Annotated in this window: 40 protein-coding genes and 1 pseudogene (2 of these 41 cut by a window edge); 19 read left to right on the top strand and 22 right to left on the bottom strand. The window is 65.3% G+C overall.

Going from position 1 to position 57,671, the window contains the following annotated elements; translation table 11 throughout:
- The 3 genes from AC1DEK_RS03625 to AC1DEK_RS03615 all read left to right on the top strand — a co-directional run.
- A protein-coding gene (locus tag AC1DEK_RS03625) for a lytic transglycosylase domain-containing protein (protein WP_478123814.1) crosses the window boundary here: on the top strand, positions 1-652 show its 3' portion. It extends 203 nt beyond the left edge of the window; the window shows 652 of its 855 coding nt (coding positions 204-855); its start codon lies off the left edge, out of view; it ends in the stop codon at positions 650-652.
- Positions 653-744: 92 nt separating this feature from the next.
- Positions 745-3,129 (top strand): DNA topoisomerase IV subunit A, encoded by a 2,385-nt coding sequence (parC, locus tag AC1DEK_RS03620; protein WP_478123813.1) that lies wholly within the window; start codon positions 745-747, stop codon positions 3,127-3,129.
- A 21-nt stretch (positions 3,130-3,150) separates the two neighbouring features.
- Positions 3,151-3,327 (top strand): hypothetical protein, encoded by a 177-nt coding sequence (locus AC1DEK_RS03615; protein ID WP_478123812.1) that lies wholly within the window; start codon positions 3,151-3,153, stop codon positions 3,325-3,327.
- Positions 3,328-3,343: 16 nt separating this feature from the next.
- Here the strand turns inward: AC1DEK_RS03615 and AC1DEK_RS03610 are convergent, their stop codons facing one another.
- Entirely contained in the window at positions 3,344-4,453 is a 1,110-nt protein-coding gene (locus AC1DEK_RS03610) for an MBL fold metallo-hydrolase (RefSeq protein WP_478123811.1), read from the bottom strand.
- Positions 4,454-4,571: 118 nt separating this feature from the next.
- Between AC1DEK_RS03610 and AC1DEK_RS03605 the strand changes: the two genes are divergently transcribed.
- Positions 4,572-8,120: a patatin-like phospholipase family protein gene (locus AC1DEK_RS03605; protein ID WP_478123810.1), complete on the top strand. Its 3,549-nt coding sequence runs from the start codon at positions 4,572-4,574 to the stop codon at positions 8,118-8,120.
- A 9-nt stretch (positions 8,121-8,129) separates the two neighbouring features.
- On the opposite strand, the gene AC1DEK_RS03600 is transcribed toward AC1DEK_RS03605, so the two are convergent.
- Positions 8,130-9,836 carry a hypothetical protein gene (locus AC1DEK_RS03600; RefSeq protein WP_478123809.1) on the bottom strand — a complete coding sequence of 569 codons (1,707 nt, stop codon included), beginning with the start codon at positions 9,834-9,836 and terminating at the stop codon, positions 8,130-8,132.
- A 146-nt stretch (positions 9,837-9,982) separates the two neighbouring features.
- On the opposite strand from AC1DEK_RS03600, the gene AC1DEK_RS03595 reads away from it, so the two are divergent.
- The 8 genes and pseudogenes from AC1DEK_RS03595 (at position 9,983) to AC1DEK_RS03560 (ending at position 16,851) form a co-directional block, all read left to right on the top strand.
- Positions 9,983-10,654 carry an amino acid ABC transporter permease gene (locus AC1DEK_RS03595; protein ID WP_478123808.1) on the top strand — a complete coding sequence of 224 codons (672 nt, stop codon included), beginning with the start codon at positions 9,983-9,985 and terminating at the stop codon, positions 10,652-10,654.
- A gap of 5 nt (positions 10,655-10,659) precedes the next feature.
- A complete protein-coding gene (locus AC1DEK_RS03590; protein ID WP_478123807.1) occupies positions 10,660-11,313 on the top strand; it encodes an amino acid ABC transporter permease in 654 nt (217 codons plus the stop codon).
- Positions 11,314-11,454: 141 nt separating this feature from the next.
- Positions 11,455-12,252: a transporter substrate-binding domain-containing protein gene (locus AC1DEK_RS03585; RefSeq protein ID WP_478123806.1), complete on the top strand. Its 798-nt coding sequence runs from the start codon at positions 11,455-11,457 to the stop codon at positions 12,250-12,252.
- 26 nt (positions 12,253-12,278) lie between these two features.
- A complete protein-coding gene (locus tag AC1DEK_RS03580) occupies positions 12,279-13,058 on the top strand; it encodes an amino acid ABC transporter ATP-binding protein (RefSeq protein ID WP_478123805.1) in 780 nt (259 codons plus the stop codon).
- Positions 13,059-13,077: 19 nt separating this feature from the next.
- A complete protein-coding gene (locus AC1DEK_RS03575; RefSeq protein ID WP_478123804.1) occupies positions 13,078-13,824 on the top strand; it encodes a sugar phosphate isomerase/epimerase family protein in 747 nt (248 codons plus the stop codon).
- Between the two features lie 4 nt (positions 13,825-13,828).
- Positions 13,829-14,776 (top strand): annotated as a pseudogene (locus tag AC1DEK_RS03570) (sugar kinase); the annotation flags it as partial.
- A gap of 27 nt (positions 14,777-14,803) precedes the next feature.
- Positions 14,804-15,811 (top strand): 2-hydroxyacid dehydrogenase, encoded by a 1,008-nt coding sequence (locus AC1DEK_RS03565; RefSeq protein WP_478123993.1) that lies wholly within the window; start codon positions 14,804-14,806, stop codon positions 15,809-15,811.
- A 14-nt stretch (positions 15,812-15,825) separates the two neighbouring features.
- Positions 15,826-16,851, top strand: coding sequence for a LacI family DNA-binding transcriptional regulator (locus tag AC1DEK_RS03560; protein WP_478123992.1), 1,026 nt, complete (start codon positions 15,826-15,828; stop codon positions 16,849-16,851).
- Here the strand turns inward: AC1DEK_RS03560 and AC1DEK_RS03555 are convergent.
- From AC1DEK_RS03555 to AC1DEK_RS03535, 5 genes are all read right to left on the bottom strand, one after another.
- Entirely contained in the window at positions 16,848-17,627 is a 780-nt protein-coding gene (locus AC1DEK_RS03555) for a cyclase family protein (protein ID WP_478123803.1), read from the bottom strand. The two genes, AC1DEK_RS03560 and AC1DEK_RS03555, sit on opposite strands and share 4 nt — an antisense overlap.
- A 26-nt stretch (positions 17,628-17,653) precedes the next feature.
- The gene (locus tag AC1DEK_RS03550) at positions 17,654-18,037 is read right to left on the bottom strand and encodes a RidA family protein (protein WP_478123802.1); all 384 of its coding nucleotides are present in this window, start codon (positions 18,035-18,037) and stop codon (positions 17,654-17,656) included.
- Between the two features lie 14 nt (positions 18,038-18,051).
- Positions 18,052-19,035 carry a Bug family tripartite tricarboxylate transporter substrate binding protein gene (locus AC1DEK_RS03545; RefSeq protein WP_478123801.1) on the bottom strand — a complete coding sequence of 328 codons (984 nt, stop codon included), beginning with the start codon at positions 19,033-19,035 and terminating at the stop codon, positions 18,052-18,054.
- A 47-nt stretch (positions 19,036-19,082) separates the two neighbouring features.
- Positions 19,083-19,463 carry a hypothetical protein gene (locus AC1DEK_RS03540; RefSeq protein WP_478123800.1) on the bottom strand — a complete coding sequence of 127 codons (381 nt, stop codon included), beginning with the start codon at positions 19,461-19,463 and terminating at the stop codon, positions 19,083-19,085.
- A 65-nt stretch (positions 19,464-19,528) separates the two neighbouring features.
- Positions 19,529-20,665 carry an aminotransferase class V-fold PLP-dependent enzyme gene (locus tag AC1DEK_RS03535; RefSeq protein WP_478123799.1) on the bottom strand — a complete coding sequence of 379 codons (1,137 nt, stop codon included), beginning with the start codon at positions 20,663-20,665 and terminating at the stop codon, positions 19,529-19,531.
- Between the two features lie 35 nt (positions 20,666-20,700).
- On the opposite strand from AC1DEK_RS03535, the gene AC1DEK_RS03530 reads away from it, so the two are divergent.
- The 3 genes from AC1DEK_RS03530 to amaB all read left to right on the top strand — a co-directional run bounded on the left by AC1DEK_RS03530 (position 20,701) and on the right by amaB (position 24,325).
- Positions 20,701-21,393, top strand: coding sequence for a Crp/Fnr family transcriptional regulator (locus AC1DEK_RS03530; RefSeq protein ID WP_478123798.1), 693 nt, complete (start codon positions 20,701-20,703; stop codon positions 21,391-21,393).
- A 227-nt stretch (positions 21,394-21,620) separates the two neighbouring features.
- Complete coding sequence (locus AC1DEK_RS03525; RefSeq protein ID WP_478123797.1) at positions 21,621-22,823, top strand: saccharopine dehydrogenase family protein; 1,203 nt, start codon at positions 21,621-21,623, stop codon at positions 22,821-22,823.
- Positions 22,820-24,325: an L-piperidine-6-carboxylate dehydrogenase gene (gene amaB / locus AC1DEK_RS03520; protein WP_478123796.1), complete on the top strand. Its 1,506-nt coding sequence runs from the start codon at positions 22,820-22,822 to the stop codon at positions 24,323-24,325. Before AC1DEK_RS03525 ends, amaB begins: the two co-directional genes overlap by 4 nt.
- A gap of 9 nt (positions 24,326-24,334) precedes the next feature.
- Here amaB and AC1DEK_RS03515 read toward each other — a convergent pair whose 3' ends face one another.
- From AC1DEK_RS03515 to AC1DEK_RS03495, 5 genes are all read right to left on the bottom strand, one after another.
- The gene (locus AC1DEK_RS03515) at positions 24,335-24,784 is read right to left on the bottom strand and encodes an Lrp/AsnC family transcriptional regulator (RefSeq protein ID WP_478123795.1); all 450 of its coding nucleotides are present in this window, start codon (positions 24,782-24,784) and stop codon (positions 24,335-24,337) included.
- A 23-nt stretch (positions 24,785-24,807) separates the two neighbouring features.
- Positions 24,808-25,266: a RidA family protein gene (locus tag AC1DEK_RS03510; RefSeq protein WP_478123794.1), complete on the bottom strand. Its 459-nt coding sequence runs from the start codon at positions 25,264-25,266 to the stop codon at positions 24,808-24,810.
- Positions 25,266-26,261: a transglutaminase family protein gene (locus tag AC1DEK_RS03505; RefSeq protein ID WP_478123793.1), complete on the bottom strand. Its 996-nt coding sequence runs from the start codon at positions 26,259-26,261 to the stop codon at positions 25,266-25,268. The genes AC1DEK_RS03510 and AC1DEK_RS03505 overlap by 1 nt, the downstream gene beginning before the upstream one ends.
- Before the next feature lie 2 nt (positions 26,262-26,263).
- Positions 26,264-28,969: a circularly permuted type 2 ATP-grasp protein gene (locus AC1DEK_RS03500; protein WP_478123792.1), complete on the bottom strand. Its 2,706-nt coding sequence runs from the start codon at positions 28,967-28,969 to the stop codon at positions 26,264-26,266.
- A 111-nt stretch (positions 28,970-29,080) separates the two neighbouring features.
- Complete coding sequence (locus tag AC1DEK_RS03495) at positions 29,081-32,572, bottom strand: transglutaminase family protein (protein WP_478123791.1); 3,492 nt, start codon at positions 32,570-32,572, stop codon at positions 29,081-29,083.
- 163 nt (positions 32,573-32,735) lie between these two features.
- Here AC1DEK_RS03495 and AC1DEK_RS03490 point away from each other — a divergent pair, with 163 nt between their 5' ends.
- From AC1DEK_RS03490 to AC1DEK_RS03480, 3 genes are read left to right on the top strand one after another with little or no spacing between them, the layout of a single operon-like run.
- On the top strand, positions 32,736-35,123 hold the full coding sequence (locus AC1DEK_RS03490) for a DNA internalization-related competence protein ComEC/Rec2 (protein WP_478123991.1): 2,388 nt from the start codon (positions 32,736-32,738) through the stop codon (positions 35,121-35,123).
- A 35-nt stretch (positions 35,124-35,158) separates the two neighbouring features.
- Positions 35,159-36,676, top strand: a complete 1,518-nt coding sequence (locus tag AC1DEK_RS03485; protein ID WP_478123790.1) for a circularly permuted type 2 ATP-grasp protein — start codon at positions 35,159-35,161, stop codon at positions 36,674-36,676.
- Between the two features lie 20 nt (positions 36,677-36,696).
- A complete protein-coding gene (locus AC1DEK_RS03480) occupies positions 36,697-37,653 on the top strand; it encodes an alpha-E domain-containing protein (RefSeq protein ID WP_478123789.1) in 957 nt (318 codons plus the stop codon).
- A 3-nt stretch (positions 37,654-37,656) separates the two neighbouring features.
- Here AC1DEK_RS03480 and treY read toward each other — a convergent pair whose 3' ends face one another.
- Genes treY through glgB form a run of 7 tightly spaced genes read right to left on the bottom strand, consistent with a single transcriptional unit; the run spans position 37,657 to position 54,830 of the window.
- On the bottom strand, positions 37,657-42,756 hold the full coding sequence (gene treY, locus AC1DEK_RS03475) for a malto-oligosyltrehalose synthase (protein WP_478123788.1): 5,100 nt from the start codon (positions 42,754-42,756) through the stop codon (positions 37,657-37,659).
- Positions 42,749-44,608, bottom strand: a complete 1,860-nt coding sequence (gene treZ, locus AC1DEK_RS03470; protein WP_478123787.1) for a malto-oligosyltrehalose trehalohydrolase — start codon at positions 44,606-44,608, stop codon at positions 42,749-42,751. The genes treY and treZ overlap by 8 nt, the downstream gene beginning before the upstream one ends.
- Positions 44,605-46,737, bottom strand: a complete 2,133-nt coding sequence (gene glgX / locus AC1DEK_RS03465; protein WP_478123786.1) for a glycogen debranching protein GlgX — start codon at positions 46,735-46,737, stop codon at positions 44,605-44,607. The genes treZ and glgX overlap by 4 nt, the downstream gene beginning before the upstream one ends.
- A complete protein-coding gene (locus AC1DEK_RS03460) occupies positions 46,734-47,510 on the bottom strand; it encodes a mechanosensitive ion channel family protein (protein ID WP_478123785.1) in 777 nt (258 codons plus the stop codon). The genes glgX and AC1DEK_RS03460 overlap by 4 nt, the downstream gene beginning before the upstream one ends.
- Positions 47,511-47,542: 32 nt before the next feature.
- The gene (gene treS / locus AC1DEK_RS03455) at positions 47,543-50,869 is read right to left on the bottom strand and encodes a maltose alpha-D-glucosyltransferase (RefSeq protein WP_478123784.1); all 3,327 of its coding nucleotides are present in this window, start codon (positions 50,867-50,869) and stop codon (positions 47,543-47,545) included.
- Between the two features lie 6 nt (positions 50,870-50,875).
- Positions 50,876-52,921, bottom strand: a complete 2,046-nt coding sequence (locus AC1DEK_RS03450; RefSeq protein WP_478123783.1) for an alpha-1,4-glucan--maltose-1-phosphate maltosyltransferase — start codon at positions 52,919-52,921, stop codon at positions 50,876-50,878.
- Complete coding sequence (glgB, locus tag AC1DEK_RS03445; protein WP_478123782.1) at positions 52,914-54,830, bottom strand: 1,4-alpha-glucan branching protein GlgB; 1,917 nt, start codon at positions 54,828-54,830, stop codon at positions 52,914-52,916. The genes AC1DEK_RS03450 and glgB overlap by 8 nt, the downstream gene beginning before the upstream one ends.
- A gap of 219 nt (positions 54,831-55,049) precedes the next feature.
- Between glgB and AC1DEK_RS03440 the strand changes: the two genes are divergently transcribed.
- The gene (locus AC1DEK_RS03440; protein WP_478123781.1) at positions 55,050-55,400 is read left to right on the top strand and encodes a PRC-barrel domain-containing protein; all 351 of its coding nucleotides are present in this window, start codon (positions 55,050-55,052) and stop codon (positions 55,398-55,400) included.
- Between the two features lie 57 nt (positions 55,401-55,457).
- Here the strand turns inward: AC1DEK_RS03440 and dhaK are convergent, their stop codons facing one another.
- The 3 genes in view from dhaK to AC1DEK_RS03425 are tightly spaced (at most 27 nt apart) and all read right to left on the bottom strand, a layout consistent with a single transcriptional unit that may run on beyond the window.
- Positions 55,458-56,447, bottom strand: a complete 990-nt coding sequence (gene dhaK, locus AC1DEK_RS03435) for a dihydroxyacetone kinase subunit DhaK (RefSeq protein ID WP_478123780.1) — start codon at positions 56,445-56,447, stop codon at positions 55,458-55,460.
- Positions 56,444-57,088: a dihydroxyacetone kinase subunit DhaL gene (gene dhaL / locus AC1DEK_RS03430; protein ID WP_478123779.1), complete on the bottom strand. Its 645-nt coding sequence runs from the start codon at positions 57,086-57,088 to the stop codon at positions 56,444-56,446. The genes dhaK and dhaL overlap by 4 nt, the downstream gene beginning before the upstream one ends.
- Positions 57,089-57,115: 27 nt before the next feature.
- Positions 57,116-57,671: the 3' portion of an ABC transporter ATP-binding protein gene (locus AC1DEK_RS03425; protein ID WP_478123778.1), read on the bottom strand. Its footprint extends 482 nt past the window's final position; the window shows 556 of its 1,038 coding nt (coding positions 483-1,038); its start codon lies off the right edge, out of view; its stop codon occupies positions 57,116-57,118.

The following is a 57,671-nucleotide window of genomic DNA, read 5'->3' as shown; positions in this document are numbered from 1 at the left end:
CGCCGGCAAGCGCCCGATCGATGGCAAGGTCCCCCGCGCATCCCAGGCGTTGCTGGCGATGTTCGAATCGTCCCCCGGCTACAAGACGGCGCAGGGCGCGATGCGCGATGCGGCGCGCCAGCTTTCGATCGACTACGAACTGCTCCAGGCGCTCATTGCCACCGAGTCAGGCTTCGATGCGCAGGCCGTGTCGCCCAAGGGTGCGCTCGGTTTGATGCAAGTGATGCCGGCGACTGCCGAGCGCTACGGTGTCGCGGCCGACAAGCGATCGTCGATCGAGAAGAAGCTCTTCGATCCGCGCATCAATATCGCCACCGGCTCGCGCTACCTGCGCGACCTGCTCGGCATGTTCCCCGGACAGCTCGAGCTGGCGCTGGCCGCCTACAACGCGGGCGAGGGCGCCGTCCAGCGTGCGGGCAACAGGGTGCCCAACTATCCCGAGACGCAGAACTACGTGACCACCGTGTTGCAGCTTTACGCCTATCTCAAGCCATCGGCTGCCGTCGGCCGCGGCAAAGCGCCGTCGCGCATTCGCATGGAAATGGGTGTGCCGGCGGGTGGAGCGCTCGGCCGTGGCAATATGCCGCCCGACGCACGTGACAGGCCGGTGATGCCGGCCTTGCCCGAGCCGGCGGGTTCTCCGTTGCAATGAGTTCGCAAGTTTCGATATTGGGGTGAGCGCGCCGAGGCGGCCCACCCTGCAATCACTTTTTTCCTGTCTTTCCTGTTTTTCCTGATCTCTCCATGGACTCCCAACCGACGCTCGATTTTCAGAGCCCCGAAGACGACAGCGCGCTGACGCTGGCCGACTATGCGCAGACCGCGTACCTCGAATACGCGCTGAGCGTCGTCAAAGGCCGTGCATTGCCCGACGTCAGCGACGGACAGAAGCCCGTGCAGCGGCGCATTCTTTATTCGATGTCCCGCATGGGCCTGGGCTTCGGGGGCACCAACGGCACCGTGGGCGCCAAGCCCGTCAAGAGTGCGCGCGTGGTCGGTGACGTGCTCGGCCGCTTCCATCCGCACAGCGACCAGGCCGCCTACGACGCGCTGGTGCGCATGGCGCAGGATTTCTCGCAGCGCTATCCGCTGGTCGACGGGCAGGGCAATTTCGGCAGCCGCGACGGCGATGGCGCCGCGGCCATGCGCTACACGGAAGCCCGTCTTGCGCGCATCACCAGCCTGCTACTGGACGAGATCGATGAAGGCACCGTCGACTTCATCCCCAACTACGACGGCTCGACCGAAGAACCGCGCTTGCTGCCCGCACGGCTGCCCTTTGCGCTTCTGAATGGCGCGAGCGGCATCGCCGTCGGCCTGGCCACTGAAATCCCGAGCCATAACCTGCGCGAGATTGCCGACGCCTGCGTGGCGCTGATCAAGTCCAACGGCAAGCTCAGCGATGAAGAACTGCTGGGTTTCGTTCCGGGGCCCGACTATCCGGGCGGCGCGCAGATCATCAGCAGTGCGGCGGACATCGCCGAGGCCTATCGCACGGGCCGGGGCTCGCTCAAGGTGCGCGCGCGCTGGAAGATCGAAGACCTCGCGCGCGGCCAGTGGCAACTCGTGGTCAACGAACTCCCGCCCGGCGTCAGCACGCAGAAGGTACTCGAAGAGATCGAGGAAATCACCAATCCGAAGGTGCGTGCCGGCAAGAAGGCTTTGAGCGCCGAGCAGACGCAGTTGAAGGCTGCCGTGCTGGCCGTGCTCGATGTCGTGCGCGATGAGTCGAGCAAGGACGCGCCCGTCCGTCTGGTGTTCGAGCCCAAGACCTCGCGCATCAGCCAGGAGGAATTCATCGGCACGCTGCTGTCGCAGACTTCGCTGGAAAGCTCGTCGCCGATCAATCTCACGATGGTGGGCATCGACGGCAAGCCGACGCAGAAGTCGCTGCGCCAGATGCTCAACGAGTGGATCGCCTTCCGCGAAGTCACGGTCGAGAAGCGCTCGCGCCATCGGCTCAACAAGGTGCTGGACCGCATCCACATCCTCGAAGGGCGGCAGCTGGTGCTGCTCAACATCGACGAGGTGATCGCCATCATCCGCGCGGCCGAGGACCCCAAGGCTGCATTGATCGCGCGCTTCAACCTTAGCGACCGACAGGCCGAAGACATCCTTGAAATCCGTCTGCGCCAACTCGCGCGGCTCGAGGCCATCAAGATCGAGCAGGAGCTCAAAGGGCTGCGCGAAGATCAGAAGAAGCTCGAAGAAATCCTCGGGAGCCCGGCCGCGCTGCGCCGACTGCTGGTGAAGGAGATCGAAGCCGACGCAAAGAACTTCGAAGACCCACGGCGCACGCTGATCCAGGCAGAGAAGCGCGCAATCGCCGAGGTGCGCGTGATCGACGAGCCGGTCACCGTGATCGTCTCGCAGAAGGGCTGGGTCCGCACGCAGAAGGGCTGGGCGAGCGAACGTGCGGCCGGCGCCGCCGCGCCCGAATACAGCTTCAAGTCGGGTGACGCGCTGTATGGCGCCTTCGAGTGCCGCACGGTCGACACGCTGCTCGTCTTTGGAACGGCCAAGGACAAGAGCGTGCGCGTCTACAGCGTGCCGGTGGCCTCGCTGCCGGGCGGACGCGGCGACGGCCAACCGGTCACCACGCTGATCGATCTGGAAAGCGGCACGCACGTGGCGCATTACTTCGCGGGGCCGCTCGGCGCCAATCTGCTGCTGTCGAGCACGGGCGGCTTCGGCTTCATCGCGGCGGTGGAGAACATGATTTCGCGCCAGCGCGGCGGCAAGGCCTTCATCGACGTGGGCGAGGGCGAGCAGCTGTGCAGGCCTTCGCTGGTGGGTGGCGCGGGTGGCGCCGAGCCAATGCCTGCGGCGACGCACGTCGCTTGCGCGTCGACGGGCGGACGCATCCTCACCTTCGAAATCGCCGAACTCAAGGCACTGCCGAAGGGCGGCCGCGGTCTCACGCTGATCGACCTGGAAGCCAAGGACACGCTCGCGGGCGCGGCGGCCTACACGCGCAGCGTGAAGATCGAAGGCATCGGTCGCGGCGCGAAGGAACGTGAAGAGACGCTGGAGATCCGCACGCTGAACAACGCACGCGCCGCGCGTGCTCGCAAGGGCAAGGCAGCGGATCTGGGCTTCAAGCCCACGAGCATCGCGCGCGTGCTGTAACCCCAGTCACGAAAGAAAAAGATGGAAGCCGGCGTCATCGGACTTTTCATAGCGGTCGTGAGCGGCTTCGGGAGCTTCATGTTCGGCCGCTGGCTTTCGCGCAAGCGGCGCGAGAAAAAGGCGGCGCAGGCCCGTGCGGCTGAACACGCATCGCAAAGCCGGCAGGTGCGGCGCGCCCGCGAGCGCCAGCGCCGCTGAAGGAGACCAAGGGCCGCTAACGCAAGCCCTGCCACCAGCGGACGTTGGTCCGCGGCTGGCCGATCGTGAGCACTTCGCCGAGTGTCGGCGTCGCCAGGACGATGTGCTTGCCTTCTGCCGCGGCCGCGATGCGGTCGAGCGGGTCGTGCCAGGTGTGGAACGCGAGATCGAAGGTGCTGTTGTGCACCGGCAAGAGCACCTTGCCGTTCAGGTCTTCAAAAGCCTGCGCGCCCTGTTCGGGTGTCATGTGAATCGAGGGCCAGTAGGCATCGTAGGCACCGTTCTCGATCATCACCAGATCGAAGCCGCCAAAGCGCTCGCCAATCTGCGCGAAGTGCTTCGAGTAGCCGGAGTCGCCGCTGTAGTAAATGCGCTGATTGCCGCTCTGGACCACCCATGAAGCCCAGAGCGTCTTGTCGCGGTCATTGATGGTTCGCCCCGAGAAGTGCTGCGAGGGCGTGGCCGTCACTTGCACGCCGCCTTGGCTGCGGGTCTGCCACCAGTCCAGTTCGGTGATGCGATCCGGGGGGACACCGAATTCGACAAGGCGGGCCTTCACGCCAAGCGGAACGAAATAGCGCTGCACGCGCAGCGCGAGGTACTCGATGGTTCCGGCGTCGAGATGGTCATAGTGGTCGTGCGAGATGATCACCCCTTCGATGGGGGGAAGTTGCTCCAGTGTGATGGGCGGCTTCTCGAAACGGTGCGGCCCGATCCACTGGAAGGGCGAAGCGCGTTCGCTGAACATCGGATCCGTCAGCCAGTATTTGCCATGCAGCTTGAGAAGGTTCGACGAATGCCCGATGCGCATCACATGATTGGCTTTGGGGTCCAGTGCTTCGAGCTGTTCGATGGTGACGGGTCGAACCGGAATGGGATCGACCGGCACTGCACCAGTCTTGGTTTCGAAGAGAAAGCGCGACCAGATCTTCCATTGGCTTTGGGTAGGTAGCGCGTCCGGGTTGGGCGGATTTCGAAAGCCACAGCCGTCGAACTGCGGCGACGCTGCGTAAGGGCTTTCGCAGGCGCCGTGCGTTGCGCAACTGGCGAGCAGCCCGCAGAAGGCCATCAGCAGGCTCGCAAACGCGCGGCGAGGCCATTCTTGCGGCAAGAGGAGTGGTTGCATTGGGTGCGGAGCTTAACCAACCTGGCGAGCACCACCCTGCGCTCCGGCATAGGCCGTTAGAGCCATTGATGCACGGCGTCAACCATGAAATATTGCAATCCACACGACGAGGAGCGGCATGGACGAGACCATCCAGAAGCTGGTTGCCGAGCGTCGCCGCGCACTCTATGGCGACGATGACGGACGACGGCCCTGGGGTTTGGCGCTCTCCGGCGGAGGCATTCGCAGCGCCACTTTTTGCCTTGGGCTTCTCAAGGCGCTGGCCAGCCATCGGCAACTGCTGAAGTTCGACCTGATCTCGACGGTGTCGGGCGGGGGCTACATCGGCGGGACGCTGGGGCGCTTGTGTACCAATGCCAATAGTCCCGACGAAGTGCGCGAGATCGAGCGCGCGCTCGGCGATGTCGATCGCTCCAGATTCGGATGGTGGCTGCGCGCCAATGGCCGCTACCTGATCCCCGGCGGCCTGCGCGACTCGCTCTTTGCGGGCGCGCTCTATCTTCGCAATCTGCTGGGCACGCACATCGAACTCGCGATCGCGGCGAGCCTGATCGGCATGGTGCTGGCTGCGACCAACCTGCTGCTGTGGGACGCGGTGTTCCGCGCGGTCGATCTCAACAGCGTGCCGCCCGACGTGGTGAGCAGCGTGGCCCAACTCGATTCGTTCCAGTACCTGCGATTGCTGGTGGAGTGGGCCACGTTATGGCCGACGCTGTGGTTCACGCTCGTGGGGCCTTTCCTTGCGTCTGTCGTGCTGGCATGCGCGTATTGGTCGGTGCGCGACAAGCCGTCTGCTTCGTCGATGCTTCTTCAGATCGCGATGTGGCTCGCACTCGGCGCGGGCGCGTGCTGGATCGGCGGGCCGCTGGTGGAGCGCTTCAGCGGACCCTTGTGGATTGCGCCCGCTTTCGTGGGTTTTGCGCTGTGCTGGGTGATTGCACTGCTCTGGGTGCTGTACTACAGCCGAAAAAAGAACGCGGCGGCCTTGCGCAATGAACTCACGGACCGCTTGGCGTCGGTGATCAACACGGCATTGCTGATCGTGATGCTGGGCCTTCTCGACCGCACGGCCTGGTGGTTGGCCGCCGAAGACCAGCAGCAGCGCGTCTCATACGGTGCGGCGTTGTTCGTGGTTGCCGCGGCGCTGCGGGGGGTGCTGCCAATGCTGCTGTCGCACCGGCAGGAAATCCCCGGGGTCGGCAAGACGCTCGTGTTGACGCTGGCAAGCCTGCTGGGGCTTGTCCTGGCCTTCTGCCTTGCGGCTTGGTGGGTGTCGGTGGTTTACGTGGCGGTGCTGCTCCCCGTGTTTACGCCCGCGGGACTTCAGTTCACGCGAGGCTGGGCCTGGCTCGGAACAATCGCGGTGATCATCGGCAGCTACGCGCTCGTGACAGGGCGCAACTTTGCCTTTCTCAACGTGTCGTCGTTGCACATGTTCTACAAGGCACGCATCGTCCGGGGCTATCTGGGCGCCGCCAATGCGAAGCGTCTCGGCGCCAGTCCGACCGATCAGGTGTCGGGGCTGGAGCCACCGGAAGTGCCGGTGGGCGAGGTCGATCCGCATGACGATATCTCGCAGCACGCATATGCACCGCAGACCCACGGCGGGCCCGTGCATCTCGCGAACGTCTGCATCAACCAGACGCACGACACCAAGGACCGGCTCTTCAACCGCGACCGCAAGAGCCAGCCGCTGACCATCGGTCCGCAGGGTTGGATGCAGGCCGGTGGCGCGAAGTGGATGCAGGCGCATGGCGATGGCGCGCTCACGCTCGGCGCGTGGATGGCGATCTCAGGCGCGGCCTTTGCACCGGCGATGGGCCGCCTGACCAAGCGCGGGCTTGCCGCGTTGTCGGTGTTCGCGGGCCTCCGGCTCGGCTACTGGTGGAACAGCGCCGAAGCCGGCATCGCACAGCGTGGGGCGGTCGTGCATGCGAGTCCGCTGCTGATGAAGACGCGGTTCCTGCTCCTGGAGTGCTTTGGCGCATTTCCAGGCAGCAGTTCGACCAACTGGTACCTGAGCGACGGCGGCCACTTCGAGAACACCGGCGCCTATACGTTGCTACGCCAGGAAGCCGCGTTGATCGTGATCGCGGATTGCGGCGCCGATCCCGAATATCGCTTCTGCGACCTCGAGGTCCTCATCCGGCGTGCGCGCATCGACCTCAATGCAGACATCACTTTCATGAAGCCGCGTCCCGGCGCGGAATGGACGCACCTGGAAGCCTTTGGCTCGCTCAATGATCTGTCGTCGCCGAGCAGCCAGGCCTGCCTCGCATTGGCTCAAGTGCGCTATGCGAGCGGGGCGACGGGGCAGATCGTGCTGGTCAAGCCCAACGTGTCGGCTTCGCTGCCGGTGGATCTGGTGAACTTCAAGGCGGCCAATCCGCTGTTTCCTCAACAGCCGACGACGGACCAGTTCTTCGACGAGGCGCAATGGGAGAGCTACTTCCGCCTGGGCGCGGAGATCGGCTACAGGCTCGAAGACGAGATGCTTGCGCACGTGGCCATGGGCGCGCCTGGCTTGTTCGTGCCCGACGACGGTCAGCCGAACGCCGCGGCGCATCCGGCCAAGGGCGACGACAAGGACAGCACTGCGGCGGCCGCTGTCGGATCGATGAGCCGCCTGCAGGCGCGAGTGCTCAGGGCGGGCGCCGTGACCGCCTCGATCGGCATCGGCACGGCTGCAACCTTCGGCGTAGCGGCCTGGCAAGGGATCGACAGCTGGCGCGTACAGCGCGCGGACCAGGAGAAGGCCGAGAACGCAGCCTTCAAGGACCTCACCGAGCGTTGGGCGCATCTGCATTCGGGCAACGCCACGGGCGACGCGCCTGCGTTGCTGGCGGCCGAATTGCTTCGCACGGGCGATCTGCTGTGCAGGGAAGGCAGCGACAACTTCATGGCCAAGTTCCGGTTGTCCGTGCGGATGGTGGACGACGCGAAGCAAGCCTGCTTCAACGAGGCGTTGCCGCAGCGCTCGCCCGCATGCGCTCGATTGCTCGATCCGGGCAATGGCATCGACTGCCTCCAGCCGGCGCAAGCGCCTCCGTGCGCACCGCTGTACTGGGCACGCGACTACAGCGGCCAGACGGGTTCGAAGCAGAACTGCAGCGGAATCCTGCCCGAGCCGTGGCCGATCGCGGCATGGGTGCGCGATGTGGTGACGGAATTGCGCGACAAAGTACAGGTGGCCGCGGCCCCGCCATCCCCGCCACCCCCGCAGCCTGCGCCTTCGGCCACGCCGCCGCTGGATTCGGCGAACGGCGTCCCATCGTACGGCTCGTCGTCGCCCGCCACGCCTGAGCCAGCACCTCCGGACGTCTGTGCCGGCGCGGTGATCTACATCCAGACCTACGGCACTGCACTGCGTGACAAGGCGCGCACGTGGCGAGGTCCCTGGCGCGCGTTGGGCGCTTCTGTACCGCCGATCGAAGATGTGCTGAGCACTTCGCGGCGTGCGGGCCGCTCGCCGCCGGTGGGGCATCCCGACCCGACGGTGGTCATTCGCGAGGAGTCGTCACGGGCTTGTGCGCAGGCACTGATCCGGACCGCGGCGTCGCCCACGGGCCAACCCTGGGTCATCAAGCTGCTGCCGAGGGCGATCACGGCCGATCCCGGTTCGATCGAAGTGTGGCTGCCCCGGATCAAGGATCCGGCAGCGAGTTGAAGTCGAACATCAGTCGGAGCCTTGTCGCCAGACCTTCGCCAGCACGCCCAGCTTGCTGCGGAAGGTGTGGCGTTCGTCGGAAAGCACGTCGATGAAGTCGGACAGCCGCCGCGATTTCACCATCGTGTAGACCGTGAGCCAGGTCGTGAACGCGAAAGTCACGCCGAACCAAAGCAGCTTGCGCCACATCGGCGAATCCGCTTCGGCCAGGAGGTTCATGCCGAGGAACCCGGTCGTGATGGTGCCGATCAGACCGAACAAGGTCACCACCGTGAGCCGCACGACCGTGTTGGCCTGCCGGCGAAGGCTGTCGGCTTCGAGGTAGGTGTTCATGTCCGCGATGCGCTCTTTGAGCTCGTCATAGAGCGGATCGAGGCCGAGGTGCGTGGTGCACAAATGCGATAGCGCACGCACTTGTGCCTGCTCGGAGATTTCGTGGAACCAGTAGCGATGCGTGAAGCGCAGGAAGCCTTCGAAGCTCCCGCGGATCGCACGCTTGAATCGCTTGACGCTGGCAATGTCGTGGATGTCCAGGTTGCGCAATGCTTCGACGAGCTTGTCCGAATACATCAGCAGCGCCGCCTTCTGGAAATGCGCGATGAGGAACAGCAGGAAGTGCTGGTGACGAAACTGCGCCAGAACGCCTCGGTCGCGGCAGCAGAAAAACTCCGAATCGGCTTGGCCCACCACGATGAGCGCGCGGCCATTGCACAGGTAGCGCGTGTTCGGTGCCGCTCCGGCGTTGACCCAAAAGCGGTCGTAGCAATAGCGCTGCTCGAAATCCACCATGAGATCGTCCGGCAAGGGCAGGGGGCCTGTGCCCGACACCGCGGGCTCCGCCGCGCCCGAAACGAGGGCGAGCCGGATGAAATCGGAACGCGACAGCCGTCTCGGATCATCGAGCGCCAGATACGCCATCACGGGCATGCGGTAGTACTCGATCTGCCGATAGCGCAACTCGCCGTGCTCATCGGAATGATCGATCACCAGCGGCCGCATCAGCCACGCCCAATGCGCGGCAATGCGGGGCGCACGGTGCTCCGCGACGTGAGACAGGAAGGGCTCGCGCTGCTGCGCGTCGGAGGCTGACAACACCGTGCCATCCGCGGCCAGCCACTCGACGCTGTGCATGCAATGCAGCGCAGCGCCTTTCGCGTCCCACCCGCCGGGGTATGCGCGGCCAAAGCGATAGAGGATCTCCTGCGCTTGCGGCAGGCTGAGGTTGTCGGCCCCGACTTCCATGTTGAGGATCACCACGTCGACGTCGAAGAAGAAGTAGAGATCGACGTGCACCATCTTCAGTGTGATGGGCGCGTCGCCCGATCGCGCCACCACGCGCACGGCTGCCACATCGCTGCGGCGAAATACGCGCATCGGCGAATCGCTCCCGGAGCCTGTGCCGCCGCCCTGTTGCCCCTTGCGCCCGTCGCCGTAAAGAAAACGCTGCACGTAGGGCAGGAAGCTCACGAACTCGTTGTAGTGCCGCTCGTGAAAGCGATCGCTGCCGCCGGTGTATTCGTCGATCTCTTCGCGCCATGGCGATGCATCGCCGAGATCGCGCAAGACCTGCCACGGGCCGCGATGCGCGTGGCGCGGCTGTGCCGTCGGCATCAGGCGCAAAGGCCAGAGCAGCGTCTGGCGAAGGTGATGCACCGCGGGCGCGTTTTCGCCGGCGGCGTGCTGCGTTTGCGCTTCCGATGTTTCGGTGATCAGCATCGCGCCAGTGTAGGCACGCCGGGGTCTTAGGGGAATCCCTAGGATGGTGCTGAAACCGGTTTCACATATACTGACTCGCACCGCGGCGACGTTCGCTCGACGCGCCAACGCACCATTCCGAACCCGCATTCAGTCGCCGCTCTTCCGTGCACTATCAATTCCAGTTCGACGCTGTTTTTGCGGCATGGCCGCTGCTGCTGAAGGGCACGTGGATCACCATCCAGCTCTCGCTGGTCGCCACGTTGCTGGGCCTGGTGGTCGCCATCTTCTGCGCCTGGGGCAAGACTTCAGGCCCTGGCTGGCTGCGCTTCATCGTCAACGCCTATATCGAGATCATCCGCAACACGCCATTCCTGGTGCAGTTGTTCTTCTTTTTCTTTGCGCTGCCGGCGATCGGCTTGCGTTGGTCGCCGTACACGGCGGCGCTCACGGCCATGGTGGTGAACCTTGGCGCCTACGCCGCCGAGATCGTCCGCGCCGGCATCGAATCCATTCCCAAGGGCCAGATCGAAGCGGGCAGGGCGCTCAATCTCAAGCCTTGGGAGATCTTTCGCTTCGTGATCATCAAGCCGGCCCTCAAGGCGATCTACCCGGCGCTCACGAGCCAGTTCATTCTGCTGATGCTGAGTTCGGCGGTGGTGTCGGTGATTTCGGCTGATGACCTCACATCGGTCGCCGCCAACCTGCAATCGCAAACGTTCCGCAGCTTCGAGATCTACATCGTCGTGGCGTGTATCTACCTGGCGCTGGCGCTGTCGTTCTCGGCGCTTTTCAAGCTGATCTACAGGCGCACCCTCAACTATCCGGATCGGCGCTGAGCACCATGCGTACCTTCGGTTTTCCAGAATTCTTTTTCATCCTCCAGGCCGCTCAATGGACGCTGGCGCTGTCGCTGATCGCGTTCATCGGCGGTGCGATCCTGGGGCTTGTGATCGCGCTCGCGCGCACGTCCGAGAACAAGATCGCGCGTGTGCTCTCGACGGGCTTCATCCAGATTTTCCAGGGCACGCCGCTGCTGCTGCAACTGTTCCTGATCTTCTTCGGCGCGCCAGTGCTGGGCCTGGACATCAATCCATGGATCGCCGCGGGCGTGGCGCTCATCCTGAACAGCGCGGCCTTCCTCGGCGAAATCTGGCGCGGGTGCATCGAAGCGATTCCGCGCGGCCAGTGGGAAGCCGCGCAGGCGCTCAATCTCAACTACACGTCACGCATGCGCGACGTGGTGCTGCCGCAGGCTTTCAAGATCGCGCTGCCGCCGACGGTGGGCTATGTGGTGCAGATCATCAAGGGCACCTCGCTCGCGGCCATCATCGGGTTCACCGAAATCACGCGGGCCGGGCAGATCATCAATAACGCGACCTTCCAGCCGCTGCAGGTCTTCACGACAGTCGCCGCGATCTATTTCGTCATCTGTTGGCCGCTGTCCTTGGTCGCCGCGCGCATGGAGCGCAAGCGAGCGCGGACCCTCGGTAGATGAAGTACTCCCCCATGCTTCGCGCACTTCGTGTCTCTGCGCAAACCCCCTCGCCGGGGGCAACACCAGCGGCCCGGCAAAGCCGGTTCCGCGGTGTTTCGTGAATTCCATTCTTCTCGTCCGTTCAATGAAGGAGCTTTTGACATGATCCGTTCTACTACCCGCCGCGCTGCCATTGCAGCGTTGGGCCTGGGCGCCGCGCTGACCGTATTCGCGCCCCTCGCATCCGCGCAGTCCGTGGCCGACATCAAGAAGAAGGGCGAAATCACCATCGGGATGCTGGTCGACTTTCCGCCTTACGGCACGACCAACGCGCAGAACCAGCCCGACGGCTATGACGCCGACGTCGCCAAGCTGCTCGCGAAGGACTGGGGCGTGAAGGCCAACATCGTGCCGGTCACCGGCCCCAATCGCATTCCCTTCCTGCTGACCAACAAGGTCGACTTGCTGGTTGCTTCCCTGGCGATCACGCCCGAGCGCGCCAAGCAGGTCCAGTTCTCGCAGCCTTATGCGGCGGCGACCATCGTGCTCTACGGCAAGACCAGCGCGCCTATCAAGAGCGCCGCCGATTTGAAGGGCGTGCGCGTGGGTGTCGCTCGCGCCAGCACGCAAGACGTCGCTGTGACCAAGGCCGCGCCCGAAGGCACGGAGATCCGCCGCTTCGACGACGACGCGTCGGCCATGCAAGCGCTGATGTCGGGGCAGGTCGATGCGATCGGTGCGTCCACCACCGTTGCCGCGCAGATCGCCAAGCGCGTGCCCGCCAACACCTACGAAAACAAGTTCACGCTGGTGCAGCAGAACATGGGCATCGCGATGCGCCCGGGCCAGGAAGACCTGCTCAAGAACGTGAATGAGTTCGTGCAGAAGAACACCGCCAATGGCGAGCTGAACAAGCTCTACCAGAAGTGGTTGCAGACCGACCTGCCCAAGCTGCAGTAAGCGCCAGGCCTTTCCAGGGAACATCCATGACCGACGCAGTCACGACCGACGCCGGCACCGATCCGATCATTCGGATGGATGCGGTGAACAAGTGGTACGGTACTTTCCAGGTGCTGACCGGCATCGACCTTTCGGTGCGCACCGGCGAACGCATCGTGATCTGCGGGCCTTCGGGCTCGGGAAAGTCGACGCTGATCCGCTGCATCAACCGGCTTGAGACAGTGCAGCAGGGGCGCATCGTCGTCGACGGCATCGATCTCACCGCCGGCGGCAAGAACGTCGATGCGGTCCGGGCCGAGGTCGGCATGGTGTTCCAGCAGTTCAACCTGTTTCCGCACCTCACCATCCTGCAGAACTGCACGCTCGCGCCCATGCGTTCGCGCGGCATGTCGAAGGCGCAGGCTGAAGAGGTCGCGATGAAGTACCTCACGCGCGTGCGCATTCCCGAGCAGGCGAACAAGTACCCGAGCCAACTCTCAGGTGGCCAGCAGCAGCGTGTCGCGATTGCACGCGCGCTTTGCATGTCGCCCAAGATCATGCTGTTCGACGAGCCCACTTCGGCGCTCGACCCCGAGATGGTCAAGGAAGTGCTCGACACCATGATCGGCTTGGCCGAAGACGGCATGACCATGCTGTGCGTGACGCATGAGATGGGTTTTGCGCGCAGCGTGGCTGATCGCGTGATCTTCATGGCCGACGGCAAGATCATCGAGCAGGCGCCACCGGCCGAGTTCTTCGGCAACCCCCAGAACGAAAAAACGCGCCAGTTCCTCGGCCAGATCCTCAGCTCGCACCAGGCGCATTGATGCGTCGATCACCCACGGTATGACGCAGGTACTGATTTCTCTCTCATCATTCGGCGCTGCCGAAATCGGCCGCCATGGCCAGCTCTGGTGCGCGCAACTTGCCAAGGCGGCCGGCGCCGACAGTGTCGAAGTGCGCGGCGAGATGCTGCGCGACCCTGCGACCGAACTCCCTGCGCTGGCGGGTCTGGCGTCGGTGTATTCGAGCCCTGAGGGCCTCTGGGCAGAAGGCGGGTGGCTCGACAGCGCAGCGCTGGCGCGGGGCATTGCAGCCGCCACGAGCGTAGGTGCCAAGCGGCTGAAGATGTCGATCGGCGCTTTCGGCTCGTCGTCGCACGGCTCGCTGTGGGGCCTCAAGGTTCAATTGGCCGAGACGCGCATCGAACTCGTCATCGAGAACGATCAAACCGTTTCTGCCGGGACGCTGCCCGCATTGCAAGCGTTCTTCGATGCTGCCGATCATGCCGGGCTCGATCTGGGCATGACCTTCGACATGGGCAATTGGCACTGGGTCGGCGAATGCCCCCTGCAGGCAGCTCAGGCGTTGGGACGCCGGGTGCGCTACGTGCATTGCAAGGGTGCGCAGCGCCTTCCGGCCAAATGGGTCGCTGTCCCTCTGGCCGAATCCGCGGCGCCTTGGCGGGCCGTGCTGCGCGCGCTGCCTGCCGACGTTCCCCACGCCATCGAATATCCGCTGATCGGCGACGATCTCCTGGCCGTCACGCGCGACCAGATCGCGCAGATCCGCGCCGCACGCGCCACGCCGTGAAGTCATGACCAATACCGAGTTCGATGTTGCGCTGTTCGGCGAAGCCATGTTGCTGCTGGTGGCCGATCAGCCCGGCCCGATCGAGAACGCCACCGCGTTCCACAAACGCACGGCCGGTGCGGAAACCAACGTCGCCATCGGCTTGTCTCGCCTCGGGCTCAAGGTCGGCTGGGCCAGCCGACTCGGCACTGATTCGATGGGCCGCGCGCTGCTCGCCGCCATGAAGGGCGAAGGCATCGATTGCTCGCACGTCATCTCCGACGCGACGCAGCGCACGGGCTTCCAGTTCAAAGGGCGCGTGCTCGACGGCAGCGATCCGCCGGTCGAATACCACCGCAAGGGCTCCGCCGCGAGCCACATGGGTCCCGGCGATGTCGATGAGGACTGGCTACGCTCCGCGCGCCACCTGCACGCGACAGGCGTGTTCGCAGCGATCTCGGACACCAGCCTGCCGGCCGCGATCAAGTCGATGGACGTGATGCGCAGCGCCGGCCGCACCATTTCGTTCGACCCCAACCTGCGGCCGACGCTCTGGTCGTCGACGGAGACGATGCGGCACTGGATCAACGAGCTCGCTTCGCGCGCCGACTGGGTCCTGCCGGGCATCGAGGAGGGCCTGATCCTCACCGGCGAAACGACGCCCGAAGGCATCGCGAAGTTCTATCGAAGGCTGGGCGCGAAGCTGGTGGTGGTCAAGCTGGGTGCGGGGGGCGCCTACTACGACAGCGACGTCGCTGGCGTCGGGCTTGTCGAAGGTTTTCCGGTCGCGGAAGTGGTCGATACCGTCGGCGCCGGAGACGGCTTTGCTGCGGGTGTCATCAGCGCGCTGCTCGAAGGCAAGTCAGTGCCTGATGCGGTTCGGCGCGGCGCCTGGATCGGCGCACGTGCGGTGCAAGTGCTCGGCGACACCGAAGGATTGCCGACGCGCGCTCAACTCGAAGAGGCTGGCATCGAAGGCTCCCAGGGGGCGGCAGCCGCCTTGGGGCGGCCCGGCGGCGGTTGGACTCGCAAGAAGGTTCTCGTCTTTCGCGAAATCCCGGACGATCAACTGGCTCGCCTGCAAGCCAGGCACGACGTTACCGTTGCCAATCCGCGCGTGCCCGCGCAGCTTGGGGCCTTCGATGCTGCGCTTGCGGAAGCGCAGGGGTTGATCGGCTCCAGCTATCCGATCGACGATGCGCTGCTCGCGCGCGCACCCAAGCTCGAAGTCGTGTCCAGTGTGTCGGTCGGTGTCGACAACTACGCGCTGCGGTCGATGCACGCCCGCGGGATCATGCTGTGCCATACGCCCGGCGTGCTCGATCAGACGGTGGCTGATACGGTGTTTGCACTGCTCATGGCGACCAGCCGTCGCGTTGTGGAGCTTTCAAATCTTGTTCGCGAGGGCGCCTGGACCAAGAACATCGGCGAAGACCTGTTCGGCTTCGACGTGCATGGCAAGACTCTGGGGCTACTGGGCTTTGGCCGCATCGGCCAGGCGATCGCGTGGCGCGGGGCCTTGGGCTTTGGCATGCCGGTGCTCTATCACTCGCGCCGGCCGGTCGATCTTGCCGCGCACGCGCCCGAACTGCAGGGGCGGGCAACTCACACGCCGCTCGATGCACTGCTTGCCCAGTCCGATTTCGTGGTCGCCATGCTGCCGCTGTCGGACAGCACGCGCGACATGATCGATGCCAAGGTGTTCGGCGCGATGAAGCCGGGCGCCATCTTCATCAACGGCGGTCGCGGTGCGACGGTTCGCGAAGATGCGCTGCTCGCGGCACTCGACCAAGGCACGCTGCGCGCCGCGGGCCTCGACGTGTTCGCGGCGGAACCACTGCCCATGGGTTCGCCGCTGCGTACCCATCCGCGCGTGACGCCATTGCCGCACATCGGCTCGGCAACGCACGAGACGCGCCACGCCATGGCCGAACTTGCCACCACCAATCTGCTTCGCGCACTGGCGGGCGAACGGCCGCTTGCCGTCTACGACACGGCTTCGGCTTGACCGCGCCAATCCCGATGCAGCGAACGGGGCGCGCGACCATTGCCGACGTGGCCAAGGCGGCCGGCGTTTCGAAGGCCACGGTCTCGCGATTCCTGAACCATCGGGAGCGATTGCTGAGCCCCGACATCGCGGTGCGGGTCGAAGCCGCCGTTGCGCAACTCGACTACACGCCGAGTCCGATGGCGCAGGCGCTGAGCCGGGGCCGCTCGCGACTCATCGGGTTGATCGTCGCGGACATCACCAATCCTTATTCGGTGGCCGTGTTGCGCGGCGCCGAGAAGGCCTGCCAGGATGCCGGCTACCTCGTGATGCTGTTCAACCTCGGCAACGATGTCGATCGCGAGCGCGAGGCGATCGACGCGCTGACGGGCTATCAGGTCGATGGCTTCATCCTCAACACACTCGGCCGCGGTGCCGGCCTCGTCGACGCCGATGCGCTGCACGGAAAGCCGGCGGTGCTCGTGGACCGTCGTCATGCCGGCATGCACACCGATTTCGTCTCGCTGGACAACGTGGACGCGATGAAGTCCGCGTGCGGCCATCTCGTCGACGGCGGCTTCCGCGAATTGCTGTACATCACTGAGCCGTTGAAAGGCGTGAGTTCGCGGCGCGAGCGCTCTGCGGCCTTCGGCGCCTGCATGAAGGCGCATGAGCCGCGTGTCTCCGGCGAGGTTTTCGAATGTGCCGGGGAAGACAGCGAGGGTCTCGACGCCGCGTTGCGTGCGCTGCACAAACGCGCTCGCCGTGGCCGCCGCGCTGCCGTGCTGGCTGGCAACGCGGTCGTGACACTGCGCGTTGCCACGGCCATGGCGCGGCTCGGATTGCGCTTCGGTGCGGACGTGGGCTTCGTCGGTTTCGACGACCCGGAATGGGCTCCGCTCATCGGGCCTGGGCTCACTGCTGTCGCGCAGCCGACCGATGCGATCGGCCGCACCGCCGCTGCTTGCCTGATCGAACGGCTGCAAGGCTTGGAGGGTCCGCCGCGGCAGCTGTTGCTGCCTGGCGAACTGGTGATTCGAGGCTCGTCGAGCCCGGTTTAAGACTCCACCAGCGCAAGCACGCGCAGCGGACTCCCCGAGCCTTCCTGGATCTTCAGCGGCGCCGACACGATCAGCGCTCCGGTCGGAGGAAGCTGATCGAGGTTCTTCAGGCACTGCAGCCCATACCGGTTGGCCCCGTGCATCAGCGTGTGGCATGGGTAGGGCACCGGCCAGCCGTAAGACTGACCGGCGTCGGTGTTGATGGTCTCCACGCCGAAGCCGTGCACGTTCCGCTCGCGGATCAGCCATTCGACAGCCGCCTGGGTTGGCCCCGGCGTGTGGGCGCCGTCTTCGCGCATGTTGACGAACGAAGCGGGATCACTGAGCCTCTTGGACCAGTCGGTGCGAAAGAGCACCCAGGCGCCTTCCGGAATGCGACCGTGGGTGGCTTCCCAGGCCTGGAGGAATTCGACCGTGAGCAGCCAGTCGGGGTTGCCCGCTACTTCGGCGCTGGCGTCGACGACGACTGCGGGTGCGATGAAGTTGTCAGGCGCGATGGTGTCGACCGTGTTGCTCTCATGGTCCTTGCCCGTGACCCAGTGCGCGGGCGCATCGAAGTGCGTTCCGGTGTGCTCGCCGCAAGAGAAGTTGTTCCAGTACCAGCCGGGGCCGGCCTCGTCGTAGCGCGAGATGCGCTCCATCTTGAACGCTGCCACCTGGCCGAACTGCGGCGGCAGTTGCAGGGGAGGAAAGTCTTCGCTCAAGGTGTGCGTGAGGTCGATCGTGCGAATCGTCTGGTTGCGCATGGCCTGCGCGAGTTCAGTCAGGATGGTCATCGGGTCCTCTGAAGAAAAAAGAGAAATCAAACGCTGCGCCGCGCGGTCACTTCGAGTTCGACCTTGGCGCCTTCGACGGCCAGGGCGCTGCAGAGTGTGGTGTTGGCCGGACGGTTGCCGCCGAAGCGTCGCCGCAGCACGTGGCTGACTGCGATGACATCGCCTCGATCCGGAATATAGACGCGTACGCGGACCACGTCAGCAAGGCTGGATCGCGCCTGGGCGAGTGCGTTTTCGATGGTGTCGAGAGCGACCTCGCACTGTTGCTCTGCGGTGGCGGGAAACTCGCCGGTCGCGAAGTCCTGTCCCAGCGTGCCGGAGACGAAGACCCACTCGCCGTCGATCACCGCGCGCGAGTAGCCGGCCAGTTCTTCCCAGCGCGAGCCGCTCTGGATGAATTCGCGTGCCATGCCAGAGGCTTCGGTCATTGCGGCTTGAAGCCCGACTCGCGGATCACTTTGCTCCAGGTGCGGTTGGCGTCGATCACCCATTGCGCGACCTCGCGGCCCGGCGCCGGATCGACCTCATTGCCCATCTTGGCGAGCCGTTCCTGCAGTTCGGGCTCCGCGAGCACGGTCTTCACCGCCTTGTCGAAAGACTCGACGAATTCCGGCGACATGCCCTTGGGGCCGAAGAAGGCCAGCCATGGATTCTTGTCGATGCCGCTGAAGCCGAGTTCATGGAAGGTCGGGATGTCCGGCGCCGTCTTGCTGCGTTCCTGGCCCGAACTGGCGAGGATGCGCACCTTGCCGTTGCGGTGGTACTCGATCAGCTCCGTCATGGAGGCAATGCCGATGGGGATCTGTCCGGCCAGCAGGTCCTGCACCATGGGCGCGCCGCCTTTGTACGGCACCGAGTTCATCGTCACGCCAAAGGACTTGCCGATGATGTGGCCGATGAACTGCGGCACGCTGCCGGCCGCGGGCACGCCGTAGTTGGCTTCGTTGGGGTGCGCCTTCACCCAGGTGCCGAGTTCGGCCATGCTTTTGACCCCGATGGCGGCGCTGACGGCAAGCACGTTGTAGTAGCCCGCCACGCCAGCCAGCGCGGTGAAGTCGTTCACCGGGTCGTAGCCGGCGGCGGCGACGGTAAGGGGAATGATCACCTGCGTATGGTCGATCGACAGCATGATCGTCGAGCCATCCGGGGGTGCCGCCTTGAGCAACTGCGCGGCAATCTGACCGCCGGCGCCGGGCTTGTTGTCGATGACGAAGACCTGTCCATTCATGGCTTTGCCCAGCTTGTCGACGATGGCGCGCGCGACGACGTCTGTGGCCCCGCCGGGAGGAAAGCCGACCAGCACGCGGATCGGGCCGCTGTAGGGCTTCGTCGCGGCGAACAAGGGTGACGAGAGCGTTGGCGCGAGCAGGGCGGCGGTGATCGCCTGGCCGAAGTGACGTCGTTTCATGGCTTCTTCCTCGTGGTGTCAATGAACTGGCGGTGCGATACGCGGTGCTATGCGCGGTGCTTCACTAGATCGAGCCGCGCCTGGATCAACAGCACCTCGACCTCGTGGCATCGGACGAGGCGCAGCCAGCGGTCGTCGTCCATGCCGGGCGTGCGCGACGCATGGAGGCTGATTCGGCAGCATTCGTTGTCTTGGCCGAAGATGGTGCCGCGCTCGACCACTGCGCTGATGCGCGGGCTCAAGGCATCAGGCGAACTGCCGACGTGATAGACCACCGTGAGCTGCGCAGCGTCTGCGACAGGGCGGACCCAGCTCGGTTGATCGTCGAACAGCGAGTGGCCCTGAACCACGTCGCCGCCGACCGACCTCGTCTGCCAGCAGCCCATCGCCCATTGGCCAAGTTGCAAGCCGTCGGCAAGAAATGCCAATGCGGCATCCGCGGGCACCCGGCAGACGGCCGAAGCGCAATGGGTTGAGGACGGATGTATGGCCATCAGCGAGTCAGGCGCGCCAGTTCGCGCAGTGCGCCGACGACGTCGTCTGCGGTGTTGTAGAAGTGCGGGGCGATTCGGATCACGTCATTGCGCGCTGAGACAACGTAGCCCCCTTGAAGCATCTGTGCCTCGACCTGAGCGGCATTGGGGATGCGGATTGCCGTGTTCGCGCCCTTGGCTGAAGGCATTGGCGGGCTCGCCACCGACAGGCCCAGGCGCGCAGCCTCTTCGAGCGCAACCGCGGACAGTTGCGCGAGGTAAGCCTCGATGGCGGGCACGCCGATCTCGTTGAGCAGGCCGATGCTGGCGCGCGCCACGCTCGCGCACATCATGGGCGGTGTACCGGTGTTGAAGCGCTGTGCACCGGCGGCGAAGTCGAGCTTTCCGGGATCGAATTCGAACGGGTTCACGCGGCCGAACCAGCCGGTCACTGTCGGCGTGAGCTGCTGGGCCAGTTCGGGCCGGACATAGAGAAAAGCGATACCCGGAATTCCGAGAAGGTACTTCTGTGCACCGGCGGCGAGCACGTCGACGTCCTGCGCGCGGACGTCGATGGCGATCGATCCGGCGGACTGGTAGGCGTCGACAAACTGAATGGCGCCGCGCTTGCGCGCCTCGCGTCCAGTGGCAGCAATGTCGACGATCTGCCCGTCATAGAAGCAGGCGTGCGAGACCGATACCAGCGCCGTCTGCGTGTCGATGGCGGCGGCAATGCGGCGCGTCGAATCTGTGCTGCCGGCATGGCCCTGCACGAAGCGCACTTGCGCGCCGCGCGGCTGCTGCGCCAGCCACACGTGGCAGAGCGATGGGAAATCGAGCGTGGTAGTGACGATGTCGCGGCGATCGCCCTCGAAACGGATCGCCGAAGCGATCGTCGATGCCGCGTCGGACACGCTGCCCAGCACGGCGATGTCGTCCGCATCGGCATGGATCATGCGAGCGAACTCGGCGCGCGCCAATGCCACCTGATCCATCCAGTAGCCCCAATCGGCGCCGCGCCGCACCCAGACGTCGAGGTATTCGTCGATCGCCTGCTTGACCGGCAGGCTGAGTGCGCTTTGTGAGCAACTGGACAGCTGGATCACGTTGTCCAGGATAGGGAAGAGCTTCCGGTACGAAGAGAATGGATGTTTCATGAACTTGCCTTGTGCAACGACAAGGCCTTGAGGCGATGAACAAGATTGCCGAGATGGCAGCTTCCCCTTCGGCATGGATCGAGGTGCCGCACTTCGGCTGGAACACGCTGGTCGCGGACGGTGCGCCCACGGTGTCGTTTCGCAAGGGGGAAACCCTGTATTCGCAGGGCGAGCCCGTCACGCACGTGTATGTGGTGGAAGAGGGCCGGGTGCGGCTGGTGCTGCTGTCGGAGGCCGGCCACGAGAAGCACATGGCGATCGTCGGCACGCACGGCATGGTCGGGGAGTGCAGCGCGTTTCTCGATGGCCGCCACTCTGTCAGCGCCGTCGCATCGTCCGACGTCATCGCGCGCCAAGTCGAGCGCGCGACGCTTTTGCAGCACATGGAACGCGATCCGGAATGCCTGCGGCAAGTGCTCTGGCTGATGAGCGTCAAGCTGCGCGTGCTGGCAAACCAGAACCTGCTGCTGAGCCAGGCGACAGCGGCCCAGCGGGTGATCCATCATCTCGTGCAGCTGGCCGACACGTATGGGGAGGTGCATGCGGCGGGTGTTGCCATCCGCATCTCCTTCACCCACCAGGAGATGGCCAACATCACGGGCCTCAGCCGCGTCATGACGTCGAACGTGCTGATCCAGCTTCAGGACGGGGGGCTGATCGAGATGGCCAAGTCGCATTGCGTGATTCGCGATATGCAGGGGTTGAGGCGTCGTGCGCCGGGTTTGTGAAGCGGTGAAGGCTTGCAGGCCAGTTTAGGAATGCGTCTGTGAGCCGTATGTCAACGGCTTTACATCGGCCTAAGTTTTTTTGGGGGCCGGGCTTTCGGCCCTTTCGACTGTCCTTGTCGTCGTTTCGTCCGAACAGCGCATGTCTTCGCCGCAATGTCAGCTTCCTTCTGCCAGCAGGCAGCTTTAGAGTTTCCTCAGCGCTCAAGAAAGTCGCGCGAGGAGGTCTCATGAACGCTTTCAATCCTCTGATCAACAAGGTGCTGGTGTTGGGGGCCGGCAAGGTCGGCACCACGGTGGCAGACATGCTCGCCGAGTACCACCACCTGCCGGTCACGCTGGCCGACCGTGTCCATCCGCCGCACGACCTGAGTGATGGGTTCGTGTCACGCGCGATCATCGACGTCGAGAACGAGCCGGCGCTCTCAGCGGCTGTCGCAGCTCACGACGTGGTGATCAGCGCGCTGCCCTTCTATCTGGCCGCGCCTGTTGCCGCCGCAGCCCGCGCCAACGACGTTCACTATTTCGACCTGACGGAGGACGTGGCTGCCACGGGCGCGATCCGTGCCATGGCTGTCGGCGCGAAGTCGATCTTCATGCCGCAAAGCGGGCTCGCACCCGGCGTGATCGGAATGCTCGGGAGTCACCTGGCTGGGCGCTTCGACGAACTCTACGACCTGCGCTTGCGCGTGGGCGCGCTCGCCCGTCATGCAACCAACGGCCTGCGCTACAACTTCACCTGGAGCATCGACGGGGTCATCAACGAATACTGCCAGCCGTGCGCGGCCATCGTGCAGGGAAGGCCAGTCTCGGTGCAGCCGCTGGAGGGCAACGAGACGCTGGTGCTCGATGGCGACACCTACGAAGCCTTCAACACCTCGGGCGGGTTGGGGACGCTCTGCGAGAGCCTCGCTGGCAAGGTACGGAATCTCGACTACAAGACGATCCGCTATCCCGGCCACCGCGATGCCATGGCCTTTCTGCTGCACGATTTGCGGCTGATCGAGCGCCGCGACCTGCTGCGACAGGTGCTCGACCAGGCCGTGCCGCACAGCCGCGAGGACGTGGTGATCGTGTTCGCATCGGCATCCGGCTTGCGAGGCGGACGCTTTGAGCAGGAAACCCGCATGGCACGCATCCACGGTGGGCGGCTGCGCGGCGTGGAGCGCACTGCCATCGAGCTGGCGACCGCGGCAGGCGTGGTCGGTGTGTTCGAGTTGCTTCGCAAGGGGCGTTTGCCGGCGAGCGGATTTGTCGGGCAGGAACAGGTGGAACTCGAAGAGTTCCTCGCGACGCGTGTCGGCGGTTGCTATGCCGCGCTGAGCTCGTTGCAAAACGGCGCGGCACCAGCGAGCACCCATCGCAGCCCGAGCTTCGCTCATACTTGGCCGCCACAGGCGCGGCGTCGCGCGAGGAAGGAGCCCAGCGCATGAATGATCTCCACGACATCTTCAAGCGAAGCGGAATCGCCGCGCACGAGCTTTCCGGCGGCACGCTGGCCGTGCGCTCGGCGGTCGACGGCGCCGGACTTGCCCGCTTGCACGAAACACCGATGGCGTCCATGCCGGACGTGATCGCGCGTTCGGCCGCCGCCTTTCGCAAGTGGCGCGAGGTGCCGGCGCCTGCACGCGGCGAGCTGGTCCGGCTGTGGGGCGAAGAGCTGCGTAGCGCAAAGGCCGACATCGGTCACATCGTGTCGGTCGAGGTCGGCAAGATCGCCCAGGAAGGCCTCGGTGAAGTGCAGGAGGGCGTCGACATCTGCGAATTCGCGCTCGGCTTGTCGCGGCAGCTTTACGGCAAGACCATCGTCTCGGAGCGGCCCGGGCACCGCATCATGGAGCAATACCACCCGCTGGGGCCGGTGGCGGTCATCACGGCTTTCAACTTTCCCAGCGCAGTTTTCGCGTGGAACGCGGCCATTGCGCTGGTGTGCGGCGATCCGGTGATCTTCAAGCCTTCGGAGAAAGCGCCCTTGTCAGGGCTCGCGACGTTCAGGGCCTTGGAGCGCGCCATCGTGCGATTCGGCGATCGCGCGCCGGAAGGACTCGCGCAGATCGTCGTCGGCCGTGCGGCACAGGCGCAGGCACTCGTGGATAGCGTAGACGTCGCGCTCGTGTCCGCGACGGGATCGACCCGAATGGGCCGCGAAGTCGGGCCACGCGTCGCCGCGCGCTTCGGCCGCCGCATTCTCGAACTCGGTGGCAACAACGCGATGATCGTGACGCCTGCCGCCAATCTCGATATGGCGTTGCGGGCGATCCTGTTCAGTGCGGTGGGCACAGCGGGGCAGCGCTGCACGTCGCTGCGCCGGCTCATCGTCCATCGCACAGTCAAGGACGCTCTGCTTGCGAAGCTGCTTTCGGCCTATGAAAGTCTGCGGATCGGGCATCCGCTGGAAGAGGGCACGCTGGTCGGCCCGTTGATCGACGAGGCGGCCTACGACGCGTTGCGGCGAGCTATCGACGATGTCGAGGTGCAAGGCGGTCGCATCCTCACGGGCGGTGATCGCGTGCTGGCCGACCGCTTTCCGAAAGCCTTCTACGTGCGTCCGGCCATCGCCGAGATGCCGATGCAAACCGAACTGGTCCGCCGTGAAACTTTCGGGCCGTTGCTCTATGTGCTCGGCTACGACGATCTCGATTCGGCCATCGCCATGCACAACGATGTTCCGCAGGGGCTGTCGTCGTGCATCTTCTCGAATGACTTGCGCGAGGTGGAGCGCTTCATCTCGGCGTCGGGGTCGGACTGCGGCATGGCGAACGTCAACATCGGCCCGAGTGGTGCGGAAATCGGCGGTGCGTTCGGCGGCGAGAAGGAAACCGGCGGTGATCGCGAGAGCGGCTCGGATGCATGGAAGCAATACATGCGGCGCACGACCAACACCATCAACTTTTCGGCCGAGCTGCCGCTGGCACAGGGCATCCGGTTCGGGTGATCGTCCCAATCAACCTGGTGGCGGCACCGCGCTGCGGCGGTCGATCTTTCGGCTGAGGACCACCGAGGTGTGGGTGTGCTGAATTCCTTCGATCTGACCGATGCGGTCCAGCAGCGCATCGAGCTGTTCGTTCGTCTCGCACCGCAGGAAGACCATGTAGTCATACGGACCGCTGACTGCCGAAAGCTCCTCGACTTCGGGAAGGAGTTCAAGCGCTCGAACGACGGCAGCGCCAGTCTTCGGAGCCACCACGAGACCGCAATAGGCGCGCACCGCCGCGCGTTCGAGCCGCTGGCCGAGCCGCACGCCATAGCCGGCGATCACGCCTTCGCGCTCCAGCCGCGCGATGCGCGCAACGACAGTGGTTCGCGCCAGCTTGAGCTTGCGCGCCAGCGTTGCCGCCGGCTCACGTGCATTGGCCTGGAGCAGGCTCAGCAGATGGCGATCGGTGTCGTCCAAGACGGTCCAGAAAGGATGCGGCTTCAGTCCAGTTCAGCGATCAGATCGATTTCGACGCACGCGCCCATCGGGACCTGAGCGACGCCAAAAGCGCTGCGGGCATGGGCGCCTTTTTCGCTGCCGAAGACTTCGGCCAGCAATTCGCTCGCGCCGTTGGTCACGAGGTGCTGCTCGGTGAAGGTGCCGACGGAGTTGACCAGGCTCATGACCTTGACGATGCGCTTGACCTTGTTGAGGTCGCCGATGGCCGCGTGCAGTGTGCCGAGGAGATCGATCGCGATGGCACGCGCCGCCTGCTTGCCCTCCTCTGTGGTGAGCGTGGCGCCAAGTTGCCCCACCCATGGCTTGCCGTCCTTCTTGGCGATGTGGCCCGAGAGGAAGACCAGCTTGCCGGTCCGCACGAAAGGAACGTACGCTGCGGCAGGCGCCGACACGGGCGGCAGGGTGATTCCGAGGCTGGAGAGTTTGTCGTAGATGCTCATCAAGGCTCCTGGTTCTGGGATAGGGATTGGGCTTGTGTCTGGGATTGCGATTGTGTTTGCGTTTGCGTTTGCGTTTGCGCGACCTGCGCGGCTTCCTCCCGGCGCTCCTCCAGCGGCAGCACCGTGACGCCGACGTGCAGCGTATGCCGGGCGCCGCCGTGCAGCACGCCCCGCATCGGCGACACGTCGGAGTAGTCGCGGCCGATGGCCAGCGTCACGTAGTCTTCACCCGGCTGGCGGCCGTTTGTAGGGTCGAAATCGGCCCAATCGCCTGGGCCGTCTTCGCCCGGGAGATACACCGAAACCCACGCGTGCGAAGCATCGGCGCCGACCAGGCGCGGCTCGCCGGGCGGCGGTTGAGTAAGCAGATAGCCGCTGACGTAGCGCGCCGGCAAGCCCAGCGTGCGCAGGCAGGCAATCATGATGTGCGCGAAGTCCTGGCACACGCCCTTGCGCTGCGCCAGCGCCTCGATGGCGGGCGTGCTGATCTCGGTGCTCTCCGCGTCGTAGATGAAATCGTCGTACATGCGCATCGTCAGGTCCATCGCGGCATCGAAGGCCGGTCGGCCGGCCGGAAAACTGGCGCGCGCATAGGCTGCGAAGTCGTCATGGCGCGGCACGTAGCGAGAAGGGAAGACGAATTCCGATGCCGCGTCGTAGCTCGAATCCTTGACGTAGCGGAAGCGCTCCCGCACTTCTTCCCATGGCAGGTCGCGCGCCACGGCGGACGAAAGCGCCGGCTCCGAGGTCTCGACCACGCTCTCTGCCGTGACGATGAGTTCCTCGTGCGTCGACTCGAGCGCAAAGAATGCGCGCGTGTTGCCGTAGACGTCGGGCGATTCGCTGCTTTGCGCGGGCGTCGGACTGATGGTCAGGGCGTGGCTCACCAGCCGCTGCGACGCCGTGCTCATGGGTTTGAGGTGCGCGAGGTGCTGCGCCGTCTCCACCGGCGGCGTGTAGTCGTAGCGCGTCGAATGCGTAACGTGTAGCAGCATGGTCAGACTCCCACGGACCGCACGGATTCTGAAGTGAGCGTGAAGTAGCGCGTGCCGATCGCGTCGGACACGTGATAAGCGGCCGTCTCGCAAGCGGTAAACAGTTGGACCAGCGCAGGATACTGCCCTTCAGCCCCGGCTTCGCACAGCCGCTCCAGCTTCCATTCGTCCGGGTCGGGCAACTCGTAGGACAGCGCGGTAAGCCTGTCCGGCGCGCTGCCCGCCAATTTGGCGATGCGCTTGCGCAGTGTTTGCGCGACCCACGCCAGGGAGCGTGGGTTGTCGCCATCGAGCACCAGAAGGTCGACCAGTGTGGCGACATCGCGTCGCTGCTGATAGCGTGCGTGGAAGGTGATCGTGCTGTCGAAAAGCGCCACCATCGCCTCGAAGCCGCTCACTTCGTGGACCGAGCCTTGCTCGAATCCCGCCGTCAGCGCGCTCGCCAGGAACGCCAGCCGTTCGATGTGCCGCCCAATGGACAGCAGGCGCCAGGCGTCGTCGCGGGTCATGCGGTCGGTCTGGGCGCCGGTCATGGCCGAAAGCGCGCTGCTGGCCGATTCGAGCAGGCGCAGCGCGGCGCTGGCCTCGTAGCCGGCCTCGCCTTTTTCGCCGGCTTGCTCCGCGCTGCGGCGAAGGAAATCGCTCTCCGCGCGAACGATCTGGTTCCAGTGGTCCTGCGACAAGCGCTCGCGCACCGCAGCGGCGGCCTGCCGGATGCAGCGCAGGCTGTAGCCGACGCTGCCGCCCTGGTCGACATCACCCAGTTCGGCAATGAGCGCGCGTTCGAACACGCGGCGCGACTTGGGAAGGCTCGGCACACCGCGCGGCACCAGCGCATTGCGCAGCGCCAATTGGTGCAGCCAGAGCAGCAGGGCGTGGGACGACGCGTCTTCGCCGCCGAGCAGATCGAGCGTCACGCGCGCGAGCCTCACCGCGTTTTCCGCGCGTTCGGTGTAGCGGCCGAGCCAATACATGTTTTCCGCCGCTCGGCTGGTGACGGGCGCGCGGTGCCGCGCCAGCGATGCCGGCGTGGCGTGCGGCTGCAGCCGCGTGGTCCGGTCGACTTCACCCAGCGTTTGTACCCAGACGTCGGCACTGCTTCCGCCGCGCTGCATCGAAGCGATCTGCGCATCGCGCCCCGCCAGCCGGGCGAGCCCGCCAGGCAGCACGCGCCACGAACGCGGCCCATCGCTGACAGCGAAGACGCGCAGCAACACCGATCGCGGGGCGATGTGGCCGCGGCCGAGATCCTGCGTCCACGTCGGCATTTGCGAGAGCGGCAGGTAGCTTTGCACCGTGTGCTCGTCCCCTTGGCGCATGATGCGGCCCGCCCATTCGTCCAGCTCGCGGCGGGCCATGCGGCTGCCGAGCACGGCGTCGAAACTGGTGTGCGAATCATCGCCGGGATAGGTGGACTTGATCGCGCAGTCGGCCAGTTCCGGCAGTACCGCTTCCATGGCGGCGCGTTCGCCGCACCACCAGGTCGGCAGCGCGGGCAGTTGCAGCTTTTCGCCGATGAGGCGGCGCGACAACGCGGGCAGGAAGCCGAGCAGCGCCGGCGATTCGAGAAAAGCCGAACCAGGCATATTGGCCACCAGCACGTTGCCTGCGCGAATGGCCTGTAGCAGGCCCGGCACACCCAATGTCGAATCCGGCCTCAATTCCAGCGGATCGAGAAACTGGTCGTCGAGCCGCTTGATGAGCCCATGCACCGGCCGCAGCCCCTGCAGCGTCTTCAGGTAGAGCCGCTGGTCGCGCACCGTCAGGTCATTGCCTTCGACGAGCGTCACGCCCAGGTAGCGCGACAGGTAAGCGTGCTCGAAGTAGGTTTCGTTGTAAGGCCCCGGCGTCAGCAAAGCGATGTGCGGCGGCTGGCCGGCCGGGCACATCTGCTGAAGGCCCTCCATCATCGCGTTGTAGGTCGCGGCAAGGCGCTGTACCTGCAGGTTCTCGAAAGCCTGCGGAAACTGGCGTGCGATCGCGAGCCGGTTTTCAAGCAGGTAACCGAGGCCGGAAGGCGCTTGCGTGCGCTGCGAAACCACCCACCAGTTGCCGTCAGGTCCACGGGCAAGGTCGAAGCCGGTGATGTGCAGCCAGGTGTCGCCCGGCGGCGTGACGCCATGCATGGACCGCAAATAGCCCGGATGCCCCTGGACCAGTGCGGGCGGCAGCAGGCCTTCGGCCAGCAACTGCTGCGGCCCGTAGACGTCGGCCATCACCCGGTCGAGCACGCGCACGCGTTGCTGGATGCCGGCCTCGATCTGGGCCCAACTCTCCGGCGAGACGATCAGCGGAAAGAGGTCGAGCGACCAGGGCCGCTGTGGGCCGTTGGCATCGGCATAGACGTTGTAGGTCACGCCGTTGTCGCGAATCTGCCGTTCGAGGCTGACGGCCCGCCGCGGCAGATCGTCGAAGCCGTCGGGGCCGAGATGCTCGAAGAAGTCGGTCCAGGCGGGGGCGAGGGAGGCTTGCTGGCGGGGAGCGTTGTCGTCCTCCTCGGCGGCGGAAGCGCCGGCGGGAATGGATGCGGCATCGTGAAGCGGCGCAGGCGCCGATGGCGCACCGGTGCGATGCGTGCTTTCGGGTGTGGCTGCCCCTCGCAGTTCGTCGAAGTGGCCCGGCGAAGCCGGGGGAGCTAGCGCGGAAGCCAATTCGGCTGGCGCGTCGAGCGCTTGCGCGTCGAAGAGGGATTCGTTCTGTGGGTCCACGGCGTGATTGTCACTCGCCCCCAGGTTGCCCGCACTTCGTGTCGGGCGCCCACCCCCTGCCGGGGGCAATACCAGCGGCCCGGCGAAGCCGGTTCCGCGGTATTCCTGGCCTTAGCGGCGTAGGTCCAGCGTGAAGGGGAACTCGCGGCTGCCGGCGATTTCGATGGTGGCCGGCGGCGTGCTGAGCAAGCCCGGCGTGTGCCCCATGCGCGAGAAGCGCGAATGCCGCCGGCTTTCGGCCTCGTAGGCGTTGACGGGAAAGGTGTCGTAGTTGCGCCCCCCCGGATGCGCCACGAAGTACTGGCAGCCGCCCAGCGACCGCTTCATCCACGTGTCGACCAGATCGAAGGTCAACGGAGCGTGCGCGCCGATGCTCGGATGCAGCGCCGAAGGCGGGTTCCACGCCTTGTATCGCACCCCCGCCACGAACTCGCCCGTGACGCCGGTCGGTTGCAGTGGCAGCACCTTTCCATTGACGGTGACGACATGCCGGCTCTCGTTGAGCCCCGTGACGCGCACCTCGATGCGTTCGAGCGATGAGTCGACGTAGCGCACCGTACCGCCTGCAGAGCCTTCTTCGCCCATCACGTGCCACGGTTCCAGTGCATTGCGCAGCGACAGCTCGATGCCCATCGCCTGCACCTGGCCGACCAGCGGGAAGCGGAATTCGAAGTGCGGCGCGAACCAGTTGGCGTCGAAGGCGAAGCCCGCCTGACGCATCTCGCTGATGACGTCGTCGAAGTCCATCTTCACGAAGGTCGGGAGCAGGAAGCGGTCGTGCAGCTCGGTGCCCCAGCGGGTGGCCGGCGCCGCGTAGGGTGCATCCCAGAAGCGGGCGATGAAAGCGCGCAGGAGCAGTTGCTGCGCAATGCTCATGCGCGCATGCGGCGGCATTTCGAAGGCGCGCAATTCAAGCAGGCCCAGCCGGCCGGTGCTGGAGTCCGGCGAATAGAGCTTGTCGATGCAGAACTCGCTTCGGTGCGTGTTGCCGGTGACGTCGACGAGGATGTTGCGCAGTGTGCGGTCGACGAGCCAGGCCGGCATGTTCTGCCCGTAGATCTCGCGGTTACGCGCGATTTCCTTCAGTGCGATTTCGAGCTCGTAGACCTGGTCGTTGCGGGCTTCGTCCACGCGCGGCGCCTGGCTGGTCGGGCCGATGAACATGCCCGAGAACAAATAGCTCAGCGATGGGTGGTTGTGCCAGTAAAGCAGCAGGCTTGCGAGCAGTTCGGGCCGGCGCAGGAAGGGGCTGTCCGTCGGCACGGCGCCGCCCAGCACGAAGTGGTTGCCGCCGCCGGTGCCGGTGTGACGGCCGTCGGTCATGAACTTCTCAGCCGACAGGCGCGTCTCGAAAGCCGCGTTGTACAGAAACTCCGTGTGCTCGACGAGTTCATTCCAGCTGTGAGCCGGATGGATGTTGACTTCGATCACGCCGGGGTCGGGCGTGACCTGGAGCATCTTCAGGCGGGGATCGCGCGGCGGCGGATAACCTTCCATCACGATCTTCACGCCGAGTTGTTCTGCAGTCGCTTCAACGGCCGCGACGAGGTCGAGGTAGTCCTCCAGGCGCGCGAGCGGAGGCATGAAGACGTAGAGCACGCCCGAGCTGTCGCCGACCTTTTCGGCGGCGGGTCCGTTGGCGCGACGCGGATCGCGCACCTCGACGCACAGTGCCGTGCGCGTGACCCAGTGGGCCGACTCGCCGCGCCGGGGATGCCGCGCGCCGGGGTCTTGCGTCGCGCCTCGTTGATCGGCGCCTTCACCAACCGGGCTCTGCATGCGCAGTGTGGCCGGGCCGGCATCGGGATGGCCGAAGGCGTAAGGCACGGCGCCACGGTCGGCATCCGGTGCCGCGGGCGCGGTGGCATACCGCGCCCTGAAGTCGGCAGCGGTAGGCAGACTGCCGCGCGGTGCGGTCGGATCGCGCTCGACGAGATACGGGTAGTCGCCCTTGCTGGCCCACGGCTGCGAATCGAGCGGAAGGCGGTAGCCCATCGGCGAATCGCCGGGGATCAGGTACATGCGGTCGTCGCGCAGGAACCAGGGTCCGGTCTTCCAGCCGGGGCCTGCGAGCGCGGGGGCATCGGCGTCTGCATTCGAGGCCTCGATGGGCAGCATGTAGCCGATGACGGCATCGAGTTTCTGGGTGAACACGCGGCGCAGGCGCACGCGTTCCATCTCGTCTTCGAGCTTGGAATCGAAAGGATCGACGTTGACCGGCAGCCGGCGCTCGCGCCAGAGGTAGTAGTAGACGTCTTCGTAGCCGGGCTGGATGTAGCGTTCGGTCAAGCCGAGGCGATGGGCCAGCATGGTCGTGAAGCGGCGCGCATCTTCGCTCGTGTAGTGCGTGGGCGTGCGCTCGTCGGCAAACAGATCGGGGTTGTGCCACAGCGTTTCGCCGTCGGCGCGCCAGAAGATCGACAGCGCCCAGCGCGGCAACTGCTCGCCCGGATACCACTTGCCCTGCCCAAAGTGCAGGAAGCCGCCCTTGCCGTATTCGGCGCGCAGCTTGTGCACGAGCTCGGTCGCGTAGAAACGCTTGGTCGGGCCGAGGGCGTCGGTGTTCCATTCCGGCGCATCGCGGTCGCTGGTCGCAACGTAGGTCGGTTCGCCGCCCATGGTGAGTCGCACGTCGCCGGCTTTCAGGCGCTTGTCGACCGCTTCGCCGAGCGCGAGCACCTCGGCCCATTGCTCCTCGGTGTAGGGCTTGGTCACGCGCGGCGATTCGTGGATGCGCGTGACGTGCATTTCGTGGCCGAACTCGACCTCTGCGTCGTCCACCACGCCTTCGATGGGCGCCGCGCTGGAAGGCGTGGGCGTGCAGGCGAGGGGGATGTGCCCTTCGCCCGCCAGCAAGCCGGATGTAGCGTCGAGCCCGATCCACCCGGCGCCGGGCAGGTAGACCTCGCACCATGCATGCAGATCGGTGAAGTCGACCGTCGTGCCGCTCGGGCCGTCGAGGGCCTTCACGTCAGGTGTGAGCTGGATGAGATAGCCCGACACGAAGCGCGCCGCCAATCCGCAATGGCGCAGCAGTTGCACCAGCAGCCAGCCAGAGTCGCGGCACGAGCCGGAACCGCTGGCGAGCGTCTCTTCCGGCGTCTGCACGCCGGGCTCCATGCGGATCAGATAGTTGACGTCCTGCTGCACCTGCTGATTGATGCCCACCAGGAAATCGATGGTGCGCTGTTCCTTGCGCTCGATCTTTTCCAGATACGCCTGCACCAGCGGCGTGGCTTCGTCGGCGACGAGGTAGGGCGCAAGCTCCTGTGCCTGTGCCTCGGTGTACTTGAAAGGGAAGTTTTCGGCCTGCGGCTCGAGGAAGAAGTCGAAAGGGTTGTAGACCGCCATTTCGACCACGAGATCGACGGTGACCTTGAATTCCCGCGTTTTCTCGGGAAACACCAGCCGCGCCAGGTAGTTCGCGAAAGGGTCCTGCTGCCAGTTGACGAAGTGCTGCTCGGGCTCGACGCGCAGCGAATACGAGATGACGTTGCTTCGGCAGTGCGGCGCAGGGCGCAGGCGAATGACCTGAGGCCCTAGTTGCACCGGACGGTCGTACTTGTAGTGGGTGACGTGGTGGAGGGCGGCGTGAATTGACATTCTTTTTCCGTGCGTCGAGCGTGCCTCGGGTGAGACGCATACTAGCCGACACAGAAAGCAATTAGCGCGCCATTGAAGCGCGCAGGGAGTGGATTGCTATGCAAGCAGGGGTTGTCTCGTGACGCCGGGCGGGGATGCGCGCGGCTGGGTTGTTTTTGCCGCGATGGCGGGTTCGGTCTGGGGTGCGGCGTTGCAGTTGCAGCAGGCGGCGTTGTGGCCATGGCCCTCGTACGCGGGGATGGTCGCATCTGCGCTCATCGGCGCCTCGACACGGAGATGGCTTCCGCGCATCCGTTTCGGTGCTCTGGCGTCGGCGGTGCTGATGGGGGCCCTGGCTGGCGCGGGCCTCGCGGGCTGGCGTGCGGCTGCCTATGTGAACGATGCAATGCATCCGGCGATGGAGGGTCGTGATGTGTGGGTCACCGGCCTGGTGGCGCAGATGCCCCAGCACAGCGAAAGCGGTCTGCGCTTTGCATTCGAGGTCGAATCGGCGCGCTGGGCGGATGCATCGGTGGAGGGCACGCCGCCTCGAGTGCCGTCGCGCCTTGCGCTGGGCTGGTACGCGGATACGGTTGCCCCTGTCGCCCTCGCCCCTGTGCATGCGGGTGAACGCTGGCAGTTCGTTGTTCGCCTGAAGGCGCCGCACGGGCAGCTCAATCCGCACGGCTACGACCACGAGCTTCGACTATGGGAGCTGGGCGTGCAGGCGACGGGCTACGTGCGCACCGGCCCGCGTGATCCCCGCCCGGAGCGTCTTGGCGAGACGTGGCGCTATCCGATGGAACGTGCGCGCGAGTCCGTGCGCGATGCGATCTTCGAGCGCGTTGCGGACCGGCAGGCGGCCGGCGTGATCGCGGCGCTCGTCACCGGAGACCAGAACGCCATCGATCGGGCCGACTGGGACGTCTTCCGGGCAACTGGTGTTGCGCACCTGATGGCCATCTCCGGACTTCACGTCACGATGTTCGCCTGGCTCGCGGCGCGTGTGGTCGGCGTGCTTTGGCGCCGCAGCGGACGTTGGATGCTGACGTGGCCGGCCCAGCACGCTGGGCTGCTCGGCGGCGTTGCGCTCGCAACGCTGTACGCGCTGTTCAGCGGATGGGGCTTGCCTTCGCAGCGCACGGTGTGGATGCTCGCCGCCGTTGCCTTGCTGCGCTTGTCCGGCAGGCGCTGGCCATGGCCCTGCGTCTGGCTGCTGGCTTGCACGGTCGTGGTGCTGCTCGATCCATGGGCGCTGATGCAGGCCGGGTTCTGGCTGAGCTTCGTGGCAGTGGGCGTGCTGTTCGCCTCTGGGGTGGACGGCTTGGAGGGTGTGAACGGCGCGAATGGCGCTGCTCGGAGCCGACTGGGACGACTGCTTCGAGAGCAATGGGTCGTCACGCTGGGCCTGACGCCACTGACTCTGTTGTTCTTCCAGCAGATTTCAGTCGTCAGTCTGCCTGCCAATGCGGTGGCGATTCCCTGGGTCACGCTCGTCGTCACGCCGCTGGCGATGGTCGGCATGCTCGTGCCCCCGGTATGGGAAGCGGCCGCGTGGGCCGTGCAGGGGTTGTCGGTGCTGCTGCAATGGCTAGCGCGTTGGCCGTTCGCGACCGTGTCGATGGCCGCCCCGCCGCTCTGGATGGCCATCGGCGGAATCGCGGGCGGGCTCCTGCTCGTCATGCGATTGCCGTGGTCGATGCGCGCCCTGGGCTTGCCCTTGCTGCTGCCCGTGCTGCTATGGCAGGCGCCGCGCCCTGCAGCGGGCGAGTTCGAACTCCTCGCAGCCGACGTGGGGCAGGGCAACGCAGTGCTGGTGCGCACGGCCGCCCACAGCCTGCTGTATGACGCGGGGCCGCGCTACAGCCTCGAAACCGATGCCGGCAGCCGCGTGCTCGTGCCCCTGCTGAAAGCATTGGGCGAGCGCCTGGACACCGTCGTTCTGAGCCATCGCGACAGCGACCACACCGGCGGCGCGCCGACAGTACTTGCATCGCAAGCGCAGGCTGAACTGCTCAGCTCGATCGAGGCCGACCATCCGCTGCAGCAGCTGCGGCCCGCCCGGCGGTGCCTCTCGGGCCAGCGCTGGTCCTGGGACGGCGTGGATTTCGAAATCCTCCATCCGGGGGAAAACGAGTACATCTTTTTCACCCGGCCGAATGCGGTCTCGTGCGTGCTTCGCATCTCCAACGGCCGTGCGACTGCGTTGTTGGCGGGAGATATCGAGCGCCTGCAGGAAGCCGCCCTCGTCGTGCGCAACGCCGATCTGCGGGCGGACGTGCTGCTGGTTCCGCACCATGGCAGCAAGACCTCGTCGAGCCCGCTGCTGCTGGATGCGGTGAATCCGCGCATCGCGCTGGTCCAGGCCGGCTGGCGGAATCGATTTGGACATCCGGCGCCGGAAGTGGTGCAGCGCTATGCCCAGCGCGGCATCGCCCTGGTGGACACGCCGCACTGTGGGGCCGCGTTGTGGTCCAGCCTCGTGCCGGGCGAGGTGAGCTGTCGCCGCCAGGCTGCACGGCGCTATTGGCACCACGACGTTTCGTCATCTTCCGCCGTTGTTTGGCCTTGAACTTGCTAAGCTACGGGCAAGGAGATTGGTCGTCCATGCACAAATTCGACGAGATGTATGAGCAGCTGCCCTACAACGGCGCTGCCGTCAGGAGCCACTACAAGCGATACGACCAATGGCTCGCGAAGCAGCCCGCAGAGGTGATGCGATCGCGGCGCGAGGAGGCGGAAATGATCTTCCGCCGGGTCGGGATCACCTTTGCCGTCTATGGCGCGAAGGACGAGGACGGCTCGGGCACCGAGCGATTGATCCCGTTCGACCTGCTTCCGCGCATCATCCCCGCGCACGAGTGGGCCTCGATGGAAAAGGGCCTCGTGCAGCGCGTGACAGCGCTCAACCGCTTCATCCATGACGTCTACCACGGCCAGGAAATCATCAAGGCCGGCGTCATTCCGGCCGAGCAAATCCTGAACAACGCGCAATACCGCCCCGAAATGGCGGGCGTGAAGGTGCCGAACGACATCTACTCCCACATCTCCGGCATCGACATCGTGCGAGCGCCCGACTCGGCGGGCAACGGCGAGTACTACGTGCTCGAAGACAACCTCCGCGTACCCAGCGGCGTGAGCTACATGCTGGAAAACCGCAAGATGATGATGCGGCTTTTTCCGGAGTTGTTCAGCCAGAACCGCATCGCGCCGGTGGCGCATTACCCTGACCTTCTGCTCGAAACGCTGCGCGCCTCCGCGCCGCCCGCAACGGCCGAGCCGACGGTCGTGGTGCTCACCCCGGGCATGTACAACAGCGCCTATTTCGAACACGCCTTCCTCGCGCAGCAGATGGGCATCGAGCTGGTCGAGGGGCAGGACCTCTTCGTCAAGGACGACTTCGTCTACATGCGCACCACGCGCGGCCCCAAGCGCGTCGACGTCATCTACCGCCGGGTGGACGACGATTTCCTCGATCCCGAAGTCTTCAGGTCCACGTCCACGCTCGGCTGCCCCGGCCTGATGCGCGCCTACCGCGAAGGCAACGTCGTCATCTGCAACGCGGTGGGCACCGGCGTGGCGGACGACAAGTCGATCTACCCCTACGTCCCGAAGATGGTCGAGTTCTACCTCGGCGAAAAGCCGATCCTGAAGAACGTGCCCACCTACATGTGCCGCAACAAGGACGACCTCGACTACACGCTCGCCAACATGAAGGACCTCGTGGTCAAGGAAGTTCATGGCGCGGGTGGCTACGGGATGCTCATCGGGCCCGCTGCGACGCAGGCCGAGATCGAAGACTTCAAGAAGGCGGTGCTCGCAAAGCCCGACGGCTACATTGCCCAGCCGACGCTGAGCCTTTCGAGCTCGCCGACTTTCGTTGAATCGGGCATCGCGCCGCGCCACATCGACCTGCGGCCCTTCGTGCTGTCGGCCAAGGAAGTGCAGATGGTGCCGGGCGGCCTCACGCGGGTGGCTCTCAAGGAGGGCTCGCTGGTCGTCAACTCGTCGCAGGGCGGCGGCACCAAGGACACCTGGATTCTCGAAGCGGACCGCAACGGCGCCGCCCGGGCCGGAGCGGCGCAAACGCAAACCAAAACGCAAACCCAGACGCAGTCGTCCTGATCAACGGAGCCCTTCAGATCATGTTGTCACGCACCGCCGATCACCTCTACTGGATGTCCCGCTACACCGAGCGCGCCGAGAACACCGCGCGCATGCTGGACGTCAACTACCAGACATCGCTGCTGCCGCAATCTGCCGAAGTCGCCAAGTACGGTTGGCAGGGCCTTCTGTCGATCAGCGAACTGCTGCCGCTCTACAACGAGAAGCACGAGGGCTTCAAACCCGACGAGGTCATGGAGTTCATGGTCAAGGACGAGTCGAATCCATCGTCCATCCTCTCGTGCCTGCGCGCGGCGCGCGAGAACGCCCGTGCGGTGCGCGGCGCGCTCACCACCGAAGCCTGGGAAACGCAGAACACCACCTGGCTCGAAGTCAATCGCATGCTGCGCAACAGGGAGTTCGAGCGCGATCCGGCGCAGTTCTTCGAATGGGTCAAGTTCCGCTCGCATCTTTCACGCGGCGTGACGCTGGGCACCATGCTGCAGGACGAGGCCTTCTACTTCTCGCGCCTGGGCACCTTCATCGAACGCGCCGACAACACCGCAAGGCTGGTCGACGTGAAGTTCCATGCGCTCAACAGCGAGTTCTTCGGCACCGCCACCGAGGAAGACCAGGAATACGACTTCTATCACTGGAGCGCGATCCTGCGCAGCGTCTCGGCTTTCGAGGTCTATCGCAAGGTGTACCGCGACGTGATCAAGCCCGAGCGCGTGGCCGAACTGCTGATCCTGCGTGCGGACATGCCGCGTTCATTGCATGCGAGCCTGCATGAGGTGGTGAGCAACCTCGACAAGGTCAAGAACGAGCAGAGCTCCGAGACCCAGCGCCGAGCGGGCAAGCTGCTGGCGGACCTGCAGTACGCAACGGTCGATGAGATTCTTGCGACTGGTCTGCACGCGTACTTGACGCAGTTCCTCGACCGGGTGAATGAACTCGGCTGGCGGATCAGCCAGGACTTCCTGGTTCCTGCGCACTGAGAGCTATCCGCCGACGAGCAGCGCGCCTGGAAAAGCCCGGAGCAATGCCGAGGCCGCGTGCTCACCAGCGCCCAAGGTGTGCCGGGCGCCTGTGATGCAGTCTTCGAACAAAAGCGTGTCGATCTCCGGAGGCAGGACGACCCGCGTATCGCCCCATGCTTCGGCTGGCGGCACCGCGGTCGGGCCCGGAAAGCGCGGACGGCCCAGGTCGTTCAACGAAGCAAAGAGGCGCACCGTGAGCGAGATGGCAACGCGGCCTTCGTGGCAGCGCAGGAAGCCGATCAGGTGGTGTGACTGCGTGCCGCGGATTTCGAGCGGCACATAACTGCCTTCGCTGAGCAGGTCGGGTTCACGCGCGCGCAAGCCGAGAAGTCGCCAAGTCAGCCAGTGCTTGGCGCGCCCATCGGCTGCCGATTCTGCGAGGCCCCGCACCGCCGTCTCCAGATCGCCGCCCTGGGCGAGCGCTTCGAGTTCTTGCAGCCGGCGCTGGCGGGCCTCGTAGTCGACCGGACGCCGGTTGTCCGGATCCACGAGGCTGCGGTCGATGAGCTCGCAGCCCTGGTAAATGTCGGGCACCCCCGGCGAGCTGAACTTCAGCAGCGTCAGGCTGATGTCGTTGAGCGCACCGTACCGGTCCAGTGCGGCCACTCCGTGTTGCAGATCGGCGAGGAAGTCCGTGCGCGCGTCTTGCGCAAGGATTCCACGAACGAAGCTTTCCAGCGCTTCTTCATAGGCAGTGTCCGGACGGGTCCAACTCGTCGCGGCCTTGCCTTCGCGTGCCGCCTTCACCATGTAGCGGACGATGCGCGCCATGTAGGCTTCGAGGTCGGCTGCGTTGGCCTTCGCCGCCGGCAGGGTTCCAAGCAGCGTCTGGTAGAGCAGGTACTCGTGCACCGGCGTCACGCTGCCGCGCAGCGGGGCGTTCAACGCCCGCCACCTTCGCAGCGCGAGCCGCCAGAGACCGGGGCATTCCGACAGCACGTCGATGCGCAGCCGAACGTCTTCGGAGCGCTTGTTGTCGTGCGTGGAGGTTGCCAGCATCGTGTGCGGCCAACGCTTTCGCCGGTCGTCGCTGGCCACATGAAACTCCGCGACCGGCACGCCGATCTGGTTCGGCTCTCCGCCCACTTCATTGACTGCGCTCAGCGGAAAGTAGCGGTAGAAGGCCGTGTCTTCCACGCCCTTGGCCGCGACGGGTGCGGTGAACTGCTGAAACCGTCTCGCAAACCGCACTGCCGCGGTGCGCAGTGGTGATTCGCGTCCGTCGGGCGGCAGACCGAGCAGCGCATCGCGCAGGAACCCGAACACCGATGGGTCCGGCAATTGCAATCGCTCGCGGGCGGCATCGATGGCCTGGTCGATGTAGCGCAGGTCCTGTGCGCTCGCTTCCTCGGCGTTGTAGGTGCGATAGACGGTCATGCAGGCGGCCACGGTGGCAATGGCCTCGCGCAACGTGTTGAGCGTGTGGTCGCGGGTCCGGTGGTGGCTCTTCCCGATGTCGAGCAATGCATTCGCCAGGACTTCGAGATCGGAGGCGAGTGTGCCGTGGGCGACTTCACGCTTGGCGAAATACACCACGTCTTCGTAGCGTTCGTGCATGCCCGTGAAGCCGCGCCAGATCCGCGTCAGGCGATCCGCGGCCCGATGATCGACGAGCACTGCATTCGCCAGGTTCGCAAAGCGATAGCCTGTCGTGCCGTGGATGGCCCAGGACACCGGCACGTCTTCGTGCGGCGCGGCGATCTTCTCGGCGACCACGTAGAGTGGGCACTCGGGCCGGCCGTTGGCGTCCCGGCCGCGGGACTTCTTCCCGACGCGCGCCACGAAACCATCCTGCAGCCGATCGAAATAGCAGGCGGGGTCTTGCAGGCCATCGGGATGGTCGATGCGCAATCCGTCGACCCAGCCGCGCGCCGCAAGGTTCAGCGCGAGCGCGTGCGTCGCTTCGAACACTTCCACGCGCTCCGTGCGAAGCGCCGCGAGTTCGTTCACGTCGAAGAAGCGGCGGTAGTTGATCTCGTCGGCCGCTGTGCGCCAATGAGCGAGCCGATAGGACTGTGCCTCCAGCAACTCGTGCATGGCTTGGCGCTGATCGTGGCCGTTGAGCGCATGCACTGCTGCATCCACGGCCCGCGCGGCGGCGGGGGTTTCGGACTCCAGTGCGGCGAGTCGGTCCGCGAGGACCTTCTTGTCCCTTGCGCGCCGGGCGACAGCATCGGCGTCCTCGCCAGACACCGAGGGCATTTCGCGCGATGACTCCGCGATGGCACCCAGCAGTGCCGCGGCCTTCTGGTCGTGGACGCGCGTCGCGGCGCGGTCGAGGATGAGCGAGAAGGTCTGCGGCGCCAGCGGAAAGAAGTGATCGAAGTAGCAAACGCCGAACGCCCCTTTGGCCGGCTCCCAGCGCAACTGGAGTTCACCACGCTCCAGCACCGCGCCATAGTGATCGCCCAGCACCGGCAGCAGCACCTTGCCGGTCAGCCCCGGCGCCAGCGCCTCCCATTGAATGTCGAAGTGCGATGCGTACGGCGAGGCCGTTCCGTTTTCGAGCACGTCCATCCACCAGCGGTTGTCCGTGCCGAGCACGCCCATGTGATTGGGGACGAGGTCGATGAGCTGCCCCATCCCGTGGTCCTTGAGCACACGCGTGAAGCGTTCGAATGCAGGCATGCCGCCGAGTTCGGGATTGATCTCATCGTGCGCGACCACGTCATAGCCATGCATGCTGCCGGGCCGCGCCCGGTGAATCGGCGAGCAATAGACGTGGCTCACGCCCAGCTTCGAGAGATACGGAACGATGCGCGCCGCGTCGTCGAAGGTGAACCTGCTGTGCAACTGCAGCCGGTAGGTGGCGCGCGGCACGCGCAGCGGCAGGTTCGAAGTCTCCGCAGGGCGTTCGCGGGCGAGCGGGCGGGCTTGCGAGAGTGCGGCGCAGATCTTTTGGACGCCGGCCTCCCGCCAGAGCGCCTCGACAGTGGGGCCGTACTTGCGGCGCCAGTTCGGATGTTCGTCGACGGTGCCCGGCAGATTCGCCTGCTGGACGCTGCCCAGCGCATCTTCGAGCTGAAGCGCCATGAGCTTCGATGGGGCGCCCGCAAGAAAGGCGTGCACCGCTGTGATACCGCCGGAATCCAGCGGTCCATTGCCCGACGCCGTGCTCAGGCTGGCCGCGAGTTCGGGTGCGTGGCGTTGCATCGCCTCTTTGAGGCGCGCGCGCGAATGGGCGCGCTCCAGCGTCTGGTGCGCCAGGGTCTCCCGGTCGGCGATCAGGCCGAGTTCGAAGCGCGTCTGGAGATCGTGCGCCGACCACCAGCCTGCCAACGTCGCGAGATCGTGCGTGCTGACGGCCGCGATCGCGTCGCGCGGATAGTCCGCCGGTGCGCGAAATGCACCGTCGCTTTCCTGCTCGAAGTAGAGCACCCGATACGACAGCACGCCGAAGCGGCGCAGCGTCTCGCGCATGGCCTCGGGCACCGTGCCGAGGTCTTCGCCGATCACCAGGCAGCGGTGGCGCTGGCTCTCCAGTGCAAGCACCGCGAAGAGCTCTTCGACCGGATAGCTCACGTAGGCGCCATCGCGCGCGGCGCCGTCGGCGGGGATCCAGAAAAGGCGCATCAGGATCATCACGTGGTCGATGCGAATGGCGCCGGCCTCGTGCATGTTGGCGCGCAGCGCTTCGATGAAGGGCTTGTAGCCTCCCTCGCGCAAGCGGTCGGGCCGCAGCGGCGGCAAGCCCCAGTTCTGGCCTTCGAGGTTGAAGGCATCGGGCGGCGCGCCGACGCGAACGTCGCGTGCAAAGCTTTGCTGATGGCGCCAGGCGTCCGACCCGCTTCGATCGGCCGATACAGCGAGGTCGAGATAGAGGCCGATGGCCTTGCCCGATACGGCACACTGCGCTCCGACCGCCTGAAGCTGCCGCGCAGCCTGCCACTGGAGGTATTCGAAGTAGCCGACTTCAGCGCCGTGCTCTCTTGCGAAGTCCGCCACGGCCGGCGAGGCCGGATCGCGGTAGGGCTCAGGCCACACGGGCCAGCCCCAGACGTTCGCATCCGCAGCGTGGAAGTGCGCCTGCAGGGCTTCGAACAGCGCGTGCTGGCGCAATGCCTCTCCGCCCTGTTCACAAAATCGCGCGAAGGCCTGCGCCTCCGGGTCGCCGTCATCGCGTTCGCCGAAGCGGCTGTGGAGCATCGCCAGCACTTCGTGCTTCAGCGCCGCAACGCCGGCGTAATCGACGAGCGATGCGTCGCGCAGTTCCGCGAGGCGCGACTGGAACGCAGGCGACCGGACCCTTTGCCGGGCGCCGGCACAGTCGGCGAAATCCGGCACCGCTTCCACGTCGATGTAGAGCACGTTGAGCTGCGACCGCGACGAAGGGCTGTAGGGGCTCGTGCGAGCCGGATCGTGCGGAAAGAGCGCATGAAGCGGATTGAGTCCCACGAACTCGGCGCCTGCGTGTGCGGCCCGCGCGACGAAGTCCTTCAGGTCACTGAAATCGCCGATCCCCCAGTTGCGCGCGGAACGGAGCCCGTAGAGCTGGAGGGTGAATCCCCAGGCACGACCCTCTTCGAGAATCTGCGGACGATGACACTGCGCAGGCGCGCAGATCACCAGGCATTCGCTCTGCAGGCCACCGAGGCTCAGGCGGTGATAGCCGTCGGGCAGCGCCAGCGGAATCGAAAGCTCGTAGCGTGCATAGGCGATGCCGGCTATGTCGGCATGCTGCGCCGCGTGCAGATCCCTCGTCTCTGCCGCGCCTTCATGCACGGCACCTTGCTCGTCGACCAGCCGCCATTCGATGCGCCCTGTCGAGGTCGGCAGCCTCACGTCGGAGACGAACAATGACTGCGAGCCCGAAGCAACAATCAACGTCGGCGGCAACGCACGCTGCCATGTGGCGCGTTCGGCGGCCGCGTCGGCTGCGCTGAAATCGGCCCGCGGCTCGCGCTCGACGAAGCCTGCGTCGAGCAACAGCGCCGCCAACCCTTCGTTCGACACTGAATGGCGGTTGCCGAATGCGTCTTCGAATTCAGGCGCGATGCGGTAGCGCTCGCACAAGCGCCGGATGCTCGAGACCTCGTCGTCCGTGAAGCCGGGTTCAGGCATCCGGCAACTCCTCGATCGATGCGCAGACACCGCCAGGCACGAGCGGAAGCTGGGCCTCGCTTGCGGCCTCCTGGGTTGCGGGCAGCCTGTAGATGACGCGGCCGGGCGGCCATGCCACCTGAGCGTCCGTGGTCCCGAAGTTCGCAACGAGGTGCAGAAGCGATGGCTGGGCGTTTCCGTTGAGGCCTTTGCCCAGTGACCACACCAGCCGAAGCGCATCGCCTTCGACCGACCATTGCACCAGTTGAGTTCCATGGCCGAAGCGCGGCGCAAGCTCGGCATGGCGCACGGCAAGCACCGCGCGCGTGTGTTGGAGTTCCTTGGCGTGCTCAGGCTGCGCGCGTTCGGCGTCATCGAGTTTGGATGCGGTAAACGCCTCCATGCCATTGGGATCAGGAATCTTCAGGCGCGCCTTCTCGTCCGCAAAAGCTGCGAAGCGCCCGAATTCCTCGCGCCGCCCGGCCGATACCGCGGCAGCAAGCTCCGGGCCGAAATCGCAAAAATAAAGGAAGGGCGTATGCGCGCCGTATTCCTCTCCCATGAACAACATCGGCGTGTGCGGCGAAAGCAGGACGCAGGTTCGGGCGGCGCGAAGCAGGTCCGGCGCGGCAAGGACGTCGATGCGCTCACCCAGGGCGCGATTGCCGATCTGGTCGTGGGTCTGCAAAAACGATACGAACGCGCCAGGCGGCAGATGGTCGCAAGGCTCTCCGCGAGGTTCGCCCCCCCGAAACGCGGATGGCTGGCCTGCGTAGACAAAGCCCTGGGCAAGCGCCAGCCCGAACTTCTCGAGCGGATGCTGCGCATAGTCCGCGTAGTAGCCATCGGTTTCGCCCGTCAGCAGGACATGCGCGGCGTGGTGCAGGTCGTCGTTCCACTGTGCGGTGGCGGCAATCGGCTTGCCCTCGTCATCGCGGGTGAGCCGATGGGCCTGGTTCAGGTCGTTTTCGAGCACCACGTGCACTTGCCGATGCCGGCCCGGGCCTTGCTGCAGTGCGGCGCAGACCTCTTCGACGATGGGCGGCGTCGAGTCGTCGCGAATGGCATGGACCGCATCCATGCGCAGGCCGTCGAATCGATACTCCTCGACCCAGTACAGCGCGTTGTGCATGAAGAAGTCCCGCACCGTCCGCGAATCGGCTCCGTCGAAGTTGATCGCGGGGCCCCACGGCGTCTGGTGGGCCGCATTGAAGAACTGCGGGCAGTAGGCATGCAGGTAGTTTCCCTCCGGCCCGAAATGGTTGTAGACCACGTCGATCAGCACCATCAAGCCGAGTTCATGGGCAGTGTCCACGAAAGCCTTGAGCTGCTCGGGCGTGCCATAGCTGGTGTCGGGCGCGTAGGGGAGGACGCCGTCGTAGCCCCAGTTGCGGCGGCCGGGGAAGTCAGCAATCGGCATCAGCTCGATGGCGGTGATGCCTAGTTCGGCCAGCGCCGGAAGCCTCTGTCTCGCCGCTTCGAAGGTGCCCTCCTGGGTGAAGGCTCCCAGGTGCATTTCGTAGATGACCGCTTCCTGCCAGGGGCGGCCTGACCAGGCGTCGTCGCGCCACGTGTAGGCCTGCGGATCGATCACTTCGCTTGGGCCGTGGACGTCGTCGGGGTTGCGGCGTGAAGCGGGGTCGGGAACGCGCAGGCCGTCGGGCAGGCGGTAGCGGTAGCGATCGCCGGCAGCGGCCTCCGCCGCCGTGTGTTCGTGCCAGCCGTCGGCATCGCGCTGCATTGGAGCTTCACGCCAGTCTCCGCCTTTGGACCATTCGAGGACGACCTTTGGAACATCGGGCGCCCAGAGCTTGAAGCGGACGCCGTCCCGGCACACCTCCGCGCCGAAAGGCATCGAATGCTGGTGTTTCATATCGCGGTCCTCGTATGCCGCAGTAGCGCGAGCGACCGGTCCTGCAATGGATAGGCCGGCTCGTCGAGCGTCATCGAGAGGGCGCTCTCGCGCGCCGTATCGATCACGCGTGTCCAGGTTGCTCCCGGACGCGGCGGCAGCGTAAAGGGCAGGGGCTCGTGGTAGGCGTTGAGCAGCAGCAGGAAATCGTCATCGCGCTGGGATTCGCCGCGCGGCCCCACGTCGATGATGCCCGCGCCCGAGAACATCATGCCCAGGCAGCGCACGTGCTCGCCCCAGTCGGCCGGCGCCATTTCATCGCCATCGGGCTTGACCCAGACGACGTCCTTCTGCTGGCCATCGCCAACGGGCTGTCCCCGAAAGAAGCTGCGTCGGCGAAACGATGGATGCATGCGGCGCGTGCGAATCAGCAGCGCGACGAAATCGCGCAGGGAATCGGCTTCCGGAGAAGGGGTCCAATCGAGCCACGACAACTCGTTGTCCTGGCAATAGGCGTTGTTGTTGCCGTGTTGCGTGTTGCCGCGCTCGTCGCCCGCAAGCAGCATCGGCACGCCTTGCGACAGCAGCAGCGTCGCGAGGATGTTGCGCTTCTGGCGTTCGCGCAGCGCGAGGACTTCAGGGTCGTCCGTCGTGCCCTCGGCGCCGCAGTTCCACGACAGGTTGTTGTTGTTGCCGTCGCGGTTGTCTTCACCGTTGGCCTCGTTGTGCTTGTCGTTGTAGGAGACGAGGTCGTGCAGCGTGAAGCCGTCGTGCGCCGTGACGAAGTTGATGCTCGCGTGCGGCCCCTTGCCGGACCAGCCGTAGAGATCCTGCGAGCCCGAGAGCCGGTGTGCGGCTTCGCCGGCCACGCCCGCATCGCCTTTCCACCAGCCGCGGATGCCGTCGCGGTAGCGGTCATTCCATTCGGCCCAGCCCGGCGGAAAGTTGCCGACCTGGTAGCCGCCATGCCCCAGGTCCCAGGGCTCGGCGATCAGCTTGACCTGGTTGAGCGTCGGGTCCTGGCGGATCGCATCGAAGAACCCGCCCAGGTTCTCGACCTTGCCGGCCTCGCGGGCGAGTGCCGACGCAAGGTCGAAGCGAAAGCCGTCGACGTGCATTTCCTCGGCCCAATAGCGCAGTGAGTCCATGACGAGCTGCAGCGCGCGCGGCTGCTCCAGATTGACGGTGTTGCCGCAGCCGGTGAAGTCGTCGTAGTAGCGCGGCTGCGCGCCATTGGCGATGTAGTAGGACATGTTGTCCACGCCGCGCATCGAGAGCGTTGGCCCCAGGTGGTTGCCTTCGCACGTGTGGTTGTAGACCACGTCGAGGATCACCTCGATGCCTGCCGAGTGCAGGGTCTTGACCATGGTCTTGAATTCTTTCACCTTGCCGGAGGCGCTGTAGCGCACTTCCGGCGCGAAGTAGCCGAGCGTGTTGTAGCCCCAGTAGTTCTGAAGGCCCTTGTCGGCAAGATGGCGATCGTTGATGAACGCGTGCACCGGCAGCAGCTCGATGGTGGTCACGCCCAGGCGCTGCAGGTAGTCGATGACCGGCGAACACCCCAGTGCCGCATACGTGCCGCGCAGGTGCTCCGGAATGGCGGGATGCTGCATCGTGAAGCCGCGCACGTGCATTTCGTAGATGACCATGTCCTGCCAAGGAACCTCGGGCCGGCGGTCTTCGCCCCAGGTGAATGCGGTTTCGAGCACGCGGCTCTTGGGCATGAAGGCCGCGCTGTCGCGGCGGTCGAACGACAGATCCTGGCGCTTGCTGCCGACCGAGTAGCCGTAGAGGGCGTCGCTCCAGCGCAGTTCGCCGATCAGGTCCTTCGCATACGGGTCGAGCAGCAGCTTGTTGGGATTGAAGCGATGGCCTTCTTCGGGTTTGTAGCGCCCGTGGATGCGATAGCCATAGGCCATGCCCGGCCGAGCCTCTGGGAGATAGCAATGCCAAACGTCGTTGGTGCGCTCGCGCAGCACGATTCGTTGGCGCTCATGCCGCCCCTTGTCGTCGAAGATGCATAACTCCGCCTTTTCCGCGTGCTTGGAGAAGATCGCGAAGTTCACGCCCTGGCCATCCCAGGTTGCGCCAAGCGGGTAGGGACGCCCTGGCCAGACCGCGGTCAGGGCTACATGATTGCGTTTGGTCACGGGTGGGGCCGATCACGGTCTGTTCGGGGCGGCCACGCGGCGGTCGGGCGGTTCGCTCCGGGAAAATCACGGGTGGTCGTTTCGCGCACGACGGGCCGCGGCGGAGGCCGATCGCGCGGCCACCACTCCTCGATGCGGCGTGCGGCCCAATCCTTGCCCGCGAGCCCGAAGGCCAGTGCCAGTGCGAACACCACGCCGGCGAGGATGATCAGGAAGCTCTGCCGGACGATATCGCCACCGACCTTGATCTGGTCGAGCGCGATGAGCACCACGAAAAGCAGGATCGCGTATTGCGCCAGCTTGCCGAGCAGTTGCGCATCCTGCATGCCGGCGTTGCGGCTGTAGGCACTGATTCCGTCCCCGACGTACTTCGCGAAGAAGGCGCCGAAGACCAGGATCAGCAGCGCGACGAACACATTGGGCACGAACCACATCACGCGCCCGAGCATGTCGGCCGCATAAGTGAGCCCGAGCCCGTTGAAGGCAACGACCAGCGAAATCAGTATCACCAGCCAGTAGGCCAGCGCACCGAAGACGACGGTCGAGTCCTGCACCATGCCGCCCTTGCGGAGAAAGTCGTCGATGCCGGAGCGCTCGGTGAGCACGTGGAAGTTCAACGCATGCAGGCCGCGCACCACGGTGAAGCGCGCCGCCTTGGCCAGCAGCCAGCCGACGGCGACCGCCAGCACCGCAAAGAGCAGCCGGGGGAAGTACGCGCCGATCTGGAACAGGAAGGCGCGCAACGGCTCGAGATGAATGGAGAGGCTTTCCATGGACGTGCTCCGGGTGATGTGTGTGTCCGCGCTCAGCGAACGGCCGTTCGTTCAAGCAATGCGAGGATTCCCTGCAACGGAACGGGCACCCAGTCGATCCGGTTGTTCAGTTCGTAGCGCAGTTCGTAGAACGCCTTCTCCAGCTCGAAGAGTTCGAGAAGCTGCCTGTCGACCGGACCCGACTCCGGGGCCAGGACCTCCTGGTAGCCGGAAAGAAATGCGGCTCGCGTCTCGCCCTCCCAGGCGCGCGCCGCGGCGTCCAGGCGCACCAGCTCCTCGGCATTCTGGGCAGCGCGGCGCAATGCGCTCCAGCGCGCGTAGTTGAAGGAGCGCAGCATGCCGGCGACATCGCGCAGCGGCGATTGCTTGGTACGGCGCTCTTCGATCGGCCGTGCGGGTTCGCCTTCGAAATCGATGATTACGAAATCGTTTCGCGTCAGCAGCACCTGTCCGAGGTGATAGTCGCCATGGAATCGCGTTCGCCACGCTGTCTTGCCTGCAAGATACACGCCATCCACGAAGGTATCGACCGCCTTGCCCATGCCGAGCAGTCTCGTCGCGTCGTCCTGCGCGCTGGCGGGCAGCGTGGTGCGCACGAATTCGCCGAGCTGCCTGAGTGTGCCCGCGGCCTCGGAGCGCACGGTTTCGCGGATCTTTTGAAGGTCGGCATCCGCCATCGGCACCGGTTCGAAGGCGGCGTTGCCAGTGCGCTTGGCGAGCGCATTGTGCAGTTCGGCCGTGCGGGCGCCGAGGATGCGGATCAGCGCGAGAAATGCGCCGTGCAGCTCGGGCGTGGTTGCGCCGTCGGTATCACGCAGTTCGCCCAACACACGTTCGAGGTACGCCAGCGTGTATTCCCATCCGTCGCCCTGGTTCGGCACGTAGGCCTGCAGCAGCGCGAGCGTCATGACCGTGCCGTCCTCGCCCAGGTATTCGAGCGCGCCGGCAATCGGAACCCCATGCACGAAACCGGCTTCTTCCGTGAGGAAGCGGCCCATTTCCAATTCAGGATTGACGCCCGCGCGCAGTTGGCGGTAGCCCTTCAGGAACAGGGTTTCGCCGAGCGTGACCACCGTGTTGCTGCTGACCGGGCTGGGCGGACTCACGGGCAGCGTATCGATGACTTCAGCGGGAAACTCCCGCCCCAGCGATGTGGGCCGGAAGTGAAGCTCGCCGTGGTCGGTGCGAAGCCGCGTTTCATGCACGATGGCGCGAACGACTTGGCGGCAGAACGCCTCGTCGAAGAAGGCATCGCCCATGACGCCGACGTTCGCCTGCTGCCGCACCTTTGCGATGGCGGCCTGCTGCAGCGATTTCATGCGCTCTTCGTCGCGGTCTTCCCACGCGAGAGCCAGCGGCATGAAGTAGGTGGCACCGCCGGGCGGTCCTTGCAGAGCCAGCAGCGGCAGCATCCAGCTGTAGCCGTCGATGTTCCAGACTGCCTGGTCGCGAAACGCGGCGCGCTCGATGTGTGAACCCTTGGTGGCATACCAGCGCTGGGCTTCGATGTGCGGCGGCAGCGTGTCAGTCTCGATCTGCCGACTCAGCCGGTCGGCAAAGCCGATGCGCCAGGGCACCACGCGGTCCCTGAAGATGCTGGTCCAGCCGTCGAAGAGCACCAGCACGGGGCGGTCGAGAAGGGCGACACCTTCCTGGTGCCAGCTTGGCATGGGGGCCTCCTCGGCGAGCCTGAACCAATAGAAGCCATGCGACGTCAACGTGAGCAGATAGGGCAGTTCGCCGATCGGCGGAAACGATGTGCGGCCCAGCATCTCGACAGGCACCCGGCCCTTGAACGCCGAGAGATCCAGTTCGACCGGCTGCGCCGCGCGCGACAGGTTGAACACCGACAGGATCACGTCGTCGTCATGTTCGCTGATGTAGGCGAGGATCTTTCGATTGCCCGGCTTGAGGAACGTGCGGCGCCCGCGCCCGAAGGCCCGGCTCGTCTTGCGCACCGCGAGCATCCGGCGCGTCCAGTGCAGCAGCGAGCTCTTGTCGCGCAACTGCGCTTCGACGTTGACGGCCTCGTAGCCATACATCGCATCCATGATCGGCGGCAGGTACAGGCGCTGCGGGTCCGCGCGCGAGAAGCCTGCATTGCGGTCCGGGCTCCATTGCATGGGCGTCCGAACGCCGTTGCGGTCGCCGACGAAGACGTTGTCGCCCATGCCGATCTCGTCGCCGTAATAGATGATGGGCGACCCCGGCATCGACAGCAGCATGCTGTTCATCAGCTTGATGCGGTCCTTGTCGTTGTCCATCAACGGTGCGAGCCGCCGGCGAATGCCGAGGTTGATGCGCGCCTGCATGTCCGCGGCATAAGTCGTGTACATGTAGTCGCGCTCGCGGTTGGTCACCATCTCGAGCGTCAGTTCGTCATGGTTGCGCAAGAAGATGGCCCATTGGCAGTTCTCGGGAATGTCGGGCGTCTGCTGCAGGATCTCGACGATCGGGTCGCGGTCTTCCTGTGCGATGGCCATGTACATGCGCGGCATCAATGGGAAGTGATACGCCATGTGGCATTCGTCGCCTTCGCCGAAGTAGCCGCGCACGTCCTCCGGCCACATGTTGGCTTCGGCCAGCAGGAATCGGTTCTTGTAGTTGGCATCGATGGCTGCGCGCAGCTTCTTGATGACTTCGTGCGTCTCGGGCAGGTTCTCGTTGGTCGTGCCGTCGCGCTCGATGAGATAGGGGATGGCGTCCAGCCGGAAGCCGTCCACCCCCATGTCGAGCCAGAAGCGCATGGTGCGAAACACCGCTTCGAGCACCTGGGGGTTGTCGAAGTTGAGGTCGGGCTGATGGCTGAAGAACCGATGCCAGTAATACGCCTTGGCGACCGGATCCCACGTCCAGTTGGACTTCTCCGTGTCCGTGAAGATGATGCGGGTGCCCGCATAGAGCGTGTCGGTGTCGCTCCAGACATAGAAGTTGCGCTCTGGCGATCCGGGCGGCGCCGTGCGCGCGGCCTTGAACCACGGATGTTCGCTCGACGTGTGGTTGATGACCAGTTCGATGATCACGCGCAACTCGCGCTTGTGCGCCTCTTCCAGCATGTCGCGGAAGTCCTGCAGCGAGCCGTATTGCGGATGCACGTCTTCGTATTCGGCAATGTCGTAGCCGTCATCGCGCAGCGGCGAAGGATAGAAGGGCATCAGCCAGATGGTGTTGACGCCCAGGTCCTTCACGTAGTCGAGCTTGCTGGCCACGCCCTTGAAGTCGCCGACGCCGTCGGCATTGGAGTCCAGAAAGGCTTTGACGTTGAGCTGATAGATGACCGCATCGCGGTACCAGGTCGGATCGCCGGAGGTGTCGATCTCGGTGGTTTCGAGGACGAGTGTCGGCAGCGGGGCGTTCATGGGCGCCTATTGGAAATAATCGAAATCGCGCTCGTCTCGCACCCGCCGCCGCACCGCAAGGATGTGTGCGGGCAACCGGTTCGGATCGAGCAGGATGTAGTGCCATGCGCCGCGCCACGTGAAACGCTGGTCACTCAGGAGGTCGTGCATCTGGAAAGGCTTGTCGCCCTCCACGCCGACGAGCGCGGGATCGAGATGGACCCAGCCGGCCTGCACGTTGTGCGGATCGAGGTTCACCACCGTCACTACGACGTGCGAGCCGTCCGGCGTGGCCTTCATGTAGGCGATCAACTGGTCGTTGTCGATGTCCAGAAACCGCAGGCTCTCGTCGGCCTGCAAGGGTGCGTTGGTATGGCGGATCTGATTGACGCGCGCAATGAAAGGGCGCAGGCCGCGGTCGGGGCTCCAGTCCCAGTCGCGCAACTGGTACTTCTCGGAGTCGAGGTATTCCTCGCTCGAAGGCTCGCGCGGCTTGTATTCCATCAAATCGAAAGCCGGGCCATAGATGCCGTAGTTGGCCGACAGCGTGGCAGCGAGCACCAGCCGCGACTTGAATACGGCTTCTTCGCCCGTCTGGAGTGCGGCGTGAAGGATGTCAGGCGTGTTGGGCCACACGTTCGGCCTGAAGTAGTCCTTGCCGGGGCCGCGTGTGAGCTCGGTGAAATACTCCGTCAGCTCCTGCTTCGTATTGCGCCAGGTGAAGTAGGTGTACGACTGCGTGAACCCTAGCTTGGCGAGGCGATGCATCACCTTCGGCCGCGTGAAGGCCTCGGCCAGGAAGATCACCTCCGGGTGCTCGCGCTTGACCTCCGTGATCGCCCATTCCCAGAACCCGAAGGCCTTGGTGTGCGGGTTGTCGACGCGAAACACCGTGACGCCCTGCGCGATCCAGTGGTCCAGCACCGACTTGAGCTCACTCCAGAGCCCCCGCCAATCCGGGCTCTCGAAGTGAAAGGGATAGATGTCCTGGTACTTCTTCGGCGGGTTCTCCGCATACTGCACGGTGTTGTCGGGCCGCCATCGAAACCATGTCGGATGCGCCTTCACGTAGGGATGGTCCGGCGCGCACTGAAAGGCGATGTCCATGGCCACGTCGATGCCCATCTCCGCCGCCTTGGCCACCAGGCGCCGAAAATCTTCCGCCGTGCCGAGCGCGGGCAGGATGTCCTTGTGCCCGCCTTCAGCGGCACCAATGGCCCATGGACTGCCGACGTCGCCGGGCTCGGTCGCCAGCGCATTGTTGCGGCCCTTGCGTTGCAGGCGGCCAATTGGATGGATCGGCGGGAAGTACAGCACGTCGAAGCCCATCGACGCCACCAGCGGAAGGCGCTTCTCGACGTCACGAAAGGTGCCGTGCGCGCCCGGCGTGTCCGAGGCCGAGCGGGGAAAGAGCTCGTACCAGGTGCTGAAGCGGGCGCGCTCGCGATCCGCCACGAGCGGCAGTTCCGCCGCGAACCGGGCCTCCAGGCTGCGATCGGGATTGCGCGTGGCAATGGCGGCCAGTTCGTCGTCAAGCGCGAGCGCCTTGAGCTCGTTCGCATTCACGCCCGGGTTGGTGGCGCGTTCGTCAAGTGCGCGCGCCCATTTCGCAAGCGCCTGACGGTCATCGCCGTTCGCTCGGCCTGCCGCTGCGGAAATCTCGAGCGCTCCGGTGCGCGCGGCAACGCGGATGTCTTCCGGATCCACACGGCGAACGAGCTCGTGCCGCCACGATTCGAACGCGTCGACCCAAGCGACCACGGTGTAGAAGTAGCGCCCGGGCATGGGCGGCGTGAAGTCGGCATGCCACTCGTCGTTGTAGCGCAGCTTCATCGGCAGCTCGTGGCGTGAGGCATCGCCGTCCTTCCACCACTGGAGCATCACGCGGGGCACATCGTGCCCGTCGGTGAAGACATGTGCCGTCACCCGAAAGCTCTCGCCCGCGACGCGTTTGACCGCAAAACGGCCGCCGTCGACGACGGGCAGCACGGCATCGACTACAGCGCGGCGCCGGCCGTCCGCCGCATCGACGGGTTCGGGCATGTGCGGCGGCGACAGCAGGGCGCTAGGCATCGGACTGCACCTTGAAAAAGAGCGTGGAAAGCGGCGGCAGCGTCAGGCACACGGAGTACTTCTGTCCGTGCGAATGCATCGGTGCGGCTTGCACAGCGCCAAGATTCCCCCAGCCCGAGCCCCCGAACGTACTGGCATCGCTGTTGAGGATCTCCCGCCATGTGCCGTCCCGAGGCACGCCGACACAGTAGTTCTGACGCGGCACCGGTGTCAAGTTGCACACCACGAGAACCGAGTCGCCCGCGCGTGAGCGCCGCAGGAAGGCGACCACGCTCTGCTTGTTGTCGTTGGGTTCGAGCCACTGAAAGCCGTCCGCGGAGAAATCCAGCTCGTGCAGCGCCGGCTCCGCCCGGTAGACACGATTGAGTTCGCCCACCAGATGCTGAACGCCCCGGTGCTCGCTCGAATCGAGCGAGGCCCAGTCGAGCTGCCCTTCATGCGTCCACTCGCGCCGCTGACCGAACTCGCCGCCCATGAACAGCAGCTTCTTGCCCGGATGCGCCCACATGTAGGCAAAGAGCGAGCGCAGGTTCGCAAACTGCCGCCACGGATCGCCTGGCATCTTGCCGATGAGCGACCCCTTGCCATAGACGACTTCATCGTGCGACAACGGCAGCACGAAGTTCTCGCTGAAGGCATAGACCATCGAGAAAGTCAGCTGATGGTGATGGAAACGGCGATGCACCGGATCCTCGTGCATATAGGCGAGGGTGTCGTGCATCCAGCCCATGTTCCACTTCATTCCGAAACCGAGGCCGCCCATGTCGGTAGGCCGCGAGACCTTGGGCCATGCGGTCGACTCCTCCGCGATCGTGAAAGTGTCCGGCTGCTCGCGGTACACCGCGCGATTGAGTTCCTGAAGGAAACCGATCGCTTCGAGGTTTTCGCGCCCGCCGTGCTGATTGGGAATCCACTGCCCGCCCTGGCGCGCGTAGTCCAGGTAGAGCATGGACGCCACCGCATCCACCCGCAGGCCGTCGATGTGATAGCTGGCCAGCCAGAAGAGCGCCGATGAAATGAGGAAGCTGCGAACCTCGTCGCGCCCATAGTTGAAGATTGCCGAGTTCCACTCGGGATGAAAGCCCTGGCGCGGATCCGCGTGCTCGTAGAGATGCGTGCCGTCAAAGCTGGCGAGCCCGTGCGCGTCCGTCGGGAAGTGGGAGGGCACCCAGTCGAGGATGACGCCGATCCCGCGCTGGTGCAGGTGGTCGACGAAGTACATGAAGTCCTGGGGTGTGCCGTAGCGCGATGTCGGCGCGAAGTACCCCGTCGTCTGGTAGCCCCAGGAGCCGTAGAACGGGTGCTCCGTGATCGGCATCAGTTCGACGTGCGTGAAGCCGACCGAGACGACGTAGTCGGCCAGTGCATGCGTGAGCGCGCGGTAATCCATCGGACGGCCGTCTTCGCGACGCCAGGAGCCTGCATGCACTTCGTAGATCGAAATCGGCGCGTCGAGGCTGTTGCGGGCCGCGCGCGTGCGCATCCATTCGTCGTCGGCCCAGGTGTAGTCGAGCGACCAGAGCCTGGATGCGGTTGCCGGCGGTGTTTCGGCGAAGTACGCGAGCGGGTCCGCTTTCTCGATCACCCTTCCGGACTTGCACAGGATGCGGTACTTGTAGGCTTGACCGTGCCGCGCGGCTGCCACCTGTCCGTGCCAGACGCCCGTGGAGTCCGGGCGCGGAGACAGCGGGTCGGCATGGCCGTCCCAGTGGTTCCAGTCGCCGATGACGGCGACCGAGCTTGCGTTCGGCGCCCACACGGCAAAGAAGGCGCCGTCTTCTTCCTTGTCGGCCAGTCGGCCGCCCAGCCGTTCGTAGAGCCGCGAGTGCGTTCCCTCGCGAAAAAGATAGGCGTCGGTGTCGCCGAAGGTCACGGGGGAGTTCAAGGGAGTGGTCCGGTCAGCGGTCAAAGGAGCTTTGTAGTCCTGTGCGCCTGTGCTGCCACGAGCGAAAGCACGCGACCGCGTGTCGGACGGCACCTGACGAGCGTTCCGCCCGGAAGGACGACAAGCGCCTATGCAGATCGGGCCAGTGGATGCCTACAGTTGTGCGGCATGTACCCCGATGTCGTTCGGCACGCCTGCGCGAGATACCCGAACTCACCCTTTCATCCAACCAAGGAGACTTTCATGACCCCTGAATCGACCAGCGACGTCATCTCTTCCGAGCGCGTCGAGGGCACAAACGTCTACAACAAGGCGGGCGAGAAGCTCGGGTCCATCGACGACATCATGATCGACAAGCGCTCAGGCCAGGTCCGCTATGCCGTTCTCGAGTTCGGTGGCTTTCTCGGCATGGGCACGGACCGCTATCCATTGCCTTGGAACATGCTGACGTACGACACGTCGATGGACGGTTATGTCGTGCCGCTAGACAAGGCCAAGCTTGAAGGCGCACCGCGCTACGCCGAGACGCAGGCGCCGGAATACACGCCTGACTACAGTCGCAGCGTCAACGACTACTACGGGGTGAGCTGGTAAGCAGCCAGGCAAGTTGCCGACGCGAGCGACCGTTCGCGTCGGCACGCCAGAGCCGCCTCACATGCCCCAGCGGAGCGCTGCCGTGTGCACTGGCGCATCCCAGAGCGCCAGCGTCGCCTCGTCCATGGCGCTCACGGTGACCGAGCACCCGGCCATCTCGAGCGACGTCACATACGACCCGGTGAGGTAGCGCGCGACCTTGAGCTGCTGGCCGTCGAGCACCTTGCGCACCGCATTCACCATCAAATACAGCTCCATCAGCGGTGTGCCCCCGAAGCCATTGACCAGCAGCAGCACTTGCTGCCCAGGCTTGAGTGAAAGGTCCTTGAGGATTGCGCCGCTGAGCTCGGCCGCAATGTCGTCCGCCGACGAGAGCCTGACCCTTCGCCGGCCGGGTTCGCCGTGGATGCCGACGCCCATCTCCATTTCGTCCGCCCCTATCTGAAAGGTCGGCTTGCCGGCCGCAGGCACCGTGCAGGACGTGAGCGCCACACCCATCGAGGCGGTGGCCTTGTTGACGGAATCGCCAAGCGCCTTCAGGGCCGCGAGGCTGTCGCCCCGCTCGGCCGCGGCGCCGAGGATCTTCTCGACGATCAATGTGCCTGCGACGCCGCGCCGCCCGGTGGTGTAGGTGGAGTTTTCGACCGCAACGTCGTCGTTGACGATGACGGTTGCGTTGTCGCAATCGACCATCTCCGCGGCCATCTGGAAATTCATCATGTCGCCCGAATAGTTCTTGACGATGAACAGCACGCCCGCGCCTGTGTCCACCGCCTGCGCGGCCGCCAGCATCTGGTCGGGGGTTGGCGAGGTGAACACCTGCCCGGGACAGGCTGCATCGAGCATGCCGTGTCCGACGAAGCCCGTATGCAGCGGCTCGTGGCCCGATCCACCGCCCGAGATCAGCGCAACCTTCCCGGGCTTCGGCGTGCGACGGCGCACGAAAGGCCCGGTCTCGCCGAGCGCCACGATGTCCGCATGCGCGGCTGCAAAGCCGTCCAGGGATTCGGTCAGGAGGGAATCGACGTCGTTGATGAGCTTCTTCATGTTGCGCTTTCAGGCGAAAGGTCAGGCGGAATGGAAGAGGTTTGCGCCGGCGAATCCAGGCTGTCACAGATCGCGGCGATGATCAATGCCACCGAACGCGAGCCCGGGTCGACATGGCCCAGCGCACGATCTCCGAGAAAGGATGCCCGGCCCTTGATCGCATCCATCGCGGCGGTCGAATCGGCGCTCGCGAAGGCGCAGTCGCGAACCCGGTCGAGCAACTCGTCGCCGCCTTGCGCGAGCAGCTTCTGCACGGGATCGAGCACATCTAGCAATGTCTTCTGGCCCACTTCGGCCTTGCCAAGGCGGGTCAGGGCCTTGATGCCGGCATCGAGTGCGGCAGCCATGGCGCTGGCGGTCGGCGGGTCGGGCAATTCCTTGCCGAGCGTGATCATCAGCGTGCCGAACACCGGCCCCGACGAGCCGCCGATGGTCGACATGCAGGTCATGCCCATGGTGCGCAATGCCTCGTTGAGCGACTGACCCGCAAGCTCGCCGAGCTTGCCCTGAATGGCGAGCGCGCCCCGCCGCATGTTGAGCCCGTGGTCGCCGTCGCCGATCGCCTGGTCCAGGGCGGTCAGTTCATCGACGTGGTCGATCAGCGTCTGCGTCGCGTTGCGGATCATGTCGATGTCGGCCATGTGTGCTCCAGGTATTGGTTGCTTGCTTCATGCGCTGATGCGCCGGCCCTCGGCGTCGAACCACAGCGGGCGCGTCAGCTCGACCTGCACCGCGTCGTCGGGCTCAAAGCTCTCGTTCGCGGCTGCAGAGACGATGAGTTCCTGGTCACTGTCGTCGAGCCCGACGTGCACCAGGTGCAGGTCGCTCAGTCGTTCGATGCGCCTGACGCGCGCGGCACGGTGCGGCCTGCTGGCCGCGCCCGCAGCTTGCCCATGCAATCTCAGGTGCTCGGCGCGCGCGCCGACGGTGACGGCGCGCGGGGGTGCGTCCAGCTCCGGCAGCAGTGCCCGCGCAAAGAGATTGATGCGTGGCGAACCCAGTCTGGAGGCCACGTGGACGCTGCTCGGGTTTTCGTAGATCTGCTGCGGCGTACCGACCTGCACCAGCACGCCGGCATCGAGAACGCCGATGCGCGTGGCCATGGTCATTGCTTCGATCTGGTCGTGCGTCACATAGAGCATCGTGGCGCCCAGGTCCTGCTGGATTCGCTTGAGCTCCAGCCGGAGGTCGTTGCGCAGCTTGGCATCGAGTGACGACAGCGGC

This window comes from Variovorax sp. 10N420 (assembly GCF_056394705.1).
The sequence above is the reverse complement of the archived record's forward strand: the minus strand, read 5'-3'. Positions and strand labels throughout refer to the sequence as shown.

Coding starts and splice junctions, on each gene's coding strand:
- dhaK (WP_478123780.1), bottom strand. CDS start 56,447: ATGAAGAAGCTCATCAACGACGTCGATTCCCTCCTGACCGAATCCCTG.
- AC1DEK_RS03460 (WP_478123785.1), bottom strand. CDS start 47,510: ATGGAAAGCCTCTCCATTCATCTCGAGCCGTTGCGCGCCTTCCTGTTC.
- AC1DEK_RS03490 (WP_478123991.1), top strand. CDS start 32,736: ATGGCGGGTTCGGTCTGGGGTGCGGCGTTGCAGTTGCAGCAGGCGGCG.
- AC1DEK_RS03450 (WP_478123783.1), bottom strand. CDS start 52,921: ATGCCTAGCGCCCTGCTGTCGCCGCCGCACATGCCCGAACCCGTCGAT.
- AC1DEK_RS03495 (WP_478123791.1), bottom strand. CDS start 32,572: ATGTCAATTCACGCCGCCCTCCACCACGTCACCCACTACAAGTACGAC.
- AC1DEK_RS03575 (WP_478123804.1), top strand. CDS start 13,078: ATGACGCAGGTACTGATTTCTCTCTCATCATTCGGCGCTGCCGAAATC.
- AC1DEK_RS03545 (WP_478123801.1), bottom strand. CDS start 19,035: ATGAAACGACGTCACTTCGGCCAGGCGATCACCGCCGCCCTGCTCGCG.
- AC1DEK_RS03560 (WP_478123992.1), top strand. CDS start 15,826: ATGCAGCGAACGGGGCGCGCGACCATTGCCGACGTGGCCAAGGCGGCC.
- treY (WP_478123788.1), bottom strand. CDS start 42,756: ATGCCTGAACCCGGCTTCACGGACGACGAGGTCTCGAGCATCCGGCGC.
- AC1DEK_RS03535 (WP_478123799.1), bottom strand. CDS start 20,665: ATGAAACATCCATTCTCTTCGTACCGGAAGCTCTTCCCTATCCTGGAC.
- dhaL (WP_478123779.1), bottom strand. CDS start 57,088: ATGGCCGACATCGACATGATCCGCAACGCGACGCAGACGCTGATCGAC.
- AC1DEK_RS03550 (WP_478123802.1), bottom strand. CDS start 18,037: ATGGCACGCGAATTCATCCAGAGCGGCTCGCGCTGGGAAGAACTGGCC.
- treZ (WP_478123787.1), bottom strand. CDS start 44,608: ATGAAACACCAGCATTCGATGCCTTTCGGCGCGGAGGTGTGCCGGGAC.
- AC1DEK_RS03605 (WP_478123810.1), top strand. CDS start 4,572: ATGGACGAGACCATCCAGAAGCTGGTTGCCGAGCGTCGCCGCGCACTC.
- AC1DEK_RS03590 (WP_478123807.1), top strand. CDS start 10,660: ATGCGTACCTTCGGTTTTCCAGAATTCTTTTTCATCCTCCAGGCCGCT.
- AC1DEK_RS03510 (WP_478123794.1), bottom strand. CDS start 25,266: ATGAGCATCTACGACAAACTCTCCAGCCTCGGAATCACCCTGCCGCCC.
- AC1DEK_RS03480 (WP_478123789.1), top strand. CDS start 36,697: ATGTTGTCACGCACCGCCGATCACCTCTACTGGATGTCCCGCTACACC.
- AC1DEK_RS03555 (WP_478123803.1), bottom strand. CDS start 17,627: ATGACCATCCTGACTGAACTCGCGCAGGCCATGCGCAACCAGACGATT.
- AC1DEK_RS03530 (WP_478123798.1), top strand. CDS start 20,701: ATGAACAAGATTGCCGAGATGGCAGCTTCCCCTTCGGCATGGATCGAG.
- AC1DEK_RS03525 (WP_478123797.1), top strand. CDS start 21,621: ATGAACGCTTTCAATCCTCTGATCAACAAGGTGCTGGTGTTGGGGGCC.
- parC (WP_478123813.1), top strand. CDS start 745: ATGGACTCCCAACCGACGCTCGATTTTCAGAGCCCCGAAGACGACAGC.
- AC1DEK_RS03440 (WP_478123781.1), top strand. CDS start 55,050: ATGACCCCTGAATCGACCAGCGACGTCATCTCTTCCGAGCGCGTCGAG.
- AC1DEK_RS03485 (WP_478123790.1), top strand. CDS start 35,159: ATGCACAAATTCGACGAGATGTATGAGCAGCTGCCCTACAACGGCGCT.
- AC1DEK_RS03610 (WP_478123811.1), bottom strand. CDS start 4,453: ATGCAACCACTCCTCTTGCCGCAAGAATGGCCTCGCCGCGCGTTTGCG.
- AC1DEK_RS03615 (WP_478123812.1), top strand. CDS start 3,151: ATGGAAGCCGGCGTCATCGGACTTTTCATAGCGGTCGTGAGCGGCTTC.
- AC1DEK_RS03505 (WP_478123793.1), bottom strand. CDS start 26,261: ATGCTGCTACACGTTACGCATTCGACGCGCTACGACTACACGCCGCCG.
- treS (WP_478123784.1), bottom strand. CDS start 50,869: ATGAACGCCCCGCTGCCGACACTCGTCCTCGAAACCACCGAGATCGAC.
- AC1DEK_RS03600 (WP_478123809.1), bottom strand. CDS start 9,836: ATGCTGATCACCGAAACATCGGAAGCGCAAACGCAGCACGCCGCCGGC.
- amaB (WP_478123796.1), top strand. CDS start 22,820: ATGAATGATCTCCACGACATCTTCAAGCGAAGCGGAATCGCCGCGCAC.
- AC1DEK_RS03585 (WP_478123806.1), top strand. CDS start 11,455: ATGATCCGTTCTACTACCCGCCGCGCTGCCATTGCAGCGTTGGGCCTG.
- AC1DEK_RS03580 (WP_478123805.1), top strand. CDS start 12,279: ATGACCGACGCAGTCACGACCGACGCCGGCACCGATCCGATCATTCGG.